53 protein-coding genes, 1 tRNA gene and 2 pseudogenes are annotated in these 49624 nt (G+C 42.5%); 38 read left to right on the top strand and 18 right to left on the bottom strand.

The window, feature by feature from the left end; translation table 11 throughout:
- Positions 1–79: 79 nt before the first annotated feature.
- The 3 genes from SD31_RS01100 to SD31_RS01090 all read right to left on the bottom strand — a co-directional run bounded on the left by SD31_RS01100 (position 80) and on the right by SD31_RS01090 (position 5504).
- Positions 80–1093, bottom strand: a complete 1014-nt coding sequence (locus tag SD31_RS01100) for a RagB/SusD family nutrient uptake outer membrane protein (protein ID WP_052258513.1) — start codon at positions 1091–1093, stop codon at positions 80–82.
- Between the two features lie 93 nt (positions 1094–1186).
- Entirely contained in the window at positions 1187–4195 is a 3009-nt protein-coding gene (locus tag SD31_RS01095; RefSeq protein WP_039052786.1) for a SusC/RagA family TonB-linked outer membrane protein, read from the bottom strand.
- A 211-nt stretch (positions 4196–4406) separates the two neighbouring features.
- Entirely contained in the window at positions 4407–5504 is a 1098-nt protein-coding gene (locus SD31_RS01090) for a mandelate racemase/muconate lactonizing enzyme family protein (protein WP_039052785.1), read from the bottom strand.
- A gap of 211 nt (positions 5505–5715) precedes the next feature.
- On the opposite strand from SD31_RS01090, the pseudogene gltB reads away from it, so the two are divergent.
- From gltB to SD31_RS17900, 19 genes and pseudogenes are all read left to right on the top strand, one after another.
- Positions 5716–10213: pseudogene (gltB, locus tag SD31_RS01085) on the top strand (glutamate synthase large subunit).
- Between the two features lie 17 nt (positions 10214–10230).
- Positions 10231–11698 (top strand): annotated as a pseudogene (locus tag SD31_RS01080) (glutamate synthase subunit beta).
- A 305-nt stretch (positions 11699–12003) separates the two neighbouring features.
- Positions 12004–13398 (top strand): sulfatase, encoded by a 1395-nt coding sequence (locus tag SD31_RS01075; protein ID WP_231561020.1) that lies wholly within the window; start codon positions 12004–12006, stop codon positions 13396–13398.
- Between the two features lie 211 nt (positions 13399–13609).
- Positions 13610–14683, top strand: coding sequence for a complex I subunit 1/NuoH family protein (locus SD31_RS01070; protein ID WP_039052784.1), 1074 nt, complete (start codon positions 13610–13612; stop codon positions 14681–14683).
- 4 nt (positions 14684–14687) lie between these two features.
- Entirely contained in the window at positions 14688–15248 is a 561-nt protein-coding gene (locus SD31_RS01065; RefSeq protein WP_082021751.1) for a 4Fe-4S binding protein, read from the top strand.
- A 3-nt stretch (positions 15249–15251) separates the two neighbouring features.
- Positions 15252–15731 carry an NADH-quinone oxidoreductase subunit J gene (locus SD31_RS01060; RefSeq protein WP_231561019.1) on the top strand — a complete coding sequence of 160 codons (480 nt, stop codon included), beginning with the start codon at positions 15252–15254 and terminating at the stop codon, positions 15729–15731.
- A 64-nt stretch (positions 15732–15795) separates the two neighbouring features.
- On the top strand, positions 15796–16101 hold the full coding sequence (gene nuoK / locus SD31_RS01055) for an NADH-quinone oxidoreductase subunit NuoK (RefSeq protein ID WP_039052782.1): 306 nt from the start codon (positions 15796–15798) through the stop codon (positions 16099–16101).
- 14 nt (positions 16102–16115) lie between these two features.
- Positions 16116–16724 carry a proton-conducting transporter membrane subunit gene (locus SD31_RS19685; protein WP_262506484.1) on the top strand — a complete coding sequence of 203 codons (609 nt, stop codon included), beginning with the start codon at positions 16116–16118 and terminating at the stop codon, positions 16722–16724.
- Positions 16669–17187 carry a proton-conducting transporter membrane subunit gene (locus tag SD31_RS19680; protein ID WP_262506483.1) on the top strand — a complete coding sequence of 173 codons (519 nt, stop codon included), beginning with the start codon at positions 16669–16671 and terminating at the stop codon, positions 17185–17187. Before SD31_RS19685 ends, SD31_RS19680 begins: the two co-directional genes overlap by 56 nt.
- Positions 17078–18115 (top strand): proton-conducting transporter membrane subunit, encoded by a 1038-nt coding sequence (locus SD31_RS17920; protein WP_231561018.1) that lies wholly within the window; start codon positions 17078–17080, stop codon positions 18113–18115. Before SD31_RS19680 ends, SD31_RS17920 begins: the two co-directional genes overlap by 110 nt.
- Before the next feature lie 128 nt (positions 18116–18243).
- Entirely contained in the window at positions 18244–19560 is a 1317-nt protein-coding gene (locus SD31_RS01045; protein ID WP_316929710.1) for an NADH-quinone oxidoreductase subunit M, read from the top strand.
- A complete protein-coding gene (locus tag SD31_RS20485; protein WP_316929709.1) occupies positions 19526–19723 on the top strand; it encodes a hypothetical protein in 198 nt (65 codons plus the stop codon). The genes SD31_RS01045 and SD31_RS20485 overlap by 35 nt, the downstream gene beginning before the upstream one ends.
- Entirely contained in the window at positions 19723–19977 is a 255-nt protein-coding gene (locus SD31_RS17915) for a hypothetical protein (protein ID WP_231561017.1), read from the top strand. Before SD31_RS20485 ends, SD31_RS17915 begins: the two co-directional genes overlap by 1 nt.
- 56 nt (positions 19978–20033) lie before the next feature.
- Entirely contained in the window at positions 20034–21221 is a 1188-nt protein-coding gene (locus SD31_RS01040) for an NADH-quinone oxidoreductase subunit N (RefSeq protein WP_231561016.1), read from the top strand.
- A 36-nt stretch (positions 21222–21257) separates the two neighbouring features.
- Complete coding sequence (locus SD31_RS01035) at positions 21258–21863, top strand: DUF4254 domain-containing protein (protein ID WP_039052781.1); 606 nt, start codon at positions 21258–21260, stop codon at positions 21861–21863.
- A gap of 5 nt (positions 21864–21868) precedes the next feature.
- Positions 21869–22765: a glycosyltransferase family 9 protein gene (locus tag SD31_RS01030; protein ID WP_231561015.1), complete on the top strand. Its 897-nt coding sequence runs from the start codon at positions 21869–21871 to the stop codon at positions 22763–22765.
- Positions 22726–22887 carry a hypothetical protein gene (locus SD31_RS17910; protein WP_231561022.1) on the top strand — a complete coding sequence of 54 codons (162 nt, stop codon included), beginning with the start codon at positions 22726–22728 and terminating at the stop codon, positions 22885–22887. The genes SD31_RS01030 and SD31_RS17910 overlap by 40 nt, the downstream gene beginning before the upstream one ends.
- Entirely contained in the window at positions 22878–23423 is a 546-nt protein-coding gene (locus tag SD31_RS17905; protein WP_231561014.1) for a glycosyltransferase, read from the top strand. Before SD31_RS17910 ends, SD31_RS17905 begins: the two co-directional genes overlap by 10 nt.
- On the top strand, positions 23329–23973 hold the full coding sequence (locus tag SD31_RS17900) for a glycosyltransferase family 1 protein (RefSeq protein ID WP_316929714.1): 645 nt from the start codon (positions 23329–23331) through the stop codon (positions 23971–23973). The genes SD31_RS17905 and SD31_RS17900 overlap by 95 nt, the downstream gene beginning before the upstream one ends.
- Here SD31_RS17900 and SD31_RS01020 read toward each other — a convergent pair.
- Genes SD31_RS01020 through SD31_RS17885 form a run of 6 tightly spaced genes read right to left on the bottom strand, consistent with a single transcriptional unit; the run spans position 23958 to position 26557 of the window.
- Entirely contained in the window at positions 23958–24701 is a 744-nt protein-coding gene (locus tag SD31_RS01020) for a glycosyl transferase family 90 (protein WP_231561013.1), read from the bottom strand. The genes SD31_RS17900 and SD31_RS01020 overlap by 16 nt on opposite strands.
- A complete protein-coding gene (locus SD31_RS17895; RefSeq protein ID WP_231561012.1) occupies positions 24640–24912 on the bottom strand; it encodes a hypothetical protein in 273 nt (90 codons plus the stop codon). Before SD31_RS17895 ends, SD31_RS01020 begins: the two co-directional genes overlap by 62 nt.
- The gene (locus SD31_RS16830) at positions 24909–25199 is read right to left on the bottom strand and encodes a galactosyltransferase-related protein (RefSeq protein WP_039052780.1); all 291 of its coding nucleotides are present in this window, start codon (positions 25197–25199) and stop codon (positions 24909–24911) included. Before SD31_RS16830 ends, SD31_RS17895 begins: the two co-directional genes overlap by 4 nt.
- Positions 25200–25215: 16 nt before the next feature.
- Entirely contained in the window at positions 25216–25740 is a 525-nt protein-coding gene (locus tag SD31_RS16825) for a glycosyltransferase (RefSeq protein WP_052258511.1), read from the bottom strand.
- Positions 25741–25748: 8 nt separating this feature from the next.
- Positions 25749–26060: a galactosyltransferase-related protein gene (locus SD31_RS17890; protein WP_231561011.1), complete on the bottom strand. Its 312-nt coding sequence runs from the start codon at positions 26058–26060 to the stop codon at positions 25749–25751.
- Complete coding sequence (locus tag SD31_RS17885) at positions 26057–26557, bottom strand: glycosyltransferase (protein ID WP_231561010.1); 501 nt, start codon at positions 26555–26557, stop codon at positions 26057–26059. Before SD31_RS17885 ends, SD31_RS17890 begins: the two co-directional genes overlap by 4 nt.
- A 196-nt stretch (positions 26558–26753) precedes the next feature.
- Between SD31_RS17885 and SD31_RS01000 the strand changes: the two genes are divergently transcribed.
- From SD31_RS01000 to SD31_RS00990, 4 genes are all read left to right on the top strand, one after another.
- A complete protein-coding gene (locus SD31_RS01000) occupies positions 26754–27623 on the top strand; it encodes a glycosyltransferase (RefSeq protein WP_039052779.1) in 870 nt (289 codons plus the stop codon).
- Positions 27624–27770: 147 nt separating this feature from the next.
- Positions 27771–28097 (top strand): hypothetical protein, encoded by a 327-nt coding sequence (locus tag SD31_RS14610; protein WP_052258510.1) that lies wholly within the window; start codon positions 27771–27773, stop codon positions 28095–28097.
- A complete protein-coding gene (locus SD31_RS14605) occupies positions 28098–28634 on the top strand; it encodes an alpha-1,2-fucosyltransferase (protein WP_082021750.1) in 537 nt (178 codons plus the stop codon).
- Complete coding sequence (locus SD31_RS00990; protein WP_039052778.1) at positions 28631–29344, top strand: DUF6492 family protein; 714 nt, start codon at positions 28631–28633, stop codon at positions 29342–29344. Before SD31_RS14605 ends, SD31_RS00990 begins: the two co-directional genes overlap by 4 nt.
- Positions 29345–29579: 235 nt before the next feature.
- On the opposite strand, the gene SD31_RS00985 is transcribed toward SD31_RS00990, so the two are convergent.
- Positions 29580–30053 (bottom strand): VOC family protein, encoded by a 474-nt coding sequence (locus SD31_RS00985; protein WP_039052777.1) that lies wholly within the window; start codon positions 30051–30053, stop codon positions 29580–29582.
- A 414-nt stretch (positions 30054–30467) separates the two neighbouring features.
- Positions 30468–30554: transfer RNA gene (locus tag SD31_RS00980), tRNA-Ser, on the bottom strand.
- Positions 30555–30950: 396 nt separating this feature from the next.
- Between SD31_RS00980 and SD31_RS17880 the strand changes: the two genes are divergently transcribed.
- Genes SD31_RS17880 through SD31_RS00965 form a run of 3 tightly spaced genes read left to right on the top strand, consistent with a single transcriptional unit; the run spans position 30951 to position 33686 of the window.
- Positions 30951–31130: a hypothetical protein gene (locus SD31_RS17880; RefSeq protein WP_231561009.1), complete on the top strand. Its 180-nt coding sequence runs from the start codon at positions 30951–30953 to the stop codon at positions 31128–31130.
- Between the two features lie 21 nt (positions 31131–31151).
- Positions 31152–33152, top strand: a complete 2001-nt coding sequence (locus tag SD31_RS00970) for a thioredoxin domain-containing protein (RefSeq protein WP_039052776.1) — start codon at positions 31152–31154, stop codon at positions 33150–33152.
- A gap of 33 nt (positions 33153–33185) precedes the next feature.
- Positions 33186–33686 carry a peptidylprolyl isomerase gene (locus SD31_RS00965; protein ID WP_039052775.1) on the top strand — a complete coding sequence of 167 codons (501 nt, stop codon included), beginning with the start codon at positions 33186–33188 and terminating at the stop codon, positions 33684–33686.
- A gap of 38 nt (positions 33687–33724) precedes the next feature.
- Here the strand turns inward: SD31_RS00965 and mnmD are convergent, their stop codons facing one another.
- Positions 33725–34393 carry a tRNA (5-methylaminomethyl-2-thiouridine)(34)-methyltransferase MnmD gene (gene mnmD, locus SD31_RS00960; RefSeq protein WP_039052774.1) on the bottom strand — a complete coding sequence of 223 codons (669 nt, stop codon included), beginning with the start codon at positions 34391–34393 and terminating at the stop codon, positions 33725–33727.
- Positions 34394–34457: 64 nt separating this feature from the next.
- Here mnmD and SD31_RS00955 point away from each other — a divergent pair, with 64 nt between their 5' ends.
- The 6 genes from SD31_RS00955 (at position 34458) to SD31_RS00940 (ending at position 41243) form a co-directional block, all read left to right on the top strand.
- A complete protein-coding gene (locus SD31_RS00955; protein ID WP_231561008.1) occupies positions 34458–35498 on the top strand; it encodes a dicarboxylate/amino acid:cation symporter in 1041 nt (346 codons plus the stop codon).
- Entirely contained in the window at positions 35467–35700 is a 234-nt protein-coding gene (locus tag SD31_RS17875; RefSeq protein ID WP_231561007.1) for a cation:dicarboxylate symporter family transporter, read from the top strand. The genes SD31_RS00955 and SD31_RS17875 overlap by 32 nt, the downstream gene beginning before the upstream one ends.
- Before the next feature lie 175 nt (positions 35701–35875).
- Positions 35876–36286, top strand: a complete 411-nt coding sequence (locus SD31_RS00950) for a cytochrome c maturation protein CcmE (protein WP_039052773.1) — start codon at positions 35876–35878, stop codon at positions 36284–36286.
- 23 nt (positions 36287–36309) lie between these two features.
- A complete protein-coding gene (locus SD31_RS20480) occupies positions 36310–37038 on the top strand; it encodes a hypothetical protein (protein WP_316929708.1) in 729 nt (242 codons plus the stop codon).
- A gap of 106 nt (positions 37039–37144) precedes the next feature.
- Entirely contained in the window at positions 37145–39559 is a 2415-nt protein-coding gene (locus SD31_RS20475) for a DUF2520 domain-containing protein (protein ID WP_316929707.1), read from the top strand.
- 121 nt (positions 39560–39680) lie between these two features.
- The gene (locus tag SD31_RS00940) at positions 39681–41243 is read left to right on the top strand and encodes an FMN-binding glutamate synthase family protein (protein ID WP_052258508.1); all 1563 of its coding nucleotides are present in this window, start codon (positions 39681–39683) and stop codon (positions 41241–41243) included.
- Positions 41244–41281: 38 nt separating this feature from the next.
- On the opposite strand, the gene SD31_RS00935 is transcribed toward SD31_RS00940, so the two are convergent.
- Complete coding sequence (locus tag SD31_RS00935; RefSeq protein ID WP_039052772.1) at positions 41282–41722, bottom strand: MarR family winged helix-turn-helix transcriptional regulator; 441 nt, start codon at positions 41720–41722, stop codon at positions 41282–41284.
- 147 nt (positions 41723–41869) lie between these two features.
- Here SD31_RS00935 and SD31_RS00930 point away from each other — a divergent pair, with 147 nt between their 5' ends.
- Positions 41870–42226, top strand: coding sequence for a hypothetical protein (locus SD31_RS00930; RefSeq protein ID WP_039052771.1), 357 nt, complete (start codon positions 41870–41872; stop codon positions 42224–42226).
- Positions 42227–42233: 7 nt separating this feature from the next.
- Here SD31_RS00930 and SD31_RS00925 read toward each other — a convergent pair whose 3' ends face one another.
- A complete protein-coding gene (locus tag SD31_RS00925) occupies positions 42234–43010 on the bottom strand; it encodes an amidohydrolase (protein ID WP_039052770.1) in 777 nt (258 codons plus the stop codon).
- Between the two features lie 76 nt (positions 43011–43086).
- Positions 43087–44085: a polyprenyl synthetase family protein gene (locus SD31_RS00920; RefSeq protein ID WP_231561006.1), complete on the bottom strand. Its 999-nt coding sequence runs from the start codon at positions 44083–44085 to the stop codon at positions 43087–43089.
- An 89-nt stretch (positions 44086–44174) separates the two neighbouring features.
- Between SD31_RS00920 and SD31_RS14600 the strand changes: the two genes are divergently transcribed.
- Genes SD31_RS14600 through SD31_RS00910 form a run of 3 tightly spaced genes read left to right on the top strand, consistent with a single transcriptional unit; the run spans position 44175 to position 45684 of the window.
- Positions 44175–44768: a glycosyltransferase gene (locus SD31_RS14600; protein ID WP_052258506.1), complete on the top strand. Its 594-nt coding sequence runs from the start codon at positions 44175–44177 to the stop codon at positions 44766–44768.
- The gene (locus SD31_RS14595; RefSeq protein ID WP_082021749.1) at positions 44765–45340 is read left to right on the top strand and encodes a glycosyltransferase family 4 protein; all 576 of its coding nucleotides are present in this window, start codon (positions 44765–44767) and stop codon (positions 45338–45340) included. The genes SD31_RS14600 and SD31_RS14595 overlap by 4 nt, the downstream gene beginning before the upstream one ends.
- Positions 45341–45369: 29 nt before the next feature.
- On the top strand, positions 45370–45684 hold the full coding sequence (locus SD31_RS00910) for an iron-sulfur cluster assembly protein (RefSeq protein WP_039052769.1): 315 nt from the start codon (positions 45370–45372) through the stop codon (positions 45682–45684).
- On the opposite strand, the gene SD31_RS00905 is transcribed toward SD31_RS00910, so the two are convergent.
- From SD31_RS00905 to SD31_RS00895, 3 genes are read right to left on the bottom strand one after another with little or no spacing between them, the layout of a single operon-like run.
- Positions 45676–46986 carry a cation:proton antiporter gene (locus SD31_RS00905; protein ID WP_039052768.1) on the bottom strand — a complete coding sequence of 437 codons (1311 nt, stop codon included), beginning with the start codon at positions 46984–46986 and terminating at the stop codon, positions 45676–45678. The genes SD31_RS00910 and SD31_RS00905 overlap by 9 nt on opposite strands.
- A 9-nt stretch (positions 46987–46995) precedes the next feature.
- Positions 46996–47475: a cation:proton antiporter regulatory subunit gene (locus tag SD31_RS00900; protein ID WP_039052767.1), complete on the bottom strand. Its 480-nt coding sequence runs from the start codon at positions 47473–47475 to the stop codon at positions 46996–46998.
- A gap of 58 nt (positions 47476–47533) precedes the next feature.
- Complete coding sequence (locus tag SD31_RS00895; protein ID WP_082021748.1) at positions 47534–48241, bottom strand: MBL fold metallo-hydrolase; 708 nt, start codon at positions 48239–48241, stop codon at positions 47534–47536.
- 195 nt (positions 48242–48436) lie between these two features.
- Here SD31_RS00895 and SD31_RS20470 point away from each other — a divergent pair, with 195 nt between their 5' ends.
- Positions 48437–48736, top strand: coding sequence for a hypothetical protein (locus tag SD31_RS20470; protein ID WP_316929706.1), 300 nt, complete (start codon positions 48437–48439; stop codon positions 48734–48736).
- 62 nt (positions 48737–48798) lie between these two features.
- Positions 48799–49624 (top strand): single-stranded-DNA-specific exonuclease RecJ (locus SD31_RS00890; protein WP_316929705.1); only part of this gene is annotated, 826 nt, incomplete at its 3' end.

The raw sequence follows: 49624 nt of genomic DNA, 5'->3' as shown, positions 1-49624 counted from the left end.
CTACCAACATGATTTTGTCCGGATAGTATTTGACACAGCGGCTCCTGCAAGACGTCCTCCATCGTCCGCCCCTCCAATATCAAATCAGAACCCAGGCAGCAGCACAAAACCATACAGGATTCAAAACAATATTAACTCCGTTATATACCAAAGGCTGCCCGGAAGAGGTGTACTGCTGTCCATAGAGCCATTGTTGCTTGCGTATATCTTCGTCTTCAAACAGATGGAAATAAGCAGGCTGCGCACTCCAGCCGTTCCACGGGTTACCATTCAGATCGAAGGTCTGACGGTGAGCATAATGCAATACTTTAAAAAACAAAGCATTTCCTGTAGCTCGTGACGCATCAAAAGGAATAGAAAATATAGGTTCTGGACTGTCCGCTCCATTGTCAGGTTTAAACTGCGCAAGATAATCTGTTTCCAAGGCAAATTTTTGTGACTCTATAATTTTGTTGGCATGTTCCACCACCTTATTCCAATTCGGGGTGCTTGTATAAACCTGCGCATTGAGATATGCTTTAGCTAACAATGCATGGGCAAACCATTTTGTAGGTCTTCCATATGTTTGCAGAGACTTGTCTTCACTCAGCAGTGGTAGGTTTTCCTCCAGTTCCGAAACGATAAAATCAAATATCTGCGCGCGTGGTGTGGTGGTAGGCAGTTCGGTCCCCGTGTCAAAGGTCGTCACTAAAGGCAGGTTGCCGTAAGCATCCATCATCAGATAATAGTACCAAGCACGCATGGTCTTTATCTCAGCGATAGTCTGATCTTTCTGTTCTGAGTCCTCTGATTTCTCGATAACACTAAGCACCCTGTTGCAGGTTCCTATAGCGCTAAATCCCCAGTTCCAAGCATTACGTACCACCTCGTGCGACGGAGACCATGTATGGAAATGCATGTCGCGCCATTTTCCTCCATCGAACCAGTCTCCTCCTCTTGTAGGGATGACTACCTCATCCGCTCCTGCAGTTTGCAGATCAAAGTAATCCGCAAAATATCCTCTTGCCGAAGTATAAACAGGTCCTGTTACTGCGACAAAACTGTTCAGGAGTCTTGGGAAAAGTTTCTTCGGTATAGGCCGAATACACTTCATCGTCAAATTTGAAACAACCTGTACTTAACAGTGTAAGTCCGGACAAAAGGGCTATATAGAGTTTATTTTTTGTCAGTTTCATAGCAAAATCATTTAAAAAGTAAGATTACAGCCTAAGATGAACGAGCGTGTCTTTGGATAATAGCTCCTGTTATCTATTCCCGGAGAAAGTCCTCCTAAGTTTAGTTCGGGATCCACGCCAGTATATTTGGTAATCGTAAACAAGTTTTGAGTTGTGAGATAGATGCGAGCCTGTTTTATATAACGAGACTGTGTCATCGGGAATTTGTATCCTAACGTGGCATTATCCAACCGCAAGAATGAACCGTCTTCCAAGAATCTGCTTGATGCTATCAATGGGGTTTCAAATATTCCTTCTTCTACGGCTTCCTTTACGATATTAGTTACATTGGCCTGCTGAAGGCGCGACAAGTCGGCCCTTGTAGCATTGAAAATCTGGTTACCATACATTCCTCGTAAGAACACATTCAAATCCCAATTTTTGTATTTTAAGGTATTGTTCCAAGCATAGGTGAATTTTGGCAACGCATATCCCATAATCTGATAGTCGTCAGGGGCAGAAATCTGATCTTGGGTGACCAACTCTCCCGACGGCTTCTGATAAATCGTTCGCTTGGCATCCTCATCATAACCTATATATTTAGCCACATAGAATGTTCCTATAGGTTGTCCCGGCAACACGATGGATGCCGTCTGTCCTGTCCATCCCTCCAGTCCTATTCCTCCCTCATATCTTTCGGTTACTCCAATGTTTTCTATGTTGGAAGACAAAGACCCTACCTTGTTCACATTACGAGCAAAGTTCAGCGTGGTGCTATAACGAAAATTCCCTTTGTTAATGATATGGGCATTCAATACGATTTCCACGCCTTTATTATTCATAGAAGCACCATTAGCCAGTAAGCGATCAAACTGATAAGGAGGTGAAGGAACATTATATTCGTATAGCAAATCTTTCGTCTCTTTGTCATAATATTCTATGCTACCTCCCAATCTTCCGCGCCACAACTCAAAGTCCAATCCGACGTTAAACATTGCCGTACTTTCCCATTTAAGATTAGGGTTTTCATTCTGATTGACCCCATAAGCGTTTATCCAACGACCGTTATAGAAAAATTGTCCGTCACGGGGGCCAAACATGATTATGCTTCGATATGGATCAATATTCTGGTTGCCCGAAACTCCGTATCCTACGCGCAGTTTCAACTCCGAAAAAAGTTGCTGGTCCTGCATGAACCCTTCTCTGGACAGACGCCAGGCAGCAGAAACGGAAGGGAATGTTGCCCAGCGGTTATTTTTACCGAATTTTGAAGATCCATCTCTTCTTAGAGAAGCAGAGAGCAAATACTTATCATCATAATTGTAGCCCACTCGTCCATACACGGAAATCAACAAGGATTCTTTAATCTGTGGATAACCGCTGAAAGGATTATACCCATCAGGAAGTGTTCCCAAATTAAGGTTGTTGTCTATCAAGTCATCCGACATGAATCCTACTGCTGAGGCCCAGATGCCATCATCATTTTTGGTGCGTTGATAGGAGTATCCGGCCATGGCTTCCAGATTATGTACATTACTAAAAGTATGGGAATAGTTGAGATAGGATTCCAAAATTTTATCTATATGTTTTAGACTAGTTCGCTCGGCATATCCTCTTCCCAATGCGAAGGAATCAAAGTCCGTGCGGTGCATATAATATTTCTTGTCCCAATGCCGGCGTTGGTAGGAAAGAATATTAGACCATATTAAGCCATCCGCAATTTTCAAATCTCCTTTGAAATTTCCCAATAAGGTATTGTTGCTTCTAGATTCATCCCGCTGGTTGAGCATTGCCACAGGATTCATGTATCCTGTACGTCCCACCACCTGAAAGTAGCCGCCATATTGTGCATATTCCGGATCATCCGACATGATCGGCGATGTAGGTACATAACGGGCAGCGCCATTAAAAATACCATAATCAATATGTTGGGAAGTGATAATGCTATTACCTATATTAAAGGAGAGCTTTAGCCTGTCATCAAAAGCATTTTGATCAATCCCTACACGGGCTACAATTTTTTCAATGCCGTTACGCTTCACTATCCCCTGATTATTGAAATAATTAAGAGAGGCATTATAACGTGTGTGCTCCGTGCCACCTCCTAATGACACATTGTGATTGTGTGAAATTCCGGTACGCGTAATCGCTTTTTGCCAATCCGTTTCATAGCCCGTTTCATTGGGAGCTACGGTAAGGCCGTGCTCTTCGACAAAGGCCTTATGTTCGGCAGCACTAAGCACATTAACTTTATTGGATATCATCTCCGTAGCTGCATAACCGCTATAATTGATGACTGGAGCGCCGGCTTTTCCTCGTCGTGTGGTTACAAAGATCACCCCATTTGCAGCTCTCGATCCATAAATAGCTGTGGAGGAAGCGTCTTTCATCACATCCATGGAAACAATGTCATCTGGCGCTACCAACTCTATATTGGCACCAACTATACCGTCGATAACATACAGAGGTGCTGAGCTTGCCGTCAAGGAAGAAGGACCTCTTAGCTGCATAGTAGCCCCTGCTGTAGGATCCCCTCCAGCTCTATTCACCACCAATCCCGCGACCTTTCCCGCCAGCAGCTGATCCGGAGAGCTTACCACACCTTTGTTAAAGTCTTCCGGCGTCACACTACTAATAGATCCCGTCACTTGCTTACGCTTGGTAACCCCATATCCAATGACCACGACCTCTTCCAGTTGATCTGCCTCCAACACCAAATCAAAATCTAACTGATTCTGACCCGATACAATTTGGATAGTTTTCTGGGCATCCCTATACCCGATAAGTTTTACTACAACTGTCTGAGATCCCAAAGGCACATTATGGATAACGTATATGCCCTGTTCACTTGTGGATGTAGCAGCACCGGTAGTCAAAAGACTTACAGTAGCACCGGCAACAGGAAGACCATCTTGGTCCACCACTTTTCCTGTGAGTGAATTTGCTTGACCATAACTTTTTGAAACTCCTGCACCAAGCAGAAAAATCAAAAAAGCAGACAAATAGCAAATCACCCTGCAACGTACAGTAGATTTTTGCATAATTCAGATTGTGTTTGTTTAGTAATTGTGTATTTAGTTTATATATTGGTTAACAGAACTTCTCTTAAAAGAAGAAGAACCATATTAAATGTTTTCGGTTTTAAATATAACAATCTGAATTTTACTTTAAAAGAAATTTTTGTTGAAAATAGGATTTTTCGAAAGAGGGCTAGGATGAAAAGATTTTATTTTACATAACAAAAATGGGTGACTAAATCACCCATTTTTCGCATTTATCCAAAAATTCTTGTTGTATGTCAGCTCCGATACCGATATCATCGCTGATAGAAATCTTATATCCGTCATATTGAATTCCTCCTATTACAGGATCTGCCAGATGTCCCACCATACAGGTATCCAAGTCATAGAATTTAACATTCGGTGCAGCATAGACAAAATGAACCTTTGCTGCCAGTGCCAAACGAGACTCTAACATTCCACCAATCATACAAGGAATATTATATTCAGCAGCTACAGACTGAATCTTTAGTGCTTCGTATATTCCTGACGACTTCGAGAATTTGATATTGATATAGTCGCAAGCATCCGCCTTACATAATCTTTCAGCATCGTGATGATTATATACGGATTCATCAGCCATGATAGGGACAATAGTACGTGTACGCAGTTCCGGCAGCAGGTGATCATTATACGTACGCATAGGCTGCTCACAAAACTGTATTTTATACGGCTCAAGCCCTTGCAAAGCTTCTACAGCTCCTTCAAAGGACCACCCCTGGTTTGCATCCACTCGGATAGGAATATCAAATCCTACAGCCTGACGGATAGCCTTGATGCGTGCGATATCGTCCTGCGGCTTCTTTCCTAATTTTACCTTAAGAGCAAAAGCTCCACCCTCTTTCAGGCGTAGCGCCTTTTCGGCCATCTCTTCCGCAGTAGCAATACCCAACGTAATATCGGTGATAATCTCTCGGCGTTCTCCCTTAAGAAATTTGTATAGCGGCAAGTCGGCAGCCTTAGCGTTCAAATCATATAAAGCCATGTCAAACGCCGATTTGATGGTCGCATTGCCCGCAATATAAAGGTGTAGTTCTGCCAGACGATCTTCTATAGCCAAAGGATCTTTTCCTTTCCAGATTTTGGCAAAGTCCTGTGCCACGGCAATACAGGTGTTCTGCGTCTCTCCCACAATCATCGGAAAGGCTGAACATTCGCCTACACCATATAAATCAGTATCTGTAATAATCTTAATAAAAGTGTTCTGCGCATAATCCATAGTGCCCGTCGCTATAACGAAGGGTTCCATGGGAATACTTAATCGATAGATTTCTATTTCTTGAATTTTCATGTCTATTAATATGGGATTAACAAAAAAACGAATGAAATTTCATTTTACCAATGTTTTGGTGAAATAAATACAATCCTCGCTCTTCGTGTCGGAACAAATTACAAAAACATTAAATATTCTTAAATTTTATTGAAAATTTTTCAAAGATTTAAGTTTTTATTTTTTATATTAGCAAACTCGAATTAGTCAAATCATAATTTAGTAGAATAGAATGCAGCAAGAAGGACTTTACAACCCGGAATTTGAACACGATGCATGTGGTGTAGGCTTTGTAGCGCACATTAAGGGTAAAAAATCGCATGACCATGTTCGCGATGCCTTAGTGATGTTGGAAAACATGGAGCACCGCGGAGCCTGCGGATGTGATCCTGAAAGTGGTGATGGAGCAGGAATCATGATACAGATCCCGCATGAATTTTTTTGGGAAGAATGTATCAACTTAGACATCCAATTACCTGAACCCGGTTATTATGGGGTAGGTATGGTATTTTTACCGAAAGACGAAACATTAAACCAGATCTGCCGTCAGGTAATTCAAGAGGCGACGGAAGACCGTAAGATGGACTTTTTAGGCTTCAGAACTGTTCCGGTCAACAAAGAAGGTATAGGGCCAACAGCGTTAAGTGCCGAGCCAGAAATCGTGCAGTTTTTCGTTTCACGTCCTGTAGGGGTGACCAATACGGAAGATTTTGAACGTAAATTATATGTCCTTAGAAGACTTATCATTCAAAAGATCAAAGCCACCCAAGAATATCCGCTACCATTATATATAGCATCGCTTTCTTGCAAAACTATAGTATATAAAGGGCAATTGACAACATATCAGGTTGGCACTTATTTCAAAGACCTTAGAGATCCTCGTGTAGTATCGGCCTTTGGCTTGGTACACTCGCGTTTCTCTACCAACACCTTCCCATCGTGGTCGTTGGCCCAGCCTTTCCGTTTTTTGGCCCATAACGGAGAGATTAATACCCTTACCGGTAACCTCAACTGGTTTTATGCAGGGGTGCGTTCTCTTTCTTCTCCTTATTTTACAGAAGAAGAAATGGAAATCCTTCTCCCTGTGGTTGATAAAGGCCAATCGGACTCAGCATGCTTGGATAATGTTGTAGAGTTATTGCTTCATAGTGGACGTAGCTTACCTCACGTCATGCTGATGTTAGTTCCCGAGGCATGGGACGGAAACCCACAGATGGATCCTTTGAAAAAAGCATTCTACGAATACCATGCTACCTTGATGGAACCATGGGACGGCCCAGCGGCATTATGTTTTACCGACGGTAAAGTAATTGGTGCGACCTTGGACCGCAACGGCCTTCGTCCATTACGCTACGCCGTAACTTCGGACGACCGTGTGATTGTTGCATCGGAAGCAGGAGCACTCCCTATAGACGAATCTACCATCATCAAAAAAGGTCGCCAACAGCCGGGAAAAATCTTTGTCGTGGATATGGAACAAGGTAAAATCCGTACCGATGAAGAGGTCAAAGGCGAGTTGGTAAGCAAGCAGCCGTACGGCGACTGGATAAACAAATACAAAATCAAGTTAGAAGAACTCGCAGAGCCTCGTGTGACATTTACTTATCTGTCCAAAGACTCTGTGTTCAAATATCAACAGGCATTCGGATACTCACGTGAAGATATAGAAACCATCCTTTCACCTATGGCAACTACAGGCTATGAGCCGGTGGGGTCTATGGGTACGGATGTGCCTCTTGCCGTATTGTCCGACCATCCTCAACATCTGACAAGCTATTTCAAACAGTTTTTTGCTCAGGTGACCAACCCACCGATAGACCCTATACGTGAGCGTCTGGTGATGAGTTTGGCAACATTCATCGGCAATTCCGGTAATATCTTGGTAGAAGATCAAAAGTCTTGTCATTGTGTAACTTTGGAACATCCCATTCTGACTTCTAGCGAATTGGAAAAACTACGCTCTATCGACACGGGAGTGTTCCAAGCAAAAACCTTACAATGCTATTTCAAGGCGGACGGCAAGCCAGGCTCATTAGAAGCCGGACTGGAGCGTCTATGCCGTTACGCAGACGATGCCGTACGTGACGGATTTGAAGTGATCATCCTTTCGGACCGCGCCATAGACTCACAACATGCCGCCATACCATCGTTGTTGGCGGTTTCTGCCGTTCACCATCACCTTATCAAAACAGGCAACCGTGGTGCTATAGGACTTGTGGTAGAAGCCGGAGACGTATGGGAGGTACACCACTTCGCCTGTCTGCTAGCCTTCGGTGCTACAGCCATAAATCCTTATCTTGCTTTAGCAAGCATACGCACGCTGAAAGAGCAAGGTTTGTTGGATACTGAGCTTGAATGGCCTCAACTACGCAAAAACTATGTAAAGGCAGTATGCAATGGTTTACTCAAAATCTTCTCGAAGATGGGTATCTCCACACTTCAATCATATCACGGAGCACAAATCTTCGAAGTGTTGGGTATAGACAAATCTGTTGTTGACAAATACTTCTGTGGAGCGGTTTCTCGCATCGGAGGCCTGACGCTTGACGATATCGCTCAAGAAGCACTGAAGAAACACTGGAGAGCCTTTGCCCCTACCCGCAACGTAAAACCTATCTTGCCGGAAGGCGGTATCTACCAATGGAAACGTCGCGGAGAAGGACATCTTTGGAATCCACAGACAGTACACCTGCTACAACAAGCCTGCCGCAATAACGACTATCAAGCGTATAAGAAATATTCGGCATTGATTAATAACCAAAAAGAGCGTATGTTCACCTTACGCGGCTTATTGGACTTTGCCAAACATAGAAATCCTATCCCTCTGGAGGAGGTAGAACCTGCCACAGAAATTATGAAGCGCTTTGCTACAGGAGCTATGTCTTTCGGTTCTATCTCACATGAGGCACACTCTACACTGGCTATTGCTATGAACCGTATCGGTGCCAAATCCAACACGGGAGAAGGAGGGGAAGACGAAATCCGCTATCAAAAACTGCCTAATGGAGACTCTATGCGATCGGCTATCAAGCAGGTGGCATCAGCACGCTTCGGAGTTACATCAAACTATCTCACTCAGGCTGACGAAATCCAGATCAAGATGGCACAAGGGGCTAAACCTGGAGAGGGCGGGCAGCTTCCTGGCCATAAAGTGGATGAGTGGATTGCTAAAGTACGTCACTCTACACCTGGTGTAGGCTTGATTTCTCCTCCACCACATCATGACATCTATTCTATCGAAGATTTGGCACAGCTGATTTTCGACCTGAAAAATGCCAACAGGGAGGCTCGTATCAACGTGAAATTGGTGTCTAAGGCGGGTGTAGGAACCATTGCCGCCGGTGTTGCCAAAGCCCATGCCGACGTCATCCTCATCGCGGGATATGATGGAGGTACGGGAGCTTCTCCTATAAGCTCTATCAAACATGCCGGACTACCATGGGAGCTAGGGCTCGCAGAAGCACATCAAACCTTGGTGAAAAACAAACTGCGCAGCCGTGTAGTGCTACAAGCCGATGGACAGATGAAGACAGGCCGTGACCTTGTCATAGCAACCCTCTTAGGAGCAGAAGAATGGGGCGTAGCTACAGCTGCCTCATCGCCGGAGGATGTATCATGATGCGCAAATGTCATCTGAACACCTGTCCTGTAGGCGTGGCCACTCAAGATCCTGAATTACGTAAGCTATTCTCTGGAAAACCAGAAGATATTATCAACCTGTTCCGCTTCTTGGCAGAAGAGATGCGCGAAATCATGGCAGAATTAGGCTTCCGATCAATCAATGAGATGGTAGGTCGAGCTCAATTCTTGAAAAAACGTGAAGATATCAATCACTGGAAAGCCAGCAAAGTAGACTTCTCCAGCATTCTGTACGTGCCGCGCAATGAAATAGGACAGACCTTATATAATACCGAAGAACAAGACCATGGCTTAAGCATGATTTTGGATTGGGGGCTGATAAAGCAGGCAAAAGAAGCTTTGGAAAACAAAACCCCTGTGTTCGGAACTTTCAAGGTAAAAAATACAGACCGTACCATAGGAACGATGCTGTCAAACGAAATTTCGAAACGCTACGGTTCCGAAGGTCTGCCAGACAACACCATCAACTTTAAGTTCGAAGGGTCGGCGGGTCAGTCTTTCGGAGCATTCAACACCAAAGGTATTTCGTTTGAATTGGAAGGTGAAGCCAACGACTACGTCGCCAAAGGTTTGTCGGGAGCTCAGATCGCAATCTACCCATCTAAGGACAGCAAGCTTGTCCCTCACGAAAACATCATCATCGGCAACGTAGCCTTGTACGGCGCCACCTCCGGACACCTTTTCGTCAACGGTATGGCGGGAGAGCGTTTTGCCGTACGTAACTCAGGAGCTACAGCAGTAGTAGAAGGTGTGGGAGACCACGGCTGTGAGTATATGACAGGAGGACGTGCCTGATTTTAGGAGAGACGGGAAGAAACTTCGCAGCAGGGATGAGCGGCGGTATAGCTTGGGTATATGATATTAAAGGCAATTTCAGAATCAACTGCAACCAAGAAATGGTGGACCTAGACCCACTTGAACCAGAAGATGAAACAGCCATCATATCCTTACTGAAACGTCATATCCACCTCACTGGAAGTGAGAGGGCAACATATATCTTAGAAAATTGGGCTACAGAAAAGAACAAATTCATTAAGGTGTTCCCTCGCGAATACAAAGCGGTGTTAAGAAAAAAAATGGTTGTAGCTTAATTAAAGGGAATTAAATCATGGGAAAAGCAACTGGATTTTTAGAATTTGACAGAGTACTTCCGCCAAAAGAGGCTGTAGAAAATAGAAAACAACAACTATAAAGAGTTTGTACACACCTACACAGACGAACAACTCAACACACAAGCTGCCCGCTGTATGAACTGTGGCATTCCGTTTTGTCACTCGGGTTGTCCATTAGGCAATGTCATCCCCGAATTCAACGACGCTGTCTACGATGGAAGATGGGAAGACGCCTACAACATCTTGAGCTCGACAAATAACTTTCCTGAATTCACAGGACGTATATGCCCTGCTCCATGCGAATCGGCATGTGTGTTGGGCATAAACAAAAACCCTGTAGCCATTGAGGAAATAGAAAAACATATCATAGAAATTGCCTATAAAAAAGGCTATGTTAAACCCGCTACGCCAGTATTAAAGACAGGCAAAAAAGTGGCAGTAGTAGGCAGCGGTCCCTCAGGTTTGGCTGCCGCAGCCCAGCTCAACAAGGCTGGACACGATGTAGTGGTTTACGAACGTGACGATAAAGTAGGGGGCCTTCTTCGCTATGGCATTCCTGACTTCAAGTTGGACAAGTCCGTAGTGGACCGCCGTATTGAAATCATGAAGGCATCCGGCATAGAGTTTCGCACCAACGCCGAAGTAGGAAAGAATGTTCCCGTCTCTGAGCTGGATCAATACGATGCGGTGGTGCTAGCCGGCGGCTCGACTATTCCGCGTAACCTCAATATTCCGGGCCGTGAGCTTAAAGGCGTCCATTTTGCCATGGAATTCCTAAAACAACAGAACAAGCGTATAGGCAACTCTCCAATAGAGGTAGAAGAAATTCTGGCTACAGGAAAAAATGTATTGGTCATCGGCGGTGGCGACACCGGATCAGACTGTGTAGGAACAGCCAACAGACAAGGCGCCAAGTCAGTAACGCAATTCGAGCTTATGCCTCAACCACCGAAAGCCCGTACAGCAGCTATGCCATGGCCAACCTACCCTATGCTCCTGAAAACTACAACATCGCATGAGGAAGGCTGTCAACGATTCTGGAGTGTAAGCACAAAAGAATTCTTAGGAGATGACAAAGGACATGTGCGCGCCGCTCTTGTTGTAGACTTAGAATGGGAAACCGACGCCAACGGCCGTCCCGTGAAATTCAAGGAAGTAGAAGGCTCACAGCGTGAAATCCCATGCGAGCTGGTAACACTGGCTATGGGCTTCCTGCACCCTCAACACGAAGGCCTACTGCAGCAGCTGGGTATCGCCCTAGACGAAAGAGGCAACGTCAAAGCAGCTGAAGGTTCTTATCAAACCAACATTCAGAAGTACTTCACTGCTGGCGACATGCGCCGCGGACAGTCACTGGTAGTATGGGCTATCTCCGAAGGCCGCGAATGTGCCCGTAAAGTTGATGAATACTTGATGGGACAAACCGCACTCGAAAGTAAAGAGGCCGTATTCGATTACGCTTAAGCAGCTACTAATCATCATCTATATTTCAATCTAAACCTTCTCGCACGTCTGAGAAGGTTTTCTTTTTATTTCTGCCTATGACAATTTTATAATTGAGAAAAAATACATTAACTTTAGCTGAAATTGTCTTAGAGAATCACTAGGTTTGCTACTACAAAACCATCGACCTATTTAAATTATGAGATTTATCAAGATTACGTTATTTTTTATTTTAACATTCCTTTCTCATTCTCTTTTTTCTCAGAAAAAGCCCAACATCGTTATCATAATTTCAGATGATCATTCGTATCAGAGTATAGGCGCTTATGGGTCTCCCTACGGACATACCTCCCAACATAGATCGTATTGCGAATGAGGGGGCTATCTTTCATCGCTCCTATGTAGTTAACTCCATCTGCGGTCCCAGTCGTGCTGCCCTCCTTACCGGGAAGTACAGCCACAAAAATGGATTTAAAGACAATGAAACATCTAACTTTGACCACAGCCAAAACACTTTTGTCAAACATCTAACAGCCGGAGGATATAAGACAGCTTGGATAGGCAAAATTCATCTTGGACACGACCTGCAAGGCTTTAGCGACTACGATATTCTGGTAGGACAAGGGCAATATTTCAATTCTGACTTCATTAGTCCAGAAGGAAAAAAGCAGAGTTTTGGATATGTCACCGATGTCATTACCGACAAAGCTTTGGAATGGATCCAAAAAAACCAAGAAGAACCTTTCTGTATCGTGATTGGACATAAAGCTACACACCGTACTTGGATGGCCGATCCTCAGGATTTTGGTAAAAACGACTATAAAGAATTTCCTCTTCCTTCTACTTTCTATGACGACTACCGAGGACGCCCTGCCGCTGCCCTCCAAGAGATGAGCATAGACAAAGACATGCAGCTGCCTTACGACCTGAAGATGTATGAAACGTTGGAAGATATGCGCAACCAGCATTGGAGCTTCAAACGTATGACGGACGAACAGTTTCAAGCTTATGTAAACTATTATCGTCCTATCTACGAAGACTTCAAAAAGCAGAACCTTAGTGGCAAAGCACTCGCCGAATGGAAGTTCCGCCGTTACATGATAGACTATCTAAATACGGCAGAATCACTGGACCGTAATATTGGTCGCGTATTAGATTATTTGGAACAAAATAAACTGGACGACAATACGCTGGTCATTTACCTTTCTGACCAAGGATTTTATATGGGTGAACATGGATGGTTCGATAAACGCTGGATGTACGAAGAGTCTTTCCGTACGCCTATGGTAGCCAAAATGCCCGGCCTAATCAAGCCGGGAAGCAAAATTGACGGCATCGTAATGAACGTGGATATTGCTCCTACCCTCTTGGAGCTTGCAGGCATCTCCACCCTTAAAGACATGCAAGGGACATCTATTCTTCCGCTACTGACGGGAAAGAAGAAAAGCATTCAAGATGAAGCATATTATCACTATTACGAAAATGGAGAACATGCCGTATCCCCTCATTTCGGAGTGTTCGATGGTCGTTATAAGCTTATCCGCTTCTACAAAAGGGTGGAAAGCTGGGAATTTTATGATTTGAAAAACGACCCTTCGGAAATGAACAACATCTACAACGACAAAAAATATAAGGCCCAGATCAACAGGATGAAAAAGCTACTCCAAAGAAAAGCGGCAGAACTGGAAGATGAGGAGGCCTTGCAAATATTGAAGCAATAATAACCACTAATCATCATCTATATTTTCAACCGGAACCTCCTTGCCTCTGCTGCAAGGAGGTTTTCTTTTCCATAAAGAAATCAGCTTTTTATAGTTGAAAATTATTGCACAAATTTTACTCTAGCGGACAGGTATAATTTGAAAAATTGTCGTCCATTTCCCACCTTTTGCTTATGTTTGTACTGAGTTAAGAATTAATCTAAAGGGCATCTTGAGCGATATAATTCTCCATATTATTGTAGCAGTTGTACTGTTTGGATTCATTGCAATGTTTGCACTTTTTGCGGTATATGCAGAGCGTAAGATTGCTGGTTTTGTTCAAGACAGGCTCGGCCCTATGGAAACCGGTAAATACGGATTGCTGCAGACCATTGCCGATATCCTCAAACTTCTACAGAAAGAGCTCATAAATCCTTCGGCTACAGATAAAATTCTGTTTATCGTGGCTCCCGTGATTATTTTCGGAGCCGTATTTTTAGGTTATACCGTACTGCCGTGGGGACCAGATTTCATCCCTGCCAGCACGTATACAGGACTTTATTTCATCATGGCTGTAGTATCTATCGACGCCATAGGCATACTCATGGCCGGCTGGGGTTCCAACAACAAATATTCTTTGTTAGGTTCTATCCGCGCGATCGCGCAGATGGTATCTTACGAAATTCCGGTAGGGCTGTCGCTGATTGCTGCCGTGATGATTACCCAAACCCTGAATCTCAACGAGATTGCCCTCCAGCAGGGAATACTAAGTGCTACACCTATTAAATTTTTAGGCGTTTGGGAGGTTACCGACATCGGTGGAATTTTGGCATGGAACATTTTTCAAGCCCCCCATCTTTTGGTAGTGTATATCATATTTTTCGTAGCCACCTTGGCAGAATGTAACCGCGCTCCTTTCGACATTCCGGAAGCGGAATCCGAACTTATCGGAGGTTTTCACACCGAATATGGTGGTATCCGTTTTGCTTTTATCTTCTTAGCAGAATATGCTATGATGTTTCTGGTAGCGATGCTGGGTGCTGTAATCTTCATAGGAGGATGGAATACCCCCCTACCCAATATTGGAGTGCTAAGACTTGCTGACTGGACAACAGGAATAGCATGGGGCATTTTCTGGACATTAGCAAAGACATTAACCTTAGTTGGTATACAGATGTGGATACGCTGGACCTTGCCACGTTTTAGAGCCGACCAGTTAATGAGTTTATGTTGGAAAATCATGATTCCTATAGCTTTCGCTTGTCTAGCGATATCGGGATTGTGGAGAATATTAGTAATGAATTAACGTGATTTTAAAGACAACCATACAAGGCTTTGTGACAGCGGTAAAAGGATTACTTTTGACCGTAAGGCACCTTTTTGGCGCAAAAAAATCACGTCAGTCGTTCGATATACGTAAGGCAGACTATTTCGACAAGCAGGAAGGTGTCACTACGGTTCAGTTTCCCAAAGAGAAAATGCCTATTCCTGAAGTGGCACGTTACCAGCTACATGTGGAAATTGACGATTGTATTGTATGTGATTTGTGTGCCAAAGCTTGTCCGGTAGATTGTATTACTATAGAGTCCATTAAGTCGCCCGTGCCTATCGGCAAAACGTCGGACGGCAGTGTCAAACGACTTTACGCTGCACAGTTTGACATAGATATGGCCAAATGTATGTATTGCGGTTTGTGTACAGTGGTATGCCCTACGGAATGCATTACGATGACCAATCAGTATGACCGAAGCAGTACCAAGCTGACGGACTTGATATATAGCTTTGCAGAGATGACAGAAGAAGAAATAGCACAACGCAAAGCCGAATGGACACGTTTTCAAGCTGAGAAGGAGGCAGCAAAACAGAAATAGCTTATGGAAGTATTTCTTTTTTATGCCTTCGCGATTTTGGCAATATCTTCGGCTTTATTGGTCGTAAGTCTAAAAAATACGGCACGAGCATTATTTCTTTTTTTCATAACTCTCTTCTCTATGGCGGGGTTATTCCTCTTTGCCTTAGCTGATTTTGTTGCCATCACACAGATAATGGTCTATGTGGGAGGCGTTCTCATACTTATGATTTTTGCTTTCATGTTATCCAATAAGGAGCTGTTGAAGGACCTGCAGCAGATTTCAGGTTCTCTTTTCAGCTTTCCAAGCTGGCAGTCCTTAACGTTGGCCTTAGCCTTTTTTGGAGTGATGGTTTTAGGGATCAGAGAATGGAATAGTATGGAACTACCTCAATGGATGCTTAACAACATACAATCCGGTGACGTCATTGCTCCTACGGACAATAACATCCAACAGCTGGGTATTAAGTTTATTGACACAATACGTACTGCCTTTTGTAGGTAATATCCATTTTCTTGCTCATGGCTCTTATAGGAGCGGCACACCTATCGAGAAAGGAGGAAAGAGCATGATTACGTTAACCCATTTTTTGGTGGTCAGCGCCTGTATCTTTTGTATCGGGCTATATACTGTTATTGCCAAACGCAATGCAATCATGATTTTGGTGGGTATAGAGCTGATGATCAATTCCGCTATTCTCAACCTTGTCGCTTTCGGAAAATATGACAAAGTCAACTACGGCGGACAGGTATTTGCACTTTTCGCTATAGTGCTCGCGGCGGCGGCTGTAGCTGTAGGATTGGCCATCATTCTCAATGTTTACAGACATTACAAGACAATAAACCCTGATCATATTACGGATTTAAGAGATTGATGAACACCCCTATTATGAACATATCACCTTTAGTTGCTAGTACGCTCGTCGTACTGCTACCTTTTATTGCCTTCCTTATTCAGGCGATAGCGGGTCGAAGGTCCACATCGGGGATATTTTCCATTATTTCAATAGTATTAAGCACCCTTATTTCTGCTGTATTCGTATTTCCCGTAATCTGGAACCAAGAGATCCAATACAGTAATTATGAGTGGTTTACTATAGGGGAACACAGGTTTGCGGTAGGTATTCTTCTCAACAACCTCTCTGTATTGATGCAGCTCATCGTCTGTCTGATAGCTTTACCGGTTCATATTTATTCCAAATCCTACATGAAGGGCGATTCCGGCATCCACCGTTATTGGATGTATCTTAGCCTATTCTGTTTTGCCATGTTGGGCCTTACCATTTCCAAAAGCCTGCTGATGATGTACATTTTTTGGGAGCTGGTAGGTTTTGCCTCTTACTTGCTAATAGGCTTTTGGTTTACAAAAGACGCTGCCGTACAAGCCAACAAGAAGGCATTTCTGATGAACCGCATCGGCGACCTAGGCTTTTTAATAGGACTTGCTATTCTGTTTACGACCTTCGGTACTTTGGATTATTGTAGATCTGTTTGGTGATGGCGGTCTTATGCATCAGTCTATCGTCGACAAGAATATGGGATGGATTACCGCTGCGGGTATTTGTTTTTTCCTAGGTGCCATGGCCAAGTCTGCTCAGTTTCCACTACATCTGTGGCTGCCCGATGCTATGGAAGGCCCCACTTCCGTTTCATCGCTCATACATGCGGCTACTATGGTGGCTGCCGGCGTGTTTTTGTTAAGCACCATCTTTCCACTATTTAATGATGTAGTACTGCTCATCATCGCGCTGGTAGGAACTATTACCGCTACTTTTGCTGCCATTTTTGCTTTAGCACAATACGACATCAAAAAGATATTGGCATTTTCTTACCATCTCACAGCTAGGCTACATGATGGTAGGTGTTGGCATTGGCGCGTGGGATGCAGCTATGTTTCATTTGACCACACATGCTTTCTTCAAATGTCTGCTCTTCCTCAGTGCTGGTGCTGTCATCCATGAGATGACACATCTGAAACAGCATCATAATTTAGATATTGACCCGCAAGACCTACGAAATATGGGAGGTCTCAAACAATATATGCCGAAAACATTTATCATGATGAGCATAGCGTCTTTAGCTCTTGCTGGATTTCCACTGACTTCTGGCTTTCTTTCTAAAGATGCCATAGTGATCTCATCCTTCGAGTGGGCACTCGAAAAAGGAGGTGTTTATCTGGTAATTCCTATTCTGTTAAGTGTGGTAAGTATCCTTACAGCCTTTTATATAGGAAGGTTGATTTTTAAAGCTTTCTTTGGTAAGTTGCGAACAGAAATAGCAGATCTCCATACTATGCATGAGGCGCCTAGCACTATGCTTCTGCCTATGGCCTTTTTGACAGTGGGAGCTTTATTTTTAGTCTTTTCTGTACATCCGTTCTCGTATGCTCATGCACCGATTATGAATGGGTTGGCCGTACAACGCCTCTTCCCTTCCGTTCACATCTTACACAGCATAGTCCCTTTGACCTTGACACTTACCGCATTGATAAGTTGGTGGGTGGGATACAGCTGGTATGTTCAAGGCAGGTATCCACTAAACGATAAGAGCCGATGGATTCTTTACACCCAAAATCAATTCAATTTAAATCATTGGCTTATGCGGATATGGGTTAACCCTACTCTTGGCCTAGGAAAAGTAAGCTACTGGTTCGATAAGTATATCATAGACGGTATTATCAATGCTTTCTCACCACTTGTCCGTATGTTGGGACAGGCTATAGCATGGATAGACAAACATATTGTAGATGGCATTGTCAACGGTATTGCCGCTCTAGCCTATATTATAGGAAATATCTTTCGTTTTGTGCAGAACGGAAGGCTACAGAACTATCTTGGTCTTGCCTTGACAGTAATTTTGGTTGGAATAATTTATTTGATATTACGATAAAATGGGATTACTCTCTCTACTCATATTCTTACCCTTGGTAGCATCAGCTTTGATCTTGGTGCTTCCTTCTATATGGCGTCAAAGCTACAAATTCATCGCCTTAGCCTTCACGGTTATACAGCTTTTTTTTGTCAGCATGGCTGTATGGGCAGTTTGATAGCAGCTTGAATGGCATAAACCATCTCCAAGGATTTCAATTTATCGAGCAGCTTCCATGGATACGTTTGGATTTGGGAAGCTTAGGTAAATTGGAGATAGATTATTTCCTTGGCGTGGATGGCATATCCCTTCCTTTACTTATCCTCAGTGCTTTTGTCATGTTGATGGCCATAGGAGCATCGTGGAATATCACCAAAAATGCTAAAGGTTATTTCGCCTTGCTGATGTTGCTCAACACAGCTGTAATGGGCATTTTCTGCGCACTGGACTTTTTCTTATTCTACATTTTTTACGAAGTGATGCTGCTACCACTATACTTCCTTATCGGGATATGGGGAGGAGCAAACCGTGAATATGCAGCGATAAAATTCTTTATCTACACTTTGTTCGGGTCGGTATTTATGCTATTGGTTATCGTTGGTCTTTATTTCTCGGTGACCAATCCGTCGACGGGAGCGCATACGTTCAACATGCTGCATATGATGAACCCTGAAAACTATGTTGACGGTTCATTTTTCGCATATCTTAACAACTACTATGAAGTGCAAGGCATTCCTGCACGGATGTTAGGATTTATAGTTTTGTTCGTTGCTTTCGCCATCAAGGTGCCTGTAGTTCCTTTCCACACTTGGCTACCGGATGCCCACGTAGAGGCTCCAACACCGGTTTCTATTATTCTAGCAGGGGTACTGCTCAAGGTGGGAGGATATGGCATCATCAGGGTATGCTATAGCATCTTTCCTGACGCTGCTGCACAAGCCAACTGGTGGCTCGCCCTCTTAGGAATAATATCCATCCTTTATGGGGCGCTGAACGCCCTAGCGCAAAAAGATTTAAAGCGAATGATAGCCTATTCTTCTGTCTCACACATGGGATTCGTGCTGCTAGGCGTGGCGGCACTGACGGCAGAAGGTATCTCCGGCGCCATGTTCCAGATGCTGTCACATGGTTTTCTTTCGGCAGCCCTATTCTTCCTTGTAGGAGTCATTTATGATCGCGTGCACGACCGCTATATATACAATTTCCGAGGTTTGGCAACACATATGCCGGCATATACGGGATTTGTTGCTGTGGCATTCTTCGCATCGCTAGGCTTACCCGGCTTTTCAGCCTTTATTGGAGAAGCATTTGTCATCATCGGAACTTTCAATGCAGAGTCGGTAGGCACAGGCATTCCACGTTGGATGGCTATAGCAGGTTCTGTAGGTATCCTACTCAGTTGCCTTTTATTTTCTGTGGACCTTACAGCGTATGTTTTTCGGACAGACACGCTTCAAAGGTGGTGAAGCATGGGCTATAGCATTGACCGACGTTACACTCCGGGAGCGCATCATCCTTTTCCCTACCTTAGCATTAGCTTTGGTGTTGGGTATTATGCCTTCCCTAGTATTTGACAAAATGAACGCTACGGTACTTAATTTGGTCACTTTGGTTTCACAATATCTATAATGCAAGATATCAACTTACAATTACCTCATATTTTAGATCAGATCATCGCTTCTCTTCCTTTCCTGAAGGCAGAGTTGGCTTTGGCTGTTGCCTTCTTGGGAAGTATTGTGGCTACCCTGTTTTTGGATAAACATTGGAAGTATTGTTCTTTCGTAGTCACAGTCTTAGGTATTGTAGTTTCTTTTTTATGTGTTACTTCTCAGTACTGCATGGCAGTCTCAGCAAGGTATCTTCGGTATGCTCACCGTCGATAACTTTTCCGTCTTTGCAAGAGGTATACAGCTTGTAGCACTGCTTTTTTCGGTAGTTTTTGTACAACAGCATTTCCAACATAAAAAGCTGGACAAAAAAATTAGGTGATGCATATAGCATATTGCTTACTGCGGGCTTAGGATTGAACATCCTGACGATGACTACCAACTGGCTCATGGCTTTCATCGCTATTGAGACTGTTTCGATAAGTTCTTACGTTCTGGTAGGATTTTTTTCCGAAAGCAAAAAGCAATCGGAGGCCGCCATGAAATATGTTCTTTTCGGATCGGTTTCTGCGGCCGTCATGCTTTACGGGTTGTCGTTGCTCTATGGTTTCACGGGGAATCTTGATTTTACGGCATTCGAACATATACAAGGACTTATCGAAGCGCCAAAGATTCTTTTGACCGTTGCACTGCTATTTATGTTTGCCGGAATAGGGTTCAAGCTGAGTTTCGTGCCTTTCCATGTGTGGTCTCCAGATGTGTACGAAGGAGCGCCCACTCCTATTACCGCATTTTTAAGCACCGTACCTAAAGTAGGAGTGCTAGTGCTGTTAGCTCGCCTTTTCGAAGAATGGACTTCCTCTTCTTTTTATTTCTCCGAACTGGTACTTATCCTAATCAGTGTTGCTGCCATAGTGACAATGTTAGCAGGAAATCTGATCGCCTTACGTCAAACCAACATCAAGCGTATGATGGCCTACTCATCGATAGGGCATACCGGATTTCTATTGATGGCCATAGTAGGTAACCTAGCGTCCGAACCTCAGGTTCTTCTTTACTATATTGCTGTCTATACGCTTATGAATCTCGGAGTCTTCGGTTTCATCGATGTGTTGGAAAGACGAATAGGAAGTGTACAGCTGGAAGATTACAAAGGTTTAGGGAAAAATTATCCTCTTCTCTTTTCGGCATTCACCGTATTGGGTATATCTTTGGTGGGACTGCCTCCTACGGCAGGATTCGTAGGTAAACTTTTTGTCTTCACCTCCATTTTCGACTTATTCCAGTTTAACAACAATCCGTATTATCTCATTCTTTTGATTACAGGAGCGTTGACATCGGTGATATCTTTATTCTACTATTTTAAAATTCCTTTGTTTGCTTTCTTGCGCAAAGGTGAGGAGAAAGAAACATCTTCAGTTGCTGACACAAAAGTAGTTTATGTCCTTTCAATTATATTGGGCATAGCTATTCTGATGCTAGGAATTTTCCCTGGAATATTATTATCACTATTCAAATAAGCTCCATAGGCTCATCATAATTTTTATATTTGCACTATGATTAGTACTACAGCAAATTCCATATTCCAACGTGCTATCGAAGATTACCACGTTCACGACGCTATTGATCATCCGATTTCCAATCCTTACCCGTCGGACAGCTTAGAACATCTATTGTATCTGAAATGCTGGATTGACACCGTACAATGGCACATGGAAGATGTAGTACGTAATCCGGAGATTGACCCTAAAGAAGGACTCTATTGGAAAAGACGTATTGACAAGCAAAATCAGGTGCGCACCGATACGGTAGAATATATTGACAGCTACTATCTGCAAAAGTTTGCCGATGTAAAACCTCTTGCTGACGCCAAAATCAATACCGAAAGTCCTGCTTGGGCCATAGACAGATTATCCATACTAGCCTTAAAAATCTATCACATGCGCCTAGAGACATTGCGCACTGACGTGGACCAAGCGCATATCGATGCCTGCCGGGAAAAACTGGATGTCTTATTGGAACAGCAGAAAGACCTATCACAAAGCATAGACGAACTTTTGGAAGATATTGCTGCGGGACGTAAGTACATGAAAGTCTATAAACAGATGAAGATGTATAACGACCCAAACCTTAACCCTGTCCTTTACGGGGCGAAAAAATAAAAATCATGAAGCGGATCATCGTAACACGTTTTTCGGCAATGGGCGACGTTGCTATGGTCGCTTCTGTTCTCAAAGAATTTCAACAACAACATGAGGATACCGAAATTATTATCGTATCCCGCAAATTGTTTTCAGCATTCTTCGAGCGTATTCCACGTGTCAGATTCCATATCTTGGACCCCAACTACAAACATAGGGGGCTTACCGGACTTTACCTTCTCTTCAAGGAATTGAAAGAATATAAGCCGGACTACATTGCTGACCTACACAACAACCTCCGTAGTAGAGTTGTAGGCTTTTTCTTTAAACTTGCAGGCTTCAAAGTACAGGTGTTGGACAAAGGCCGCCAGGAAAAGGCTGCCCTCACGCGTCCAAAAAACAAGATAAAATCACCACTGACCCCTACCACAGAAAGGTATGCCGAAGTCTTCCGACAGTTGGGCTTTCCCCTTATCTTAAGCCACAAGCTGCAAAAAGATTATAGATTGATACCGACTAAACTTTTAGGCCCACTGAGCTCCAATCAGAAGAAAATAGGTATAGCTCCTTTCGCACAGCACCGCTACAAAGTCCTCTCATTGGAAAAGATGGAAAAGATAATAGCCTATCTTGCCTCAAGGGACATATACGAAGTCTTTATCTTTGGGGGTGGGGAAAAGGAGAAAGCTGTTGCCGAAGGTTGGTCCAGCAAGTATCCACATGTATATAACACTATCGGCAGCTTCAACCTATCTCAAGAGCTGGATATTATCTCACACCTAGATCTGATGATAAGCATGGACAGCTCGGGAATGCATATGGCTTCGCTCGTAGGCACACGCTGCCTCTCTATATGGGAGCAACACATCCTTATGCAGGATTCTTGGGATACGGACAGCAATACGAAGACTGTATTCAGGTAGAACATCCAAATCGGCCTTCATCAGTATATGGCAACAAACCCTGTGACTGCGATGGCGTGGAAGCCATAGACCTCATTTCGGCGGAAGCTGTCATAGAAAAAATTAAAAAGGTATGCGAATAGGATTTGATGCTAAACGATATTTTCTGAATAAATCAGGTCTTGGCAACTACAGCCGCGACCTTATTCGTATACTGGAAACCTATTATCCTCAAAACGAATACATAAAATACACCCCTAAATTCATAGGTTTGGGTGACGACACCGTAAAAACACCTTCAGGAATACTTGCCAGCACTTTTCCTAGCCTGTGGCGCAATAAATGGATAGTGAGCGATTTGGTCAAAGACCAAATAGACATTTACCACGGACTATCAGGAGAAATTCCAGTAGGATTAGACCACACGAACATCAAGTCTGTGGTGACCATTCACGATTTGATTTTCTTAAAGTTGCCTCATCTTTACAAACCTATTGACCGGGCAATTTATAATAAGAAATTTAGATATGCAGTAAACCATGCCGACAAGGTGGTTGCCATAAGTCAGCAGAACAAAACAGGATATCGTAGAATACTACAACGTAGAGGATGGCCGGATAGAAGTCATATATCAGGGCTGTCACCCTGCGTTCAAAATCCCCAAAAGCCAAGAGACTAAGGACCAGCTTCGCAGACAATATAACCTGCCACAAAATTTCATCCTGAATGTAGGATCTATTGAGCCTCGAAAGAATGCCTTTCAGATTGTCAAAGCTATAGAAACGTTAGACATCCCCTTGATTGTCATCGGCAAGGAGACCAAATATTCGGACAGTATCAAAAAATATATTGAAGAGCGAGGCCTTCAGGGTAGGATACAGCTTTTGCAGGGATTTACCATGGAAGAGCTTTCTACGATATACGCTATGGCAGAGGCTTTTGTCTACCCTTCCATGTACGAAGGGTTCGGCATACCTATCATTGAGGCACTATACAGTGGTACGCCAGTCATCACCACCCGTTCCGGTGTGTTTCCCGAAGCAGGAGGTCCTTCATCCCTCTATGTCGATCCTCAGAATATCGAAGAGCTACGACACGCCATAGAAAAGGTATTGCAAGATAGCAGCCTACGCCAAAAAATGATTCACGACGCATTAGAATATGTGCAGCAATTCAATGATGACAAGATTGCTGCTCAATGGAACGCACTTTATCACACTTTGTCCTGATCGGTGAATTTGAAATATTTTTCCAACACCAGCAAAGAGATAATATCTTCCTGCTTCTTGTCTTTAAACTGGTCTACATAGCTGTGTGCATTTTCCACGATGTGCAATGCCTCTGCTGGATGTTCTATGTAGTAATTCAACTTCTCCTCCAGATCCGAATAATCATGTTTGATACAGATAAAATGATAATCCGGTATTAATGTACCTTCCATAAACCAGGTTTCGTAGGTAGGCATGGGCATCACCGCAATGGAATTGGACGACATTATCCACTTCAAGTTTGTTGCCACGTCGTTACCTTCTAAGGCTAAGATAAACTTATAGTTCAAATGCTGAGGGATAGATAAGAAGTCTGGATCAGATTTGCGGGCAGCCTTTTTTATGTCACATAATGGATGCTGAGCATACATGTCGAAAAAACGGGCCCTATGAGGTTGTGAAAAACCACTACGCCCTACCAAAAGATTTTTCTTTTTCTCAAAAGGAATGTCATCCCGTATAAAGTTAAAATGTCGTGCCTTATCCAGATTTAGCAGCACTGAGTTGACATTGTCACCATGAATAGGTCTGCTTTTCACAATGGCAGGGCACGAAGGCACATGAATGACATCGCCGGGAATAATCTCAAACTTGAAATGCCTATCGAAATACCGCAGGTATTCTATACTATCGAAGTAATAGACTCTGTATTTTATCGGGAATTTTGTAGTCTTTAACAGCAATAGCATCTGCACTTAAGGAAGTAATGGTATCCAGCTTATTGTAATAGTCCACCCTGGATTGGATATAAGCCTTGTCCAGCTTGTCATAGTATCTGATGAGCCTGTCTTTTCTCCACCGGCAATACGGATAAGGCAACACACTTTTGAGTATAGCCTTTACATAATAAGCCAGTTTATTATTTCTGTCTTTTAAAAATACCTTCTTGAAATTGATCATCTTCCGCCGACAAAAGCACCTTCCGTAAGAAATCGCGACAAGCCGTCTTCACAATAGGTCAGTTTTTGGGTAATGGTATTTCGAAGAATAGCGTCATTACGCTCCAAAGACTGCCTCGACTCTTCCTTGTGGTAAAGGTGATATCCTATAGCCACAAACTTAATAATTCTTCCTTTAACTCCGGCATTAAGCAGACGTTCTACGAGCTCACTATCCTCCCTTCCCCATCCAAATATAAGATTATTGAAGCCATTCACCTTCACCAAATCCTCATAATAAAAGGACATGTTGCATGAGCGGACCTTATTTTTGTTTCTTAAGCTCTTTGAGGGTCAGCTTTCCCAACAGCATAGAGCGGAAAGAGGTAATCCTCTTCTCCAGACGACTTTCTAACCCTTTGTCGAAAATATTAGTTTTCAAAGGAGAGGTTGGGTTCTGAACAACCTGCTCTGTCTTCTCCTGCGTCATCATGACCCTTCCGCCCTGAAGGAAATAACCTCTTTGGGCAAACCGCAGATGGTCTTCCACGAAATGTTCATCAAGAATCATATCGCCATCAATGAGGATTACGTAGTCCGACTGCACCCTAGACAACGCTAGATTGCGGGCTTCGGCAGCGCGAAATCCCCTATCCTCGTGCCATGAATGAATCAAAGTCGTAGGAAAGGATTTCTGAAACTCTTGGATCAGGACTTTTGTTTCCAGCGTTGAACCATCATCAGCGACAATAACGTTAAGCGGTAAAACGGTCTGACGTCTCACCGAGTGTAACACACAGGATAAGGCGTCAGGCCTATTGTAAGTGGTGATAATTAAATCTGCAGTCATTACAATCTTTAGCAGTTGGACAAATACTTATTGATGCCGTTAGCACAAAAGTACACTTTACTTTCCTTGGTTCGTCTAAAAATCTCTTCATTCAGGGAAAGATTTTCTCTGCTGTTGAGCTTATGCCACAAGTGATATACTATAGCGCCAAACTTCAGAAATCGTTTCTCCAATCCTAAATTCAACAGACGGGCGACAAATTCCTTATCCTCAGGGCCCCACCCCACAAAATCTTCATTATACCCGTTGACTTTTATGGCATCTTCACGCCAAAAAGCCATATTACAACCATGAATTTCCCACTTCTCATCGCCCTTCACCTTATTAGTTTTTTTCTAAAAAACTTACGCAAAAAAGGCATCCTGAACTGGCTGAAGAAATTCGAAATACCTTTTTCAAAATAATTAACCTTTATATCATCCTTAGACAGCTTTAGCTCCGTAAGCTCTCGGTTCAGATAAATACGACTTGCCCTAACCAAAGAGCCTGGCTTAGCAAAATCTACATGGTCCCTCACAAAAGAGGGGTGCAAAATCACATCTCCATCAACCTGAATAATATAGTCTGCCGTACACTTCGCTATAGTCTTGTTAAGTATTAAAGATTTTCTAAATCCTTTATCTTCATGCCACACATGTATCAGAGGTACCTCCATTAATGATCTATGATAATCAATGAGCTGCTTCGTCCTTCTATCCGAGCCATCATCAGCAATCAATATTTCATCCGGAAGAAGATCCTGCTGCTGAACACTTTTAAGACATAGATTTAACTTTTCTGGACTGTTGTAAGTAGAAATAATTAATGCAACTTTCATATTATATCACAAACCTACTATAATTAAAACGATATTAGCGTACGATAGCTACATTTTTATATGTTAATAAATGTAAAATGTCACTATAACGTGTATCATTTCGTTGTTTTTTTCGTTTTATAGTAAAACAACAATTAAACTAAGCTCAAAAAACAAACCAAAATAATACGTACAAGCAAAAAAATTAATTTTTAGGATGAAAACCACTAACAGAACGGAAGGAATTTCCGTCATAATTTGTTCTTATAACGGAGAAAAAAAGATAAAAGCTACATTATCAGCTATTTTAGAACAAAAAATCCCCTCTTTTCTTTCTTGGGAAGTGATTTTCATAGACAACAACTCTTCAGACAACACTCTTTCCAACGTAAAAAACTATTCTTCCCTCTTCGAAAGCAAAAAAATACCTTTATCTTTTTACAGTGAGCCTAAAAAAGGAAAATTTCACGCCTTAAATAGAGGAATTAGCCACGCAAATTATCAATACTTCATTGTGGTGGATGATGATAACTGGTTATATCCGAATTATGTAGCAAAAGCTTTCGAACTAATCCATAATAAACCTTATATCGGTGCTATAGGAAGTTATAGCGAGCCTGTCTTTGAACATACCCCAGAGAAGCTACCGAAATGGTTCAAAAATAATCAAGGATGCTATGCCATAGGCAGTCAGGGAAAAGACGGCGACGTTACGGAAAGAAAACATCTATGGGGAGCAGGAATGGTTTCCCAAACGGAATTATACGAAAAGATGTACGCGGAACACCCTAGCCTGCTATTCGACAACGGCATCGAAGATATTTATATCGCTGAAGACACAGAATACTGCTTGCGCTTAATATTAAAGGGATATCAACTGTATTATTCTTCCGACTTAAAACTTAAGCATTATGTACCACAGGAACGGCTCTCCTACGACTATTGGGAAAAGCTCAACAGCAATATACGCAACTCATATAAGATTATAGACTACTATAACGCCTTATGGAAGCTGAAAAATCCCAAATACAAAAGCAAAATAAGACGTTTAAGGCTGAAACTAGCTCCAAGTACCGGTATCTCGTAACGTCAGATCCTACTAAAAAGCAACGCCACGGCATCATCTTAGAGCTTCTTTCATCGTCCCGCGAAAGGTCACGCTTGCTGCAAAGATTAAATCGATTTATGAGCGACCGCACACTGCAGAATCCTTATACCACTTCATGATATCACTATGAAAATTGTTAAAATCCACGCCGGATTAGGTAATCAGATTTTCCAATATGCCCTATTTCTCGGGCTTAAAAAATACGGGCATAAGGTCAAAGTAGACTATTCCGAATTTGAATTATATAACATACACCATGGCTACGAACTGCAACGGGCTTTTAATATTAATTTACCGCATATCACCTCTTTCGAGAAAAAGCTGTATGCCCCAAGAAGACCACGCTTTATCTATCGAGTCTTACGCAAATGCTTCAATACGGACGCTTGCTACATGATAGAACAGCCAGAATTCTGTTTCTCCGAGGAAGTTTCTTCTTTCCCCAAAAACTAAATATCTACAAATGGCTACTGGCAACACCACCGCTATGTAGATCTCGTAGAGGAGGAACTTCGTCAGAATTTGAAATTTCCTAAAATCAACGATCCCCAAAACGAGAAGCTACTGAAGAAAATCCAGCATCACAACAGCGTCGCCAGCATTCATGTACGAAGAGGGGACTATCTCAATCATCCGACATTGGGGGGGCTATGTGACCTTAACTATTATAGAAAAGCTATAGACTACATCAAATTTATTATTCCTAATCCTCTGTTTGTCTTCTTTTCAAATGATATTGCATGGTGTCGGCAAAATTTCAACTCAGAAGAAGCCTTATATGTGGACTGGAACAGAGGAGAAGACAGTTTTCGTGACATGCAGCTGATGAGCCTCTGCCATCATCATATTATCGCGAATAGCAGCTTCAGTTGGTGGGCTGCTTGGCTCAACAGCCGACCCGATAAAATCGTGATAGCTCCGAAAAAATGGATCAACCTTCCGGAAGCAGATCCTAAAGCTCTACTGTTGGATCACTTTATCCTGTTATGAAAGAAACACCATTAGATATTGTAATATGCATTGGCGACAATCATCTTAAGATTGCCGAGAAGACAATTGCTTGTCTTATCAAACACTTTGAGTTCCACAGAATTCTTATAATTTCTTCATCGTCACTTATAAACGTCCTTAGAGAAAAGCTGCTTACGCAGGATAATATTATTTTTATAGACGAGAACACCCTCATTCCTGAGATTTCTCTTTCGACTTTAGAACAATATTTTATCCGTCATAATGCCCAGAGGAAAAGAGCCGGATGGTATTATCAGCAATTCCTCAAGATGCAGGCAGCCTATTATTGTCAGACACCGCACTATCTGATTTGGGATGCGGACACTGTACCGCTACGGACAATCCATTTTTTTGAAGAAGAAAAGGTTTTAATTCATCACAGTAAAGAATATCACCCTCCCTATTTTGACACTTTATACAGACTTCTGGGGATAAAAAAGCAAATTTCACCGTCTTTCATCACCGAACATATGGTAATCAATACTGCTGTCATGCAAAGCCTCATCCACACCATCCAAGAAAAAAATAAGAGAGCAATCATGGTGTTTCACAGTATTAGATCATATCGAAAAACAACATCTATCCCATTCTGGCTTTTCCGAATACGAAACCTATGGTTCGTACGTCGTGCATCAGCAGACAAAAGATTTTATCCTAAGGTCGGACTCATATTCCTTAAAAACACTTAGACATGGAAGTCGATTATTTTCTGCTCATCCTACAACCATAGATTTAAATATCTTAAAAGCCCTCGATTACGACTATGTTACTTTTGAAGTTTGGGACCAACAACGCCCAAAGAAAATATTCAAAAACAAGATATTGAGTTGGGGATTTTATCTATCTTCCTTACTGAAATTAAAATCGCTATCGGCTGCTATTTTAAAACAGTTTCAAAAAAGAATAAGGTAACGAATTTACCATTTATTCCACTATATCATTCGTCGTCAAGTCACCAAGCTGCTCTGCCAATCCGATCAACAATCCTTCTACCCCACGTATATAACACAGTTTATAAACATTTTCAAAATTCACGACCTCTCCTACCATTTCGGCCTCCTGCTTTAATAAACGGTCCAGCAACTCTTCAAGATTATCCACACGAAACATAAGACGCAGATAGCCAAGTGAATTTACCGGCGCCATTCTATAATCTGCAACCACTTGAGGCGATATAAATTGAGAAAGTTCTAGTCTACTATGTCCATCAGAAGTCACCATCATAGCTACTTCAACTTTCTGATCTCCAAGACCTGTTACCCGTCCAGCCCATTCTCCCTCTACCATGGTTCTTCTCTCCAACTGAAGTCCAATTTCTTCAAAAAACGAGATGGCTTTGTCCAATGAAGCTACAACAATGCCCATATTATTCATCTCGATTAAATTACTTTTGGTCATAGCAGCATGATTTAATTGTGTCCATAAATAAACTCTCACGAAATCATCCGACCAAAACCTGTGATAATTAATCGATCATCCGACAGTTCTAAAACAGCATATTGAGGGGGCAGCAATCAAGCCAATCTTTATACTTTTCTTATTACTTTGACCCACGGTGTTACTGATCAAAGCAATAAATTAAGAACAGTATATTAAAAATAACTCCTTGCCATAAGAGGTAGATTCTAATATAAGTGTACAGGTAAGATTCGGAGCAATTTACATTTAATAAAAAGTAAAACACTGTATTTCAACCACTAAAAGTAAAGAATAATTTAAACTTATGTTTCTTTTTAGTGAAATTGTTTTTTATGGCTGGGCATAAAAACAACAAAACCAACTGAAAAATCAGTTGGTTTTGGGTTAATCAAGCAGAGAGGAAGGGATTCGAACCCTCGATACGGTTGCCCGTATACTACCTTTCCAGGGTAGCTCCTTCAACCACTCGGACACCTCTCTGTAATATTTGTTCGCAAAAATAATGATTTCCTCGAGAGAAGCAAGAACTTACTTACACTTACTGTAAAAATAGTATCTTTATATAATGGGAACAAAGACATTATATCTTATCAGACATGCCAAAGCTGAAGAGCATTCCTTTTTAAAGAAAGATTTTGATCGCAACCTCGTAGATGAAGCGTTCAGCGTGCCAACACGGTAGCTGTCAAACTCCAAGGCCATCTGAAGGAAGGTTCTATCCGAGTTATAAGCTCCACTGCATCACGTGCCAAACAAACAGCAGAAATATTCTGCAATCATATAGGCTATCCGATAGGGAATATTCAGCTGGAAGAGTCGCTTTACGAAGCATATCACCGCGACATTTTAGACGTCATCAACCGAGTGTCTGCCGCTGTGGATACCCTTTTGGTTTTCGGTCACAATCCAGGATTGTCCGAACTAACCAACTACCTCTGCAATAGTTACATAGAGCTTAAAACGGCACATGCGGCAAAAATTATCTTACCTGAAGGATTTGACTTCGATACACTATCAGGAGGAACTGCAGACTTAGAAACTATTATCACAGAATAAATTTCAGTACCTTCGTAGCTTATGGCAAACAGACTTCAACACGAACATTCACCTTATCTTAGGCAGCATGCCCATAATCCTGTGGACTGGTTCCCCTGGGGCAAGGAGGCTTTAGAGAGGGCACAAAAAGAAAATAAGCTCATCATCGTAAGTATTGGTTATTCAGCTTGCCATTGGTGTCATGTCATGGAAAGGGAAAGTTTTGAAAACCATGCCATCGCCGAGACGATGAACCGTTTTTTTATATCCGTGAAGGTGGATCGTGAAGAACGTCCCGACATCGATCAAATCTATATGATTGCCGTTCAGCTGATGACCAACTCCGGCGGATGGCCATTAAATGTCATCTGTCTTCCTGACGGCAGGCCAATCTATGGAGGCACCTATTTTAAGCCACATGACTGGCAAAATGTGCTCTTGCAAATCGCCAAAATGTGGGAAGAAACCCCGGAAATAGCAATAGATTATGCGGAGCGTCTTACCGCAGGAATACACAAAGCAGAAAGGCTACCTATAGCCCCTATTCCCGAACAATATACATTTGCTAATATAGAAGCTGTTGTTAAACCGTGGAAAGCTCAATTTGACACGCAACACGGTGGCTATCGACGAGCACCAAAGTTTCCCTTACCCAACAACTGGCTCTTTCTCCTTAGATATGCTGTGTTAGCCAAAGATGAAGAAACATTGCAGCATGTACATTTCACCCTAGAAAAGATTGCCAATGGTGGTATTTACGACCATATTGGAGGAGGTTTTGCCCGCTATTCTGTAGATGGGAGATGGCACGTCCCCCACTTCGAAAAGATGCTGTACGACAACGGACAGCTTATCAGCCTTTATAGTGAGGCTTACCAGCAAGGCCCTAACTTACTTTACAAAAATGTGGTCTTTGAAACCATAGAATGGGCAAAAAGAGAAATGCTAGCTGATAATGGAGGCTTCTATTCAGCCCTAGATGCCGACAGCGAAGGTGTAGAAGGTAAATTTTATACCTTCGACTACGACGAATTTGACATCCTTGCAGAGGATGCCGAACTGGCAAGACATTATTTTAATGTGACCAAAGACGGCAATTGGTCAGAAGAACAGGTAAATGTACTGTTCGTGCGGGGCGAAGACCGCCGGCTCATCCATGAAGCCGGCTTTACGGAGGAAGAATGGGACGCCCACCTCAAAGACATAAAAAGTAGGCTGCTGGACTATCGCTGCCGTAGGGCACGCCCCGGACTGGATCATAAGCAGCTTACCTCTTGGAATGCCCTCATGTTGAAAGGCCTCACAGATGCTTACCGTACCTTCGGAGAAGAAGAACATCTGCTTTTGGCAAAAAATACGGCCCGCTTCATAGAGGATTATTGCTCTGTCGGTGATGAACTACTGCATCAGCCACAGGACAGCAACCGCAGCATCAGCGGCTTCCTTGACGACTACGCCTGCACTATAGAAGCATTTGTCGCACTCTATGAAACTACCTTCGACGAAGAATGGATACTCAAAGCCAAAGTTCTTGCGGAAAAAGCTATTACTCTCTTCTATGATGAGGAAGGTAAAACTTTCTACTATACCGCCAACAACACCGAGGAGCTCATCACTCGTAAGTCCGAAATCATGGATAACGTCATTCCTTCCTCCTCGTCTACCATGGTAAGACAGCTCTACCGTTTAGGACTGTTGTTTGATGAAGAAAACTTTACCGCTATTGCCGACCAAATCTTCGCCAATGTATTTCCATACATAAAAAGCTATGGTTCGGCCTATTCAAACTGGGCTATACAGCTGTTGGAACATCATTATGGCGTCCACGAGATTGCCCTGACAGGCCCCACAGCCCAAGCATGGCGCAAAGAGCTTGACAACAAGAAGTATATTCCCAACAAAATTTATCTCGGAGGAACAAAAAGTACACTTCCGTTGTTAGTAAATAGAGAACTATTGAAATCAAAAGCATACCTTTGTCGAAATAAAACATGTAGTCTACCGCAGTCGTCGATTACAGATTTGTTAGAATTAATTAAATAATAAACGAGAGGAAGCTCTCACAAACATTAAACAATGATTATAGAAAACAACAACGTAGTAACGTTGAATTACATTCTTCACACAATCGAAGAAAACGGTGAAAAACAGTTTGTTGAACAGACAACAACAGAAAATCCATTGACATTCTTATTTGGTGTTGGAATGATGTTGCCAAAATTCGAAGAAAACATCGCCGGTCTTCAACAAGGCGATAAGATTTCTTTCGACTTGGCGGCGGCTGATGCTTACGGCGAAAGAGATGATAGAGCTATCGCTCAATTGCCGGCAGATATGTTTAAAGATTTAGGATTACCTTCGTTGGGCGATGTATTGCCACTTCAAGACAACCAAGGTAACCAATTCCGCGCTGTAGTAGTGGATGTCACTCCTGAAGCGGTTATCGCTGACTTAAACCACCCAATGGCAGGCAAAACTTTAAGTTTCGACATCGAAATCTTAAACGTTCGTCCAGCAACTCAAGAAGAGTTAGCACATGGACATGCACACGGCATTGACGGTACTCACGGTCACTAATCGCTGACAAAAGATAAAAGGGGAATTTTTTCCCCTTTCTAACTATTTTTTACCGCTCTCAGCATTTCTCTTTTTCCGGGAGCTCCAGGTGCTTTTTCTATGGAGAAGCCTAAAGCTCTCATACTGCGCTTCAGATTTCCCGTTATAGCATAGGTTACAAATACGCCTCCAGGCTTTAAAAACTGTGACACATGTGCCAACGTCTCTTCTGTCCACATTTCAGGCTGATGTACTGCCGCAAAGGCATCGAAATATACAACATCAAACATCTTCTCGGAAGTGAATTCCATCACCTTAGTATGGGCGATTTCGAGTAGTATATTAGCATCCATGGCCACGGAATGCCGCAAGGCCTCCTCATAATTTTCAATATAACTCTCCCATATTGCAGCATCCACATAATCGGCATAACCGATTTGCGCAATGACTTCCTTGCCCAAAGGAAAAGCTTCAATGCCGCAATAGTACAAGTCAATACCATTGGAACGACAGAAATCCGCCGTAAGGATAAAATTAAGTCCCGTACCGAAACCTATTTCTAGCACTGACGCTCTTTTACTCTGCTCTTGATCCAGAAAAAACTGCAATCCCGACTTTAAAAACACATGCTTACTTTCCTGTAAAGCGCCGTGCTTGGAATGATAATGTTCTCCTACTTCTGCATTATATAGGGTCCTCGACCCATCTCCTGTCGTCACAAAATCCATAATCCTTATTTTTTCTGTCAAATCTAAAACAAAAAAACTATTTTAGCTGTAGAGAATCTCCAGTATGAAAGCTATTCTGAAAAATTATAACAGCATCATCCTCTTATTGATAGGTATTACCGTAGGAAGTTTGATAGGATTATTGTTTCCGGATTGGGTGACATATATCAAACCTATTGGAGATATTTTCCTAAATCTATTGTTTGTAGCAGTGATTCCATTGCTCTTTTTTGCGATTGCCTCCGCTATTGCCAACATAGAAAGCAACAACAAGCTAGGGAAAATTCTGGGGGTGATGTCTTTCGTTTTCATAAGTACCATAGCCATTGCCGCCATACTCACAATAGCAGGGTTGTGGGTCTTTCCCGTGACCGCGGTAAAGGAGAGTGCTGACGTCGCAGAAACGCTGAGTACGAATGCCAATGACACCTGGGGAGATAAAATCGTCCGCTTTCTCAGCGTCGGGGAATTTGTCAACCTTCTTTCACGTCAAAATATACTAGCATTCGTGATTTTTTCTTTCCTTGTAGGACTGTCGGTAAGAAAAAGTGGAGAAGCAGGGAAACCCTTTCTTTCCTTCCTTATCGCCGGAAATGAGGTTATGAAAAACCTCCTAACTATCATTATGCAGCTGGGTCCTATAGGCCTTGGTGCCTATTTTGCCTATCAGGTACAATCTCTGGGACCGGAGCTATTCGGCTTCTACGCCAAACCACTGGCTTTCTATTACATTTTCGGATTTAGTCTTTTTCTTTGTGGTTATTTAGCTTTCTATGCCTTGTTAGCCAATGGTAGAAAAGGCATGAAAGACTATTGGAGAGCTAACATCACGCCATCACTGACCGCACTGAGCACATGTAGCAGCCTAGCCACCCTACCGGCAAACCTCCTTGCAGCACGAAAAATGGGTATACCCAACTACATCAGCAGTGTCGTTATCCCCTTAGGCAACACACTCTACAAAAATGGTTCTTCCATATCTTCTATTTTGAAAATTTATGTGGCTTTTGCCATTTTGGAGTGGAACTTCTTCGAGCCTTCTACCCTCATCCTCGCGGTAGGCATTACGTCTTTTGGTAAGCATCGTAGCCGGAGGAATCCCTAACGGCGGCTTTATCGGTGAAATGCTTATGATTTCCATCTACGGCATACCCAACGAAGCAGTACCTGCCATCATGATTATCGGTGCATTGGTAGACCCTCTAGCCACAGTACTAAATGCTACTGGCGACACCGTGGCCGCCATGCTCGTTACAAAACTTTCCAAAGAAAAATTTATTCTTTCCGAGGAAGAGCAGGCTGTCTGAATACTGTAAAATTTAAACAAAGAACTATTTCTTTTTACAACAAGAAAACTTACTGCTGATTATCAGTTATTTAAACTCTATTTAGAATAATTCTAAATACCCTGGTATTCTTGCTAAATTCACTCTTTCGCTTAGCTTTTCGTAATTTTGCAGTTGGTTTAGTTAAAAAATTGGCATGAAAAAAAGTTCAATCATTCTGATTGTAGTCATAGCTATTGCAATTGCTATGATTTTGGTGATTTACACGGATTCAAGTACTTATTCTACCTTTAGCGAAGCGAAAGAAAAGAAGACAGAGCTTTATGTTGTAGGGGTGTTGAATAAGGAAAAAGATTTGGTTTACGATCCGGTAAAAGATCCGAACCACTTCTCTTTCTATATGTACGACAAAGACAGTACAGAGTGTAAGGTAGTATTCAACGGTTCTAAACCACAAGATATAGAACGTTCGGAACAGATTGTGTTGACAGGAAAAATGGAAGGGGATGTTTTTCTTGCTTCCAAAATATTGATGAAATGTCCTTCAAAGTACAATAAAACGGAAATGGAAGTGAAAGAGGCTTCCGCTGTTCAGGCTTCTTTGTAATATAAAAAACACAGATATTTTCGATGGATATAAACTACGTAGGTGAAAACCTTTTGCCTGGTAAGATAGGACAGTTTTTTGTAGTGCTATCTTTTGGGGCAGCCTTATTTTCTTTTATCAGTTACTTTTTTGCGACAAAATCACCGGAAGAGAAGGGTTGGAAAACCATGGGCCGCATAGGCTTTATGATTAATGCCCTGTCGGTGGTGACCATAGGTACTCTGCTATTCTACATGATTTACAATCACATGTTCGAATACTACTATGTGTGGTCACACTCTGACACTTCTCTTCCAACACATTATATTATTTCATCATTCTGGGAAGGTCAAGAGGGTAGCTTCTGGCTATGGATGTTCTGGCAAGTTGTTATCGGCACTGTACTGCTTTTCCGTGCCAAGTCATGGGAGCCGCCGGTGATGACCTTTGTCATGTTGTGTCAGACTTTTTTAGGCAGCATGCTGTTGGGAGTAGAAATTTTGGGTAGCCGTATCGGCAGTTCTCCGTTCATCTTGTTGCGTGAAGCTATGGATGCCCCTATTTTCAAAGATCCTAACTATCTTTCCATGATTGATGGTAAAGGTCTTAACGCTTTATTGCAAAACTATTGGATGGTGATTCACCCTCCTACCTTGTTTTTAGGATTTGCATCCATGATAGTACCTTTTGCCTATGCGGCAGCAGGGCTATGGAAAAGACAATACAAAGAATGGCTGAAGCCCGGTCTACCATGGGCTCTCTTTGCGTTATGATATTGGGTGCCGGAATCATTATGGGTTCATTCTGGGCCTATGAAGCCTCAACTTTGGGGGTTTTTGGGCATGGGACCCTGTCGAAAACGTTTCTATCATCCCATGGTTGACATTAATAGCAGCCGTACACGTCATCTTGGCATACAATCATTCCGGACATGGTTATTTTACGGCTACTTTGCTTTCCTTGATAAGTTTTGTGTTGGTAATCTATGCCTCATACCTTACTCGTTCCGGTATCTTGGGAGAGACTTCCGTACACTCGTTTACCAGCTTGGGTATGTCGGGTCAGCTTATTGCCTTCAACCTTGTTTTTCTACTTATCATGATAGGCTTGTTGGTATGGCGCCGCAAAGAGCTGCCTCGTACACCAAAAGAGGAAGAAATCTATTCCCGAGAATTCTGGCTGTTTATCGGAGCACTTGTGCTAACCGTAGCCTGTGTGCAGATGATTGCGACGACGTCGATTCCTGTCTTCAACGCCCTGTTTGGCACAAAAGTAGCCCCTCCCATAGACCCTATAGCACATTATAACAAGTGGCAAGGTGCTTTCGCCGTAGTAGTATTACTGTTGACTGCTGTAACACAATTCCTAAAATATAAACGTACGGATGCAAGCAAGTTTTGGGCTTCGACACTTGCTTCCCTCATCGTTTCCATCTTCTTGGCTGCAGGGGCAATATACGTGACGAAAACGTACACCAATGTCATGTACATCCTGTTGATGTTTACAGGAATTTTCTGTGTGGTGGCCAACGTTCGTATCCTTGGAGATGCCATCAAAGGAAAGTGGAAGCTTACCGGCTCTGCCGTATCTCATATAGGTTTTGGATTCTTGGTATTGGGGGCTTTGGTAGCCGCTGCGACCAACGAAGTGATTTCTATCAACCAAAGTGGATATATAGGGGTAAAAAACTTCGGTAAAGAGGGCGACAAATTTACTGACCCGGGAGAAAACCTCTTCCTAACCGAAGGAGAACCTATCCAAATGGGTGAATATCGCATCACCTACATTGGAGATAGCGTTGCTGCTCCGAATGTTTTCTATCATATCAAGTACGAAAAGATAGATGAGGAAACCGGCAAAGTTAAGGAGTCGTTTGTCCTTAGTCCTTTTGCTCAGAACAACCCGGAAATGGGAGGACTGATAGGAACACCTGACACACGTCATTACCTCACTCACGACATATACACCCTGATCACAGCTGCAGCAGCAGATTCACACGCCCCTCTATCCAAAGTCAATGCCGATGAGCAGACCGGCTTTGAAGATTATGAGGAGCCTGCAACATTCTTGGTAAACATTGGAGACACCTTGCGCTACCGAAATGGTATCTTCGTCATTGAAGGGGTAAACAAAAGTGCAAAACTGCAGAATATTCCGCTTAAGGAAAATGACGTCATCCTAGGATTGAAAATCAAAGTTATCGCAGCAGACCAAAAGGAATATCATGCGGAGCCTATTTTCCTACTAAAAGATGGCCATGCTTACGACTTCAACAAAGATGTGGAAGAGCAGGGACTCAAATTCCGATTCACCAATATTCTTCCGGAAAAAGACAAGCTGGAAATCATGCTTTACCAAAAGCCTCTTCCAGAGAAAAAATGGATAGTATTCAAAGCTATAAAATTCCCATATATCAATTTCTTCTGGGCAGGAACGGTCATCATGACCATAGGTTTTATTATGGCCATTATTCGCCGTATTCAGGAGAATAAATCAAAAGCGAACGACATAAGAAATGTAAGGAATGGAAATCGTTTTCAATTGGTCAGCGGCAATATAGCATCACACCTTGCTAAAGCATTTCATGCTAATGGAAATATTATCCGTCAGATATATAGCCGTACCCTAGCCCATGCCCAAACATTGGCTAGGGACGTTAATGCCGCACCGACGGATAGCTTAAAACATCTTGTTCCCGATGCCGACCTATACATCATCGCGGTAGCAGATGATGCCATCCCTTCCGTCATACGTCAGCTCCCCAAAACTTTGAAAGGTATTGTAGTACATACCTCAGGAGCTACTTCCTTAGATATTTTACAGGAATTCCAACATTTTGGGGTTATCTATCCTCCTCAAAGTATTAACAAACATATTGATACCGATTTTTCAAAGATTCCTTTTGGTGTAGAAGCCAATACCGAAGAAAACTTACGGCTGCTCTTCAATACGTTGAAGTCTATAGCTCCCAAGACCTTTGCCTGCAACAGCCAGCAACGGTTGGCTTTACATGTCGCTGCAGTGATAGCCAATAACTTTAGCAATGCTCTCTTTCAGATGGCATACGACATCCTGCAACACGAACAGCTGGACTTCGAGCTGCTCAAACCTATAATTTTGGAAACGGCCAATAAGGTGCAGTACCACCCACCTTACGAAACCCAGACAGGTCCCGCCCGCAGAGGTGATTATAAAGTGATTGATAAGCATTTAGAATTCTTAAGCCAACAGCCTGAGGAACGCAAAATATATCAATTATTGACCGATTTTATTATTAAAAGATACCAGAAATAAGCCTTTAATTAATAAAAAAAGTAAAAATTACACCTAACCTAATCCGAATCCTCAAATTACTTTCTAATTTTGTCAAACAAATTCGGATATTTAAAGTATATATTAATATATAAACTATATCATGGCAGTAAGAAAACTGATTCTTATAATCATCACGGCGATAAACCTTGTTATTATATCTTTTGGTATAATATTCACGCCGAGATGGTTTTGGTTATTGCTTATCCCTATTCCTTTATTGATTGTAGCAATCTACCACAGTTTACAGACGAAACATGCAATCTTACGTAACTATCCTTTGGTAGGTGCATTCCGTTATTTCTTTGAATCTTTCCGTCCCGAGCTGAGACAATATTTCTGGGAGTCAGATACAGACGGAAGACCTTTTAACCGTAGACAACGTTCTATTGTATACCAAAGAGCGAAAAACCAGCGAGAGACGGTAGCTTTCGGTATGCAACAAGACCCTCAGGCGGTAGGCAACGAATGGGTAGCGCATTCAATATTCCCTACACATATAGAAAACCATGACCTTCGCGTCCTTGTAGGAAACAAAGCTTGTAAGCAACCTTACAACATGAGTATCTTCAACATTTCGGCGATGAGTTATGGTGCCTTGAGTAAAACCGCCATCGAAGCCTTAAACAAAGGTGCCGCATTGCAAGGTTTTGCTCACAACACCGGAGAGGGTGGTATTAGTGATTATCATATCAATGGCGGGGACCTTATCTGGCAGATAGGTACCGGATATTTTGGATGTCGTGACGAGAATGGATACTTCAATGCCGAGTTGTTCACGGAAAAGGCCAACAGACCCTACGTAAAGATGATCGAATTGAAAATCTCACAAGGGGCAAAACCAGGCCACGGCGGTATCTTACCTGCGGCAAAAAACACACCTGAAGTGGCTAGAATCCGTCACGTCGTGCCGGGTACCGACGTGCTTTCTCCTCCGGCACACAGCGCATTTTCCAACCCCGTAGAGATGATGCACTTCATACAGAAGCTGCGTGAACTGTCAGGCTATAAGCCTGTAGGTTTCAAAATCTGTATCGGCGACAGACAGGAGTTTTTGGATATCTGTAAAGCTATGCAAGACACGCAGATATTCCCTGATTTCATCGCCATAGACGGTGCTGAAGGAGGTACAGGAGCTGCACCTCTGGAATTTACGGACAACCTAGGTATGCCGCTGTATGATGCCTTGGCCTTCGCTACCAAAACATTAATCAGCTACGGGCTGAAGAAACATATCAAAATCATTGCCTCCGGCAAAATCATCACCGGCTTCGACTTATTGAAAGTCTTGGCCTTAGGAGCTGATGCTTGCTATAGCGCCCGCGGAATGATGTTTGCCTTAGGATGTATCCAAGCACTCAAATGTAATGAAGACGTCTGTCCGGTAGGTGTAGCAACACAGCGACCTCACCTATACAAAGGACTAGACGTTCAGGATAAACATGTGCGTGTAGCACAATTCCACCGCAATACCTTGCGTGCTACCGTAGAAATCATGGAAGCCTGTGGATTCAAGACCGTAGACGACATTACGGCAGACAAATTCTACAGAAAAGTAGATGCTATCACCACGTTAAGCTTCCACGAAATTTACTTCAAAGACACAGGAAGGTATATTAAAAAAGAAAACACCTTTGAAAAGGAAGACTTCTTGAAAGATGATTGATTAGGGTAACAAAAAAAGGTCGACGAAAGTTGACCTTTTTATTTTATATTATGAAAAACTTTATCCAAGATACGTTGCGCGGCCTGTAACTCCTGCAAATCCAGACCTTCCGTAGCTTCTTTCAATGTCAAGGCGGACTGCCGCATGCCCTCCTCCTTCAAGCGACGCCCCTCCTTAGTAAGATATATAAGATTAGAACGACGATCTTTCTTATCGTTGACACGGATTACTAAAGACATTTTCTCCAAATTGTTAATCAATCGCGTAATACTAGGTTTATCTCTATAGGTCAGATTAGCAAGTTCCTGCTGCGTCAAGCCTTCCTCTCTCCACAAATGATATAATATAGTCCATTGCTCGGCAGTAATGTTCAACTTAGCCGCTTTCAGATTACGCTGTAATCTCCTTGAGATTGCAGTCGAAACTTTCCCCGTCAAGAAAGAATAAAATTCTTCCGATAAAACTAGTGTTTCGTTCATGATTAGCTTATAATTTAGGTTGTTTATGCAATTAAGCAAGATTATTTTAATAATACAAATTTTTTATAAAAATTGTATATAATGCGTATATTTAAATTATGGAAAACTATTGGGTCATAATCTTTTTTGTAATAGCTTTTGTCATAAATGTTTCTAGAAATTATCAGAAAGAACAGGAAAAAGCCAAAAGGAGAATGTCCCAACAAAGGCCTGTCCGCCCTAAGTCTTCACCACTCCCACAATCACAGCCTGAGCTCAAACCAGCTCCCCCAAATAGTGGAAAAGTCTGTCTATACCAAATTGGAGAAAACCGCTCTGATCGAAGAGTCTATGCCCGAAGAGGTATTGGCACTGAAGCGCAGTAGAGAATTGAAGGAAAAAGAAAAGACCATCAAGCTACATAAAGCGCAGCAAGCCCAAAAGGAAACTGTAGAAAAGGAGAAAATATTCGACTTACGTACAGCAATAATACAGTCTGCTATATTAGAAAGACCTTACCAGTAAGATTTTCCTACAGTAATGAGAATTTATCAGCATCCTTAAGGAAAGGGAACTGCTCTCTCGCTTTAGTGAGATCCTTAGGATTTAAGGTGAAGGTATAAAGGTCCTCATCTTCCGGCTTATAATATACCACATCTCCCAGAGGAGAAATACACATCGAACCGCCCGAATAGTACACTTCGTTGCCGTCGTGTCCTACGCGGTTTACACCTATCACATAAGCTTGGTTTTCTATTGCCCTTGCCGGAATCAAAGCTCTCCAATGTGCTGAACGCTTATCCGGCCAACTAGCGATATATACCAAGAGATCATAACCATTCTCCACATTGCGGGACCATACCGGAAAACGTAAATCATAGCATATCATTGGACATATCTTCCACCCTTTCAGCTCGAAAATGATACGTGAATTGCCGGGGGTAAAATCTTTGTCCTCTTGTGCCAAGGCAAAGAGATGTCTCTTGTCATAATACACATAGCTACCATCGGCCGACATCCACACAAAGCGGTTAAAGTATTGGTCGTTCTCTTTAATGATTAAGGAGCCTGCTACAACACAGTCAAAAGTTTTAGCCGTATTGTACAACCAGCGCATAGTCATGCCGTCCATAGCCTCAGCACATTTCTCCACATTGGTCGTAAATCCTGTATTAAACATTTCAGGAAGGAGGATTAAATCTGTTTTCTCACGTAAAGCGGATAATCTCAAACTTAGATTTTGAAGATTCTTCTCTACGTTTTCCCAGAATAGGTAAGCTTGAAATATTGTTATTTTAATAGGCTCCATCAAGTAACTTTCCTTATACAAAATGTTTATTACAAATACTTTAAAAATATAAGACTTTTTTATGATTCACACAAAATTATTTGGTGCGGTGCAATAAGTTGTCTGCTAAAACGTATAAATCCTCTTTATTTTCACGAGGGACCGAAATGCTGTCTAGGTTTTTCAAAGCTTTGCTTGAATACTCTTCCTTTAACGTATTAGCCTGCTCAAATATTTTATACTTGTCGTATAATTTTTTCATACGCCTTACCTTTTCTACACTATCCTGACCGTTTAGCTGTAGAATGGCGTCAAATTCTGTTTTATCCCCTTCCGTAAGCGCTCTCTTCAGGAGAATATGCAAAATGGTTTTCTTATTAGCAATAATATCGCCTCCCACTTGTTTTCCGAAGGTTTCAGGATCTCCGAAAGTATCCAAGATATCGTCCTGCAGTTGAAAAGCTATGCCTAGATTTTCACCAAAATCATACAGACGTTGAATGTTATCCACATCCGCTTCCGCGATAATCGCGCCCATCTCTAAAGCTCCCCCCAGCAATACGGATGTTTTCAGGCGTATCATCTCTATATACTCGTCTTGCGAAACATCCTTACGCTGCTCAAAATCCATATCATGCTGCTGTCCCTCACACACTTCCAGTGCTACACGGTTAAAGGTCTTCAACAGGGCCGGAACACTTTTCGAAGGGCACTTGGACAATTCCTCATAAGACTTCACCAGCAAGGCATCCCCCGATAGGATAGCCGTATTGTCATCCCACTTTTGATGAACAGTCTGCTTACCTCTACGCAGTGGAGCCTTATCCATGATATCATCGTGCATCAACGAAAAGTTGTGGAAATATTCCACCGCAATAGAGGCTGGAAGTACGTCATCCAGCTCCTTATATCCAAACAAGCTAGCCCCCATAAACACCAACTGCGGACGTATTCTCTTTCCGGAAAGCGATAAGATGTACTCTATAGGTTCGTATAAGTTTGTCGGTGACTCAGGAAGATTGAGATTTGCTAAAGCATGGCTGATCTTCTCAGCATAATACGGATTTCCAAACATATCTGATATTAGAATAACCATACGAAGATACACATATATTTTTTAACGCTTTTACATTTCCTTGCAAATTGCCTCTAGTATTAGTATTATATTTGTACAAATTACCATGCATGCGAATACTAGTAGTCCATAATTACTATCAGCATAAAGGCGGTGAAGATGTAGTCTTTCGTCAAGAAGTGGAAGCCCTCCAACAGATAATGCCGATAGAAACCCTAACCTTCCAAAACAGGAAAGGTTTTGCAGGGCTACTTCAGTTTGCATTATATCCTTGGAACCCCTTTGCTGCACGCAAGATTGTTCGGAAAGCCAAAGAATGTGGAGCTGATATCGTACACTTTCATAACCTACATTATGCTATAGGCCCCTTGGCTATACGTCACCTGCATAAGGCTGGTTTTAAAACCATACAGACCTTACACAACCATCGACTTTTGGACCCTTCCGCAACCTTATTTGTGCGCAATAAAGTCTTTTTGGATACTATAGAGAGGGTATTTCCGTGGAAGTCTGTATGGCAAAAGTCATTGGATAACTCTCTGCTAAAAACATTCTGGACAGCGTGGACCTATTATATCCACCATAAACTAAATACGTGGAAGATGGTAGACCGCTATCTGGTATTCTCACAGTTTATGAAAAGCCTGATTCTCAGATCTCCAAAAAACATTCAAAGAAGTGCGAATAACTGTAAAAACGAATAGCGGTAGAAAAACCTTCTTCCGCTGCATTAACCCCTCGGGAAGATTTTTTTCTCTACATAGGCAGGTTGTCGCAGGAAAAAGGTGTGGAATCTCTGCTGGAGGCTTTCAAGACGTACAGTCAACAGCGGCTGGTCATCTATGGCGATGGACCGCTACGAGCAGCGGTAGAGCTAGCATCCAAACAACACCACAACATCATCTATAAAGGTTTTCAACCCAAAGAGGTTTTGGCCTCTGCCCTAGCATCATGTCAAGCGCTCATCGTTCCTTCCATCTGTCTTGAAGGTATGCCGATGACACTATTGGAAGCCTATGCCTTGGGAACACCGGTTCTAGCCAGCAATCTAGGCGTATTAAGCGAAATAGTCATCAACGGCAAAACAGGTTTGCATGTTGAAGCCAACAACCCGAAAGACCTAGGTGAAAAAGTGAAACAGTTCGCCCTTCTGGACAAAGAAGAAAAACAATTTATGAGCGATAATTGTCTTAAGGAGTACGAGGAGAAGTACACTCTGGACAAAAACGTTCAACAGCTTATCCAGGTTTATAAAGAAATTATAGCATCAGCATAAAAACGAATACTATGAATAGCATCATAATAATGGACCCATTGGGGTTAGCTCCCCAAATCAAAGAAGTACTAGCGACAGTTTACGATCCGGAACTTAGACCTGCTAATATCCTAGATTTGGGATTGGTATACGAAATCATCACCAAAGAAGGAGGAATTGCCAAAGTGGTGATGACCTTAACTGCTCCCGGATGCCCTGTTGCCGGAGACATCATCGACGAAGTACAACGTAAGGTAGCCGCTATCCCCGGCGTAACGGAAGCATTGGTGGAACTAACATTCGATCCACCATGGACTAAGGATATGATGAGTGAAGAAGCTAAGCTGGAACTAGGACTACTCTAGTTCCTTTTCCTGCACAGAAGCTTCCAGCTCCTCTAAAGTCTTTCGAGCTTTGGAAGCTTTCTGCTCCTTCCCAAAAAGAGCGTTCCATATATTTCGCGACTCCTTGGTCAATAATGGGGAAATAACAGATAAAAGAAGAACATATACCACCACAAAGGATTGAAGCACCGGTAATAGTCCTCCCGCCTTGCCGATATTGGCCATAATGATAGAAAACTCTCCTCTAGCAGATAAGGTAAAGCCTATATCAAAGGAGCTACGCGGCTTAAGTTTAGAAAAATACGTCGCAAAATAGCCGGAGGCAATATTACCCAGTACGGTGACAAATGCCGCTAAAGCACCCCATCCCACAGCTCCTCCCAACGAATAGATATCTATTGAAAGGCCAAAGCTGAAGAAAAACATAGCTCCGAAGAAGTCCTTATATGGCAATACCATGCTTTCTATCTTCTTAAGATATTTGGAGTCCGCAAAGACAAGCCCTGCCATCAGTGCCCCTATAGCTTCCGCCACATGTATGGTCTCCGAAAAGCCGGCAATCACAAACAACAGACTGAAGATAATAAGAATAAAAAGTTCTGAAGACTTGTCGTGAAGAATCTTATCTATGGAAGGAACCAACTTGCGTCCGAAAATAAGAAAGGCAAGAATAAAACCCAAAGCCAAGAGGGAGGTGCCCAACACAGACCAAAAGGAAGTTCCCCCCGTCAATATCAATCCGGAAAGGAAGGAAATATGCATCGCAATAAACAAATCGTCGAACATGATCATGCCCATGATGACCTCCGTCTCGGGATTCGCCGTACGCTTCAAGTCTGTCAGCACCTTGGCCACAATAGCTGTAGATGAACTTGTCATCAAACCGCAGAGCACCATCATCTCTTTGAATGGAAGATTCATCAACCACCCTATCAACAAGCCGGAAACAAAATTAAGAAAGACATATAAAGTCCCTCCCGTGACTATAGACTTCCCAGATTTAAGTAGACGGCTAACAGAGAACTCCAACCCCAAATAAAAAAGAAGAAACAGGACCCCCAGCCGCCCCATAAAGTCTATAAAAGGCTTGCTCTCTGAAAAAGTAAAAAAAACCCACACCTTATCCACCCACGAGGTAATATCCGGATTATTGACGTATGCAAGAAAATCAGCAACAAAAGAAGGGTATTCCTTATTGCCCAATATCATACCTATAATTATAAAAAAGGGAATAACAGAAAAGCGAAGTCTGTTTGCCAACAGCCCCACCAACGCAACTAAGAAAACAGCTATTCCTATTTCTAAAATTATGATATGCGACATAAATACGTATTAAACTAATAACTCTTTCAGCAACTTAATATGTTTGGCTTTTCCTGCAATGACAAGTGTATCTCCCGGTTCGATGACATAATCCGGTCCAGGATTTATTTTGGTTTCTTTGTCTTTGATCGCAGCAATGATGGATGCTCCCGTCTTTTGACGCACGTTAAGCTCACCTATACTTTTGTTTACCCCGTCACTTGAAGGCCCTACTTTAAACCATTCTATTCGAAGGTCGTCCAAGGCTACCTCTATAGTCTCCAAAGCCTTAGGCTTATAAGATAGGCCTCCTATTATCCCTGCCAGCTGACGGGATTCTTCGTCCGATAATGTCATCACACAACGCGTTTCATTATCTTCTTCATCATGACGGTATAATTCACGACGACCGTCATCATGAATCACCACGACCATATTGTCTCCGGCATCCGTTTCTATCTGAAACTTCTTGCCAATACCAATAAGATCACTTTCTCGAACTACTGACATAGCAATATATATTAGTTTATATCTAAATTTTGATTACCTCTAATTTAGTAAAAGTCGACTATTCTTCGTTAGGGTCCACCAACATGTAAGAACCATCTTCTTTCAATTTTGGCTTCCCCATAGCCAATGACTTTCCATGGTAGAATAGGTATATCCAGCCCTCCGGAGCCCCTTGCTTCCAATACTCCTTACGTTTGTCACGAGAAGCACGCCCATCAAAATCGTACTTAGCAATAAAATTTTTGAACAGCTCCTCCGGCTCCGGCAACACATCTCCACCGAAGAAGAAATGCTCTCCTCCCGTCTCAATATGGAAGGCCTGATGAAATTCGGTATGTCCGCCGTTAAGTTCATATCTGATCTCATAATTCACCATGCCGTCACCTTCCACCAAATTCAAATTGCCGCTACGCTGAATGACATCAAAAACTTCCGTCCTATAGGACGGAGAATCTGACGCATAGGCATTTTCCCACTCACCACGCTGAATAACATATTCAGCCTCTGGAAACGCTATTCGCCCTACTCCGTTTTTGAAATCCACCAGTCCTCCCGTATGATCTTTATGAAGATGCGACATAAGCACATATTTCACATCCTCAGGCTCATATCCCAATTTACGAATATTATGGTGTATTAACAATTCGTCGTTTTCCGTACGAAAACCCAATCCTGCATCACATAGTATCAATCCGTTACTCGACTCTATCAAAAATGGATGCACATGAACAAAGAGCGACCCAGGTCGGCTTTTCGGATCATCCACCTTAGGATCAAAAGGAACAAATTTTTTTGATGCATCAACGGAAAAGGAACCTTCAAATAAAGAGTATGACTTGAATCATTCTTTTAAATAATTGTAAATATGATAGTTAGAAAAGACCTAACTAATTATCGATTGAGAGTATTAGGTTACTACACCTATAAAATGTATATTTACATACAAATATTGTGCAAAGATATGCAAAAAAGGTGGGTCCTAAAACCAAAAAATAATAGCGACAAAGTAGAGCGTTTGAAGGCGGAATTAGGTGTAAATGACATTGTTGCAAATCTTTTGGTGAGCCGCCAGATTGAAACCTTTGATCAGGCAAAACAATTTTTCAGACCTTCTTTGGAGCATCTGCACAACCCTTTCCTCATGAAGGATATGGACATCGCCATATCCCGCATCGAAAAAGCTATCGGCAACAAAGAAAAAATACTCATCTACGGAGATTATGACGTAGATGGCACCACAGCAGTATCTGTCGTTTTATAGTTTTTTTCGTGCTTTCCACTCCGGCATTGAATTTTATATTCCGGACCGCTACGCGGAAGGTTATGGCATTTCTACACAAGGTATTGACTATGCTGCTGCCAAAGGCTTTTACACTTGTCATCGCCTTGGACTGTGGCATCAAAGCCATAGATAAAATAGAATACGCCAACAGTAAGGGCATAGACTTTATCATAGGAGACCATCACCTGCCCGGAGACTCCATACCTAAAGCCGTGGCTGTCCTTGACCCTAAAAGACCGGACTGCAATTATCCTTACAAAGAACTCTCCGGATGTGGTATAGGGTTTAAAATTATTCAAGCCTTCATCCTGAAAAACAATATGAATATGGAGGTGGCTTACCAATATCTGGACTTGGTAGCCGTAAGTATAGCTTCCGATATTGTCCCTATCACAGGAGAAAACAGAACCTTAACGTACTTTGGATTAAAGAAACTGAACAATAATCCTTGTATAGGTCTTAAAGCGTTGATTGATTTATCTTCCCAAAAATCAAAAAACTTCAGCGTCAATGACATAGTATTCCAGATAGGACCACGCATCAATGCCGCAGGAAGAATAGAGCACGCTAAAGACGCAGTACACCTTCTCCTTTCCAAATCAGAAGAAGAAGCAAAGAACTACTCTTCGGCCGTAGACGATCAGAACAACCAACGTAAAGATCTTGATCTTACCATCACGAAGGAGGCCTTGCAGATTATAGAATCCTCCCATCAGAACCTTTCCCGCAAATCGACGGTGCTTTATAAGGCCGACTGGCATAAGGGCGTTATAGGTATCGTAGCATCCCGTCTTACGGAAAAATACTATCGGCCTACCGTAATCCTGACAAGGACAAACGGCAGATCCAGCAATATGTCCGTTTGTC

The sequence above is a fragment of the Sphingobacterium sp. T2 genome, assembly GCF_000814685.1.
In the GTDB taxonomy this organism is placed as follows: Bacteria; Bacteroidota; Bacteroidia; order Sphingobacteriales; family Sphingobacteriaceae; genus Sphingobacterium; species Sphingobacterium thermophilum.
Note: the sequence above shows the minus strand (reverse complement) of the source record. Positions and strands in the feature narration are given on the sequence as shown.

Bases quoted from the DNA above. Each gene is read 5' to 3' on its own strand.
- SD31_RS00910 (WP_039052769.1), top strand. From the start codon at position 45,370: ATGGACCCATTGGGGTTAGCTCCCCAAATCAAAGAAGTACTAGCGACA.
- SD31_RS17915 (WP_231561017.1), top strand. From the start codon at position 19,723: ATGCAAGATATCAACTTACAATTACCTCATATTTTAGATCAGATCATC.
- SD31_RS01075 (WP_231561020.1), top strand. From the start codon at position 12,004: ATGGGTCTCCCTACGGACATACCTCCCAACATAGATCGTATTGCGAAT.
- SD31_RS20485 (WP_316929709.1), top strand. From the start codon at position 19,526: ATGTTTTTCGGACAGACACGCTTCAAAGGTGGTGAAGCATGGGCTATA.
- SD31_RS00935 (WP_039052772.1), bottom strand. From the start codon at position 41,722: ATGAACGAAACACTAGTTTTATCGGAAGAATTTTATTCTTTCTTGACG.
- SD31_RS17905 (WP_231561014.1), top strand. From the start codon at position 22,878: ATGCGAATAGGATTTGATGCTAAACGATATTTTCTGAATAAATCAGGT.
- SD31_RS16830 (WP_039052780.1), bottom strand. From the start codon at position 25,199: ATGTCCTTTTATTATGAGGATTTGGTGAAGGTGAATGGCTTCAATAAT.
- SD31_RS01030 (WP_231561015.1), top strand. From the start codon at position 21,869: ATGAAGCGGATCATCGTAACACGTTTTTCGGCAATGGGCGACGTTGCT.
- SD31_RS00970 (WP_039052776.1), top strand. From the start codon at position 31,152: ATGGCAAACAGACTTCAACACGAACATTCACCTTATCTTAGGCAGCAT.
- SD31_RS00950 (WP_039052773.1), top strand. From the start codon at position 35,876: ATGAAAAAAAGTTCAATCATTCTGATTGTAGTCATAGCTATTGCAATT.
- SD31_RS19685 (WP_262506484.1), top strand. From the start codon at position 16,116: ATGAACATATCACCTTTAGTTGCTAGTACGCTCGTCGTACTGCTACCT.
- SD31_RS17895 (WP_231561012.1), bottom strand. From the start codon at position 24,912: ATGATCAATTTCAAGAAGGTATTTTTAAAAGACAGAAATAATAAACTG.
- SD31_RS20480 (WP_316929708.1), top strand. From the start codon at position 36,310: ATGGATATAAACTACGTAGGTGAAAACCTTTTGCCTGGTAAGATAGGA.
- SD31_RS17885 (WP_231561010.1), bottom strand. From the start codon at position 26,557: ATGAAAGTTGCATTAATTATTTCTACTTACAACAGTCCAGAAAAGTTA.
- SD31_RS01090 (WP_039052785.1), bottom strand. From the start codon at position 5,504: ATGAAAATTCAAGAAATAGAAATCTATCGATTAAGTATTCCCATGGAA.
- SD31_RS00925 (WP_039052770.1), bottom strand. From the start codon at position 43,010: ATGGAGCCTATTAAAATAACAATATTTCAAGCTTACCTATTCTGGGAA.
- SD31_RS00940 (WP_052258508.1), top strand. From the start codon at position 39,681: ATGGCAGTAAGAAAACTGATTCTTATAATCATCACGGCGATAAACCTT.
- SD31_RS01100 (WP_052258513.1), bottom strand. From the start codon at position 1,093: ATGAAGTGTATTCGGCCTATACCGAAGAAACTTTTCCCAAGACTCCTG.
- SD31_RS01035 (WP_039052781.1), top strand. From the start codon at position 21,258: ATGATTAGTACTACAGCAAATTCCATATTCCAACGTGCTATCGAAGAT.
- SD31_RS17920 (WP_231561018.1), top strand. From the start codon at position 17,078: ATGATGGTAGGTGTTGGCATTGGCGCGTGGGATGCAGCTATGTTTCAT.
- SD31_RS01095 (WP_039052786.1), bottom strand. From the start codon at position 4,195: ATGCAAAAATCTACTGTACGTTGCAGGGTGATTTGCTATTTGTCTGCT.
- SD31_RS16825 (WP_052258511.1), bottom strand. From the start codon at position 25,740: ATGACTGCAGATTTAATTATCACCACTTACAATAGGCCTGACGCCTTA.
- SD31_RS00955 (WP_231561008.1), top strand. From the start codon at position 34,458: ATGAAAGCTATTCTGAAAAATTATAACAGCATCATCCTCTTATTGATA.
- SD31_RS14610 (WP_052258510.1), top strand. From the start codon at position 27,771: ATGAAAATTGTTAAAATCCACGCCGGATTAGGTAATCAGATTTTCCAA.
- SD31_RS00905 (WP_039052768.1), bottom strand. From the start codon at position 46,986: ATGTCGCATATCATAATTTTAGAAATAGGAATAGCTGTTTTCTTAGTT.
- SD31_RS01060 (WP_231561019.1), top strand. From the start codon at position 15,252: ATGGAAGTATTTCTTTTTTATGCCTTCGCGATTTTGGCAATATCTTCG.
- SD31_RS00990 (WP_039052778.1), top strand. From the start codon at position 28,631: ATGAAAGAAACACCATTAGATATTGTAATATGCATTGGCGACAATCAT.
- SD31_RS20470 (WP_316929706.1), top strand. From the start codon at position 48,437: ATGCAAAAAAGGTGGGTCCTAAAACCAAAAAATAATAGCGACAAAGTA.
- SD31_RS00930 (WP_039052771.1), top strand. From the start codon at position 41,870: ATGTTTCTAGAAATTATCAGAAAGAACAGGAAAAAGCCAAAAGGAGAA.
- SD31_RS00900 (WP_039052767.1), bottom strand. From the start codon at position 47,475: ATGTCAGTAGTTCGAGAAAGTGATCTTATTGGTATTGGCAAGAAGTTT.
- SD31_RS00985 (WP_039052777.1), bottom strand. From the start codon at position 30,053: ATGACCAAAAGTAATTTAATCGAGATGAATAATATGGGCATTGTTGTA.
- SD31_RS01020 (WP_231561013.1), bottom strand. From the start codon at position 24,701: ATGCTATTGCTGTTAAAGACTACAAAATTCCCGATAAAATACAGAGTC.
- SD31_RS00965 (WP_039052775.1), top strand. From the start codon at position 33,186: ATGATTATAGAAAACAACAACGTAGTAACGTTGAATTACATTCTTCAC.
- SD31_RS01000 (WP_039052779.1), top strand. From the start codon at position 26,754: ATGAAAACCACTAACAGAACGGAAGGAATTTCCGTCATAATTTGTTCT.
- mnmD (WP_039052774.1), bottom strand. From the start codon at position 34,393: ATGGATTTTGTGACGACAGGAGATGGGTCGAGGACCCTATATAATGCA.
- SD31_RS14600 (WP_052258506.1), top strand. From the start codon at position 44,175: ATGCGAATACTAGTAGTCCATAATTACTATCAGCATAAAGGCGGTGAA.
- SD31_RS00920 (WP_231561006.1), bottom strand. From the start codon at position 44,085: ATGGTTATTCTAATATCAGATATGTTTGGAAATCCGTATTATGCTGAG.
- nuoK (WP_039052782.1), top strand. From the start codon at position 15,796: ATGATTACGTTAACCCATTTTTTGGTGGTCAGCGCCTGTATCTTTTGT.